The organism is Solibacillus sp. FSL K6-1126 (assembly GCF_038003445.1).
Taxonomy (GTDB): Bacteria; Bacillota; Bacilli; order Bacillales_A; family Planococcaceae; genus Solibacillus; species Solibacillus silvestris.
This window is the reverse complement of record NZ_JBBOPD010000001.1, coordinates 4,115,001-4,161,475: the sequence shown is the minus strand read 5'-3', so window position 1 is coordinate 4,161,475 and position 46,475 is coordinate 4,115,001. Positions and strand designations below refer to the sequence as shown.

The window sequence follows — 46,475 nt, the reverse complement described above, 5'->3', positions numbered from 1 at the left end:
TAGGGGTACCTTCACGTATGAACATCGGACAAGTGCTTGAGCTACACCTAGGTATGGCTTCACGCTACTTAGGTATTCATATGGCTTCACCAGTATTCGATGGTGCCAACGAAGCCGATGTTTGGGAAACGATGGAAGAAGCTGGTATGAACCGTGATGGTAAAACAATTCTTTATGATGGACGTTCAGGTGAGCCATTCGATAGCCGTGTTTCTGTTGGTATCATGTACATGATCAAACTAGCGCACATGGTTGACGATAAACTTCATGCACGTTCAACTGGACCTTACTCATTAGTAACGCAACAGCCGCTTGGTGGTAAAGCACAATTCGGTGGTCAGCGCTTTGGTGAGATGGAGGTTTGGGCACTTGAAGCATACGGTGCAGCATACACGTTACAAGAGATTTTAACTGTAAAATCGGATGACGTTGTAGGTCGTGTGAAAACATACGAAGCAATCGTAAAAGGTGAAAGTGTTCCAGAACCAGGTGTTCCAGAATCATTTAAAGTATTAATTAAAGAACTTCAATCATTAGGTATGGATGTGAAGATGCTTACAATCAATGACGAGGAAGTGGAATTACGCGACCTTGACGATGAAGATGAAGTAGCTGCACCTGTCGAACGATCTAATGATAAAGAAGAAGACCCAGTAGAATCATTTGAATAACTTCAATTGAATCGGGCAGGTATATGCCCTGCCCGATTTTTCTTATATTTTAGATGCAAGTTTCATTATGGCCTAATATGAAATTTTGTAAGTGTAGAGCTACATTAAAAGTCATTTACGACTTATAACTAAAGGGAGGTAGGCTCCTTGATCGATGTTAATGAATTTGAATATATGAAAATTGGTTTAGCTTCACCTGACAAGATCCGTTCTTGGTCATACGGAGAAGTAAAAAAACCAGAAACAATTAACTACCGTACATTAAAACCAGAAAAAGATGGTCTATTCTGTGAACGTATTTTTGGACCAACTAAAGACTGGGAATGTCACTGTGGTAAATATAAGCGCGTACGTTATAAAGGTGTCGTTTGTGACCGCTGTGGCGTAGAAGTAACGCGTTCGAAAGTTCGCCGTGAACGCCAAGGACATATCGAACTAGCAGCACCTGTATCACATATTTGGTACTTCAAAGGTATTCCGAGCCGTATGGGTCTTATTTTAGATATGTCTCCACGTGCATTGGAAGAAGTAATTTACTTTGCTTCATATGTAGTAATCGAGCCAGGTCAAACGTCTTTAGGCTATAAAGACTTACTTTCTGAAAAAGAATACCGTGCATACCGTGAAAAGTATGGCAGTGAATTCGAAGCAGCAATGGGTGCTGAAGCGATTAAACGTCTTTTAGAAAAAATTGACTTAGAAGATGAAACACAAGTTTTAAAAGAAGAGTTAAAATCTGCACAAGGCCAACGCCGTACACGTGCGATTAAACGTTTAGAAGTAGTAGAGTCATTCCGTAACTCAGGCAACAAACCAGAGTGGATGATTTTAGATGTACTACCGGTAATTCCACCAGAGCTTCGTCCGATGGTGCAATTAGATGGTGGACGTTTTGCTACATCTGACTTAAATGACCTTTACCGTCGTGTTATTAACCGTAACAACCGTTTAAAACGTTTACTTGACCTTGGTGCACCAAGCATTATCGTTCAAAACGAGAAACGTATGTTACAAGAAGCGGTTGATGCATTAATCGATAATGGTCGTCGTGGCCGTCCTGTAACAGGTCCTGGTAACCGTCCTTTAAAATCACTTTCACATATGCTGAAAGGGAAACAAGGTCGTTTCCGTCAAAACTTACTTGGTAAACGTGTAGACTACTCTGGTCGTTCGGTTATCGTAGTAGGTCCTAACTTAAAAATGTACCAATGTGGTCTTCCAAAAGAAATGGCAATCGAACTGTTCAAACCTTTCGTAATGAAAGAGTTAGTGGAACGTGGCCTTGCCCATAATATCAAGAGTGCAAAACGTAAAATTGAGCGTTTACACAATGAAGTTTGGGACGTATTAGAAGATGTAATTCGTGAGCATCCGGTATTACTTAACCGTGCACCGACATTACACCGTCTTGGTATCCAAGCATTCGAGCCTACACTAGTAGAAGGCCGTGCAATCCGTCTTCACCCATTAGTATGTACAGCTTATAACGCTGACTTCGATGGTGACCAAATGGCGGTTCACGTTCCATTATCAGCTGAGGCACAAGCAGAAGCCCGTTTACTTATGTTAGCGGCACAAAACATCCTTAACCCGAAAGACGGGAAACCGGTAGTAACTCCATCTCAGGATATGGTATTAGGTAACTATTACTTAACACTTGAGCGTGAAGGTGCTCGTGGTGAAGGTGCTGTATTTAATGATTCAAACGAAGTGTTAATCGCCTACCAAAACGGTCATGTACATTTACACTCTCGTATTGCGATTAAAGCAAGCTCATTAAATAACCCGACATTTACAGAAGAACAAAATAAAATGTTCCTATTATCGACTGTAGGTAAAGTAATCTTCAATGAAATTTTACCACGCTCATTCCCTTATATTAATGAGCCGACTTCAGTCAACTTAGAGCAAAAAACACCTGAAAAGTACTTCGTGAACTTAACAATTGACGAAGAATTACTGAATGAAATCGAAGCAACAGAAGGCTATGCTGATTTATCTGAATCAGAAAAAATTGAAGCACAACGCCGTGCTATGTTAGCGAAGCACTTCACAAATATGCCTGTAGTAGATCCTTTCCGTAAAAAATTCTTAGGGAATGTTATTGCTGAAGTATTTAAAGAGTTCCACATTACAGAAACTTCTAAGATGCTTGACCGCATGAAAAACTTAGGTTTCAAATATTCTACTCGTGCAGGTATTACAGTAGGTGTATCTGACATCGTCGTATTACCGGATAAAGGCGTAATCCTTGAGGAAGCCCAAAGCAAAGTAGATAAAGTAATGATCCAGTTCCGCCGTGGTTTAATTACGGAGGAAGAGCGTTATAACCGAGTTATTAACGTATGGACAGCTGCGAAAGATGAAATTCAAGGCAAGCTGATGAAATCTTTACAAAAAACTAACCCGATCTTCATGATGTCTGACTCTGGTGCCCGTGGTAACGCATCAAACTTTACACAGTTAGCTGGTATGCGTGGTCTGATGGCCAACCCGGCTGGTCGTATCATCGAGTTACCAATCAAGTCTTCATTCCGTGAAGGTTTAACAGTATTAGAGTACTTCATCTCTACACACGGTGCGCGTAAAGGTCTTGCCGATACAGCACTAAAAACTGCCGATTCAGGTTACTTAACTCGTCGTTTAGTTGACGTAGCACAAGATGTTATCGTTCGTGAAGACGACTGTGGTACTGACCGCGGTTTATTAATCGGTTCATTAATGGAAGGAAACGAATTGATTGAAGCGTTAGACGAACGTATTGTTGGTCGTTACGTGAAGAAAACAGTTCGCCATCCAGAAACAGGAGCGGTTATCGTAGAGCGTGATGGTTTAATTACACAAGATATTGCTCGCGTAATCGATGATGCAAATATCAAAGAAATTACAATCCGTTCTGCATTTACATGTAATACAAAACACGGTGTATGTAAAAAATGTTACGGTATGAACTTAGCTACTGGTGAAGGGGTAGAAGTTGGTGAAGCAGTTGGTATTATTGCTGCACAATCTATCGGTGAACCAGGTACACAGTTAACGATGCGTACATTCCATACTGGTGGGGTAGCCGGAAACGATATTACACAAGGTCTTCCACGTATCCAGGAAATTTTCGAGGCGCGTAACCCTAAAGGTCAAGCAGTCATTTCTGAAATTACTGGTACAGTAGTAGAAATTGAAGAAATTCGTGAAGGTCTTAAAGAAGTAACAATCCAAGGTGATGTGGAAACACGTAAATACCAAGCACCTTATAACGCGCGTCTAAAAGTAGCAGAAGGCGACACAATTATAGCGGGTCAAACATTGTCTGAAGGTTCTATCGATCCGAAGCAATTATTAAAAGTTAAAGATGTATCGACAGTTCAAGAATATTTATTAAAAGAAGTACAGAAAGTATACCGTATGCAAGGGGTAGAAATCGGAGACAAACACATCGAAGTAATGGTTCGCCAAATGCTTCGTAAAGTGCGTGTGATTGAAGCAGGTGACACCGAGTTATTACCAGGTTCACTTCTTGATATTCACCAATTCTCTGAGGCGAATGCTGAAGCCGTACTTAGCGGTAAAACACCAGCAACTTGCCGTCCTGTCATTTTAGGTATTACAAAAGCTTCTCTTGAAACAGAATCATTCTTATCAGCTGCATCATTCCAAGAAACAACACGTGTGTTAACGGATGCTGCAATTAAAGGTAAACGTGATGAGCTTCTAGGTCTGAAGGAAAACGTAATTATCGGTAAACTAGTTCCGGCTGGTACTGGTATGCAACGTTACCGTCAAATCCGTATGGAGCAAGAAGAATCAGCAGAAGTAATTACAGCTGAATAGCAGTATATAATGAAGAGATCCCGTCAGAGACTATTCTCTGACGGGAGATTTTCTTGAAAACTTCCTTGAAATAAATATTAACCAACATACTTTCATAAGAAATCTGTTGACAGTGTAAGTTTGGAATGATAATATATTGAAGGTTGATAGTTAACTGTCTGTACTTAGGAGGATATGAAAATGTCTTACGATCAAGTAAAACAGGCCAGTAAAACAATCATAGGTATAAAGCAAGCAGTGAAAGCAATGTATGCTGGACAAGTAACAGCTCTTTTTGTCGCAATCGATGCAGACAAATGGGTAACCGATCCGGCCATTCTTCTCGCGAAAGAAATCGGTGTACCAGTTAATTACGTCGATTCAAAGAAAGAACTTGGTAAAGCTTGCGGCATTCATGTTGGAGCTGCAGTTGTTGCGATTACTGCGATGTAGTTTTTGTGTAAAGTACACAAAGACTTTGTTTTTACCCAAAAAATGAACCACCTGGATGTGTGGTATTGAAACAAGGAAAAAATGAAGGGAGGACAAATCGATGCCTACAATTAACCAATTAGTACGTAAGCCTCGTCAATCTAAAAGCACGAAATCAAAATCTCCAGCGTTAAACAAAGGATATAACTCATTTAAAAAATCTTTAACTGACGTTAAGTCTCCTCAAAAACGCGGAGTTTGTACTCGTGTAGGTACAATGACACCACGTAAACCGAACTCGGCTTTACGTAAATACGCTCGTGTACGCTTAACTAACCAACTTGAGGTTACTGCGTATATCCCAGGTGAAGGTCACAACTTACAAGAGCACAGTGTAGTTCTTATCCGTGGCGGACGCGTAAAAGACTTAGCTGGAGTACGTTACCACATCGTTCGTGGTGCACTTGATACAGCTGGTGTTAACGGTCGTTTACAATCTCGTTCTAAATACGGTACTAAACGCCCTAAAGAAAAAAAATAATTCAAGTTTAAATATACAACGATTTGAAAGGAGGAAAACACATGCCTCGTAAAGGTCCTGTTTCCAAACGTGACGTGTTACCAGATCCACTTTATAACTCAAAACTAGTAACTCGTTTAATCAACAAAATGATGATTGATGGTAAAAGAGGTACTTCTCAAAAGATTTTATACGGAGCTTTCGAATTAGTTCAAGAGCGTTCGGGTCAAAATGCTTTAGAAGTATTTGAAGCTGCATTAAACAACGTGATGCCTGTATTAGAAGTACGTGCTCGTCGTGTTGGTGGTTCTAACTACCAAGTGCCAGTAGAAGTTCGTCCAGAACGTCGTACAACTTTAGGTTTACGTTATTTAGTAAACTATGCTCGTCTTCGTGGAGAAAAAACGATGGAAGAGCGCTTAGCTAACGAAATCTTAGATGCATCTAACAACACTGGTGCTTCAGTTAAGAAACGTGAAGATATGCACAAAATGGCAGAAGCGAACAAAGCATTCGCTCACTACCGTTGGTAATTTGATCTTTGCTCTAGCATTGCTGGGGCTAAGATTTTTACCATCTATACAGTTAACCCAATATGGAAGGAGAAATTTCCTATGAAACGCGAATTCTCTCTAGAGAATACACGTAATATTGGGATCATGGCTCACATTGATGCTGGTAAAACAACAACTACTGAGCGTATCCTTTATTACACTGGTAAGATTCACAAAATCGGTGAAACTCATGATGGCGGTTCTCAAATGGACTGGATGGAGCAAGAACAAGAGCGTGGTATCACGATCACTTCTGCTGCAACAACAGCTCAATGGAACGGTCACCGTATCAACATCATCGATACTCCAGGACACGTAGACTTCACTGTTGAAGTTGAACGTTCTTTACGCGTACTTGATGGTGCTGTAACAGTATTAGATGCTCAATCAGGTGTTGAGCCTCAAACTGAAACAGTATGGCGTCAAGCTACAACTTATGGAGTTCCTCGTATCGTATTCATCAACAAGATGGATAAAATGGGAGCTGACTTCCTATATTCTGTAGGTACATTACACGAGCGTTTACAAGCTAATGCTCACCCAATCCAATTACCAATCGGTGCTGAAGACGAGTTCCGCGGAATTATCGATTTAATCGAAATGAACGCTACTTTCTACGGTAACGATGAAGGTACAGATGTAACTGTAGGTGAAATCCCTGCAGAATTCATGGATCAAGCTGAAGAGTACCGTGAGAAATTAATCGACGCTGTTGCAAGTGTTGATGAAGAACTTATGGAGAAATACTTAGAAGGCGAAGAAATTACTAAAGAAGAATTAAAAGCAGCAATCCGTAAAGCTACTATCGCGGTAGAATTCTACCCAGTACTTTGTGGTACAGCATTCAAACACAAAGGTGTTCGTAAAATGTTAGATGCTGCTGTTGATTACCTTCCAGCTCCTACTGACGTAGAAGCTATTAAAGGTACTGACGTTGACGGTGAAGAAGAAATCATCCGCCATTCTTCTGATGAAGAGCCGTTCTCAGCTCTTGCATTCAAAGTAATGACAGACCCATTCGTAGGTAAGTTAACATTCTTCCGTGTGTACTCAGGTACATTAGAAGCAGGTTCTTACGTACAAAACTCTTCTAAAGGTAAACGTGAGCGTGTAGGACGTATCCTACAAATGCACGCTAACTCTCGTGAAGAGATCGCAAAAGTATACTCTGGAGATATCGCTGCTGCTGTAGGTCTTAAAGATACTACAACAGGTGATACTCTATGTGACGAGAAAAACCTTGTTATCTTAGAGTCAATGGACTTCCCAGAGCCAGTAATCTCTCTTTCTGTAGAACCAAAATCTAAAGCTGACCAAGATAAAATGGGTCAAGCTTTACAAAAACTACAAGAAGAAGATCCAACATTCCGTGCACATACAGACACTGAAACAGGTCAAACAATCATCTCTGGTATGGGTGAACTTCACCTTGATATCTTAGTTGACCGTATGAAACGTGAATTTAAAGTTGAAGCTAACGTGGGTGCTCCAATGGTATCTTACCGTGAAACATTCCGTAGCGAAGCTAAAGTTCAAGGTAAATTCTCTCGTCAATCTGGTGGTCGCGGTCAATACGGTGACGTAACGATCGAGTTCTCTCCAAACGAAGAGGGTAAAGGTTTCGAATTCGAAAACGCTATCGTTGGTGGTGTTGTACCTCGTGAATACATCCCTGCAGTAGAAGCGGGTCTACGTGACTCTCTTGACCGCGGTGTTGTTGCTGGTTACCCACTAATCGACATCAAAGCGAAATTAGTATTCGGTTCTTACCATGACGTTGACTCAAGTGAAATGGCGTTCAAAATCGCTGCATCTATGGCTTTAAAAGAAGCAGCTAAAAAATGTAACCCAGTTATCTTAGAGCCAATGATGAAAGTAGAAGTTGTAATTCCAGAAGAGTACCTTGGTGATATTATGGGTAACATTACTGCTCGTCGCGGTCGCGTAGAGGGTATGGAAGCTCGTGGTAACTCTCAAGTAGTACGTGCTATGGTTCCACTATCTGAAATGTTCGGATATGCTACAACTTTACGTTCTGCAACTCAAGGTCGCGGTGTATTCTCAATGACGTTCGATCACTATGAAGAAGTACCAAAATCAATTGCAGAAGATATCATCAAAAAAAATAAAGGTGAATAATTGAAATTTCACCTTGCATCAAGTATAAATAATTTGTAAGCTATGATTGACTGACTATAGATGGGGCCCGTTTATAGTCGGCATCTTAGAATAATTTTAAAAAATAAAACATATCTCTGAGGAGGCATTTTCTAATGGCTAAAGAAAAATTTGACCGTTCTAAAACGCATGCTAATATTGGTACAATCGGACACGTTGACCATGGTAAAACAACTTTAACTGCTGCTATCGCAACAGTTCTTTCTAAAAAAATGGGTGGTGCAGCTAAATCTTACGCTGACATCGATAACGCTCCAGAAGAAAAAGAGCGCGGTATCACAATCAATACTTCTCACGTAGAGTATGAAACTGAAACTCGCCACTATGCACACGTTGACTGCCCAGGACACGCTGACTATGTTAAAAACATGATCACTGGTGCTGCACAAATGGACGGCGGTATCTTAGTAGTATCTGCTGCTGATGGTCCAATGCCACAAACTCGTGAGCACATCCTTTTATCTCGTCAAGTAGGTGTTCCTTACTTAGTAGTATTCATGAACAAATGTGATATGGTAGACGACGAAGAATTATTAGAATTAGTTGAAATGGAAATCCGTGACTTATTATCTGAGTACGACTTCCCAGGCGACGACATTCCAGTAATCAAAGGTTCTGCTTTAAAAGCTTTAGAAGGCGAAGCAGAATGGGAAGAAAAAATCGTTGAGTTAATGGACGCTGTAGATTCTTACATCCCAACTCCAGAACGTCAAACTGACAAACCATTCATGATGCCAGTAGAGGACGTATTCTCTATCACTGGTCGTGGTACAGTTGCAACTGGCCGTGTTGAACGTGGTCAAGTTAAAGTTGGTGACGTAGTTGAAATCGTAGGTATCGAAGAAGAAGCGAAACAAACTACTGTAACTGGTGTAGAAATGTTCCGTAAATTATTAGACTATGCTGAAGCTGGTGACAACATCGGTGCTTTATTACGTGGTGTTGCTCGTGAAGACATCCAACGTGGTCAAGTATTAGCTAAACCAGGTTCAATCACTCCACACACTAACTTCAAAGCTGAAGTTTATGTTTTATCAAAAGAAGAGGGTGGACGTCACACTCCATTCTTCTCTAACTACCGTCCTCAGTTCTACTTCCGTACAACTGACGTAACTGGTATCTGCATGTTACCAGAAGGCGTAGAAATGGTAATGCCTGGCGACAACATCGAAATGACTGTTGAATTAATCGCTCCAATCGCTTTAGAAGAAGGTACTAAGTTCTCTATCCGCGAAGGTGGCCGTACTGTAGGCGCTGGCGTAGTAGCATCTATCCAAAAATAATTTTAGCTTATTGCTAATTTTCAAAAACATCTTGCAGGGACGCTTGCAAGATGTTTTTTTTGTGCCCTTTATAACGTAAATGCATAATGTTTATTCAATATATGTATTTCATTTATATATAATGACTCTTGTATAATGAAACGTAAGAACAGGGGATTCTAATTCATTATTAGAAACGTTCATTTAAAAGGGGGATTTAATGGTGACAAATTACGTGCAAGTGGGGAACTTACAAGTAGCAGAAGTATTATTTCAGTTTATTAATGAGCAAGTATTACCAAACAGTGGAGTAGAGCAAACGGCATTTTGGGATGGCTTCGATAAGCTGGTTCATGAGTTGGCACCTGAAAATAAAGCATTGCTTGCTCAACGTGATGCATTGCAAGTACAAATTAATGAGTGGCATAAAGGAAATAAGGGGAATTTCCAATTTGCCGACTATAAGGCTTTTTTAGAAGAAATCGGTTATGTAGAACCAAAAGCAGAAGACTTCCAAGTGGAAACAGAAAACGTAGATGCAGAAATTGCATATCAGGCAGGTCCGCAATTAGTAGTACCTGTCAGCAATGCACGCTATGCAATTAATGCAGCAAATGCACGTTGGGGAAGTTTCTATGATGCACTATACGGTACAGATGTCATCAGTGACGAAGACGGTACTGAAGCAGGCAAGGGTTATAATCCGATTCGTGGAAACAAAGTAATCGATTATGCGAAAAAGTTTTTAGATCAAGCCGCTCCTTTAAAAGCAGCTTCACATAAAGATGCAATAACTTATAAAATTGCAGAAAGTAAATTAGTAATTACGCTCGTAAATGGTGAAACGACGACATTGGCAGAGCCGGAAAAGTTAGTAGGCTACCAAGGAACAACAGAACAGCCGACTGCGATTTTACTGAAAAATAATGATTTGCACATTGAAATACAAATTGACCGAAATCACCCAATTGGAAAAGATGATGCAGCTGGAGTAAAAGATATTTATTTAGAGTCTGCTATTACGACAATTATGGACTGCGAGGACTCGGTAGCAGCAGTAGATGCAGAAGATAAAGTGGAAGTTTATGCAAACTGGTTAGGGCTAATGAAAGGCGACTTAACGGCAACTTTTGCAAAAGGATCGAAAACGGTAACACGTACATTAAATCCTGACCGAGTATATACGGGAGTTAATGGTGATACGGTAACATTAAATGGCCGCTCTTTAATGTTTATTCGCAATGTAGGTCACTTAATGACAAATCCGGCAATTTTAGATCAAGATGGCAGCGAAGTGCCTGAAGGAATTATGGATGGTGTCGTAACGAGCTTAATAGCGAAGCATGAAGTAATTGGCAATGGTTCGTATAAAAATTCGCAAAAAGGCTCTATCTATATTGTAAAACCAAAAATGCACGGCTCAAAGGAAGTAGCGTTTGCAAATAAACTATTTGAGCGTGTAGAAGATTTAATCGGATTGGAACGATTCACGTTAAAGATTGGTGTTATGGATGAGGAACGACGTACATCACTTAACTTAAAAGCATGTATACGTGAAGTGAAGAATCGTATTGTCTTTATTAATACAGGATTCCTGGATCGTACAGGAGATGAAATCCATACATCAATGGAAGCGGGCCCAATGATTCGCAAAGGCGAAATGAAAACATCAACATGGCTCACATCTTATGAAAGATCCAATGTCATCGTTGGGTTAAATGCAGGCTTGCAAGGCCGTGCACAAATTGGAAAAGGGATGTGGGCTATGCCGGACTTAATGGCAGATATGATTGAGCAGAAAATCAATCATCCAAAAGCAGGGGCAAATACTGCTTGGGTACCATCGCCGACAGCCGCAACATTACATGCAACACATTATCATGAAGTAAATGTAAAAGACGTTCAAAAAGGTATTGTGTCATCGGAAGATTTACAAGATGCGATTTTGGAAATCCCGGTAGCGGCAAATACAGATTGGACACGTGAAGAAATTCAACATGAGCTTGATAATAATGCACAAGGAATCCTTGGCTACGTAGTCCGTTGGGTGGAACATGGTGTGGGCTGTTCAAAAGTGCCGGATATTAATAATATCGGCTTAATGGAAGACCGCGCAACGTTGCGTATTTCAAGTCAGCATGTTGCAAACTGGCTGCATCACGGTATTTGTACGAAAGAACAAGTAGAGGAATCATTGAAACGTATGGCAAAAATTGTAGATGAGCAAAATGCAGACGATCCCGAATATTTACCAATGTCAGCAAACTACGAGGATTCTGTAGCTTTCCAAGCAGCAAGTGAGCTTATATTTAAAGGCTATGATCAACCAAATGGTTACACAGAGCCGATTTTACACAAAAAGCGTATTGAAGCGAAAGCAAAACAAAAAGTAAACGCATAAGATTTACTAAGCTACTACTATTTCTTCTGAAATAGTAGTCTTTTTTGTTTAAGTATCTAAAATTAATGGAAATTTAATCAATTAAGTGTAAAAATGGTATAATAGTAACGAAATAGTAATAGCAACAGGAAAGAAGAGAGTTAAACATGCTTAATAAAATAGAATCTTTAGATGCGCTAATTTCCATGATAACGATCGTGAAAGAAGCAATTCCAGCAGACTTATCAATTGCAATATGTGATTTAGAAAAGTTTGTAGCCTATTTCCCTGCTGAAGATTTAGACCTGAAAATACGTGTTGGGCAACAATTAAATCCGGAAGAGCCATTAAAGATGGCATTAAATAAAAACCGCCGTTTAGAGGCCATTGTACCAGCTGATTATTATGGTTTTGAATTTATCGGTACAGCGACGCCATTATTTGATAAAACAGGTAAAACAGTCGGAGGAATTGCTGTTCAATTGAGAAAGCACTCGGAGTTAATAGAAATTTCCCAAGCAATAATGGGTTCTCTATCACATGCGAACAAGCAGATTGGCAGTATTGCAGGTGGTTCTACAAAATTGAAAGAATCAGCAGATGAGTTATTAAAACAATCAAAGCAGGCTGAAGTGAATGTACAACAGACTTCCGACATTTTAACGTTGTTGAAACGTATGGCGGACCAAACCAATTTGTTAGGATTAAATGCGGCAATCGAAGCTGCCCGTGCAGGTGAAAAAGGGAAAGGCTTTGAAGTCGTAGCGACGGAGATCCGTAGATTTTCGAAAGAAACAGTTGAATCAACACAGAAAATTAGAGAAACGATGGCCCAAATTAGTGAGGCTACACAAAACATTACGAACTCTATTGCTCAAATCTCCACTATTGGAACATCACAAAGCGAATCTATTCAACAAGTTTCCGACTTTGTGAATGAAATTCAAACAATGTCTGAGCAGTTAAATGAATATGCAAATAAATTATAAATGGTTGCCTAGAGATTCAAATTTTCTAGGCAACTTATTTATTGGGAAACAAATTCACGGGCAAGTTTAATAAATTCCCGTACTGCAAAAGACAAGTATTTATTTTTCTTCCACGTAACCCCCAGTTCAAGAAAAATGGCTTCTTCCTGAAAAGGGATGCATTTAATCGAAGTGTAAGGAATTTTCTCGGCAAGCTTTTCCGGAAGTAGTGCAATCCCCAATTTTGCCTGAACCATTTCGATAAATAAATCTTTCTGGGTCGTTTCACAGGCAATCGTAGGGAAAAACCCGTGTTTGGAACACTCCTCGATAATGCGATCATATAAAATAAAGTCTTTCCGATAAATAATAAAAGTTTCACTCGCTAAGTCACTTAGCTGGATCGACTCCTTCTTTGCCAATGGATGGCTTTCATGTACGATTAACACTAAAGGGTCTTTTAAAAATCGTATTGTTTCCAAAGATTCATTCGAGGAAGTTACACTGCATACTAACCCAACATCCAGTTCGCCTGCTTCAATTTCGTGGCGTATGCGTTTCGTTCCGACTTCCGTTAATAAAATTTCGATATATGGATTAAGCTCTTTATAATAGCTGATTAATTTCGAAAAAAACTCGGCCCCAACGATTGGTGGAATGCCGATACGGATTTGTCCCTTTTTTAATTGCATTAAGTCCGTTAACTCGGAACGTAAATTTTGAAATGATTCAAGTACTTGCATTGAATTCACAAGAACGGCATGACCGGCATCTGTTAGTTCAAGCTGTTTGGATGACCGGTAAAATAACGGGACACCCAGTTCCGACTCAAAGTTTTGAATTGCTTTACTAATTGATGGCTGTGACACATGCAAAGTAGCTGCCGCTTTCGTAAAACTTAAATGCTTTGCCACTTCAACAAAGTATTCGATTTGGCGTAAATCCATTTTTCTTTCCCCACCTCTTCTCTAATTCCTGTAATTGAATTGATTATAGCAAAGTTTGGAAGTGTTGGACTGTTAGTTTTTTGTATAATGGGAGTATAGAAGGAGTGATGTTCTTTGAAGGTGTTATTAATAGAAGATGATGTCTCCATTTTTGAACTGATAGGCGAACGATTAGCACAGTGGAATATACAAGTAATCGGACCAGAAGACTTTCAACATATAATGGTGACGTTTAAAGAAGAAGAACCTCAGCTTGTTATTATTGATATTCAGCTGCCAGCATTTGATGGCTTCCATTGGTGTCGTGAAATAAGGGCAATATCGAATGTTCCTATTTTATTTCTTTCCTCACGCGATCACCCGATGGATATGATTATGGCGATGCAAATGGGAGCGGATGACTTTGTGCAAAAACCTTTCCATACGGAGGTATTAATTGCAAAAGTACAAGCATTGCTCCGACGCGCTTATAATTATCAGGAAGCACAGCAAAGTGATATTGAAAAATGGAATGGAGCTGAAATTCATTATGACCGCGCAGTTGTTCATTTTAAAGATCAGCAGATAGAGTTAACGAAAAACGAGCTGTTTATTTTAAAGGTGCTCGTAAAGGCGAAAGGGCAGATCGTTTCCCGTGATGAACTAATGCGTAAATTATGGGATGATGAACGCTTCGTAAATGACAATACATTAACGGTCAATGTAAATCGTTTACGCCAACGATTAGAGGATATTGGTCTTATCAATGTGATTATGACGAAAAAAGGCCTTGGCTATTTGGCGGTGGATGCATGATCCGCTTGTTTATAAGACAATATATTTCTATGATGCTGTTTGTCATCATTCTTCAGCTGTTGTTGAATCTAATACTATTTCTAGATAAAGGCTTCCACGATGTTTCGCTACTCTATTTAAACATCATTTGGTTTACACTCGTTGCCGGTTATTTCAGTTTACGTTATGTGAAAGACAGGAAATTGATGAAGCCGTATGTGAAGTTTAAAGGGAACTATTTTGATGTTATTCATGAAGATTATAAAGAGCAGTTGGCTAATAAGAATGCAAAAGTACAGGAACAGAAGCAAATTGTATTAGAACGGCAGGACGAGCTTTTAGCATGGGTACATGAAATGAAGTCTCCATTAACCGCAATGCAGCTGTTGCTGGAAAAAGTAGAGAAAAGCGAAGTAAAGGAACGCATTGAAAATGAATGGCTGCGTCTTTATTTACTATTAGACCAGCAGCTTCATGCAACACGTCTTATGACGATCGAGCTTGATAACCGAATTGAAAAAGTACACGTAAAAGATGTACTTATTCAAGAAATTAAAGCACTGCGCACCTGGTGTTTTGAAAAGAAAATCGCTTTCGACCTGGAAGTGGACGATCTGACTGTACACTCAGATACAAAGTGGCTAGGTTTTATCGTACGGCAAATTTTATCGAATGCGGTAAAGTATAGTGATGTCGGGGGAGAAGTTAGAATAACCGCTCATATGACGAACGAGCAAGCTGTTCTCATTATTCAAGATGAGGGAATCGGTATAAAGAGTGAAGATTTGCCTCGTGTATTCCGCAAATCCTATACTGGAACAATTGGCCGTGAAACGAGTGCTGCTACAGGAATGGGGCTGTACCTCGCTAAACAGGCGGCAGAATCAATGCATATTCTTCTGGCAATCGAATCAACAGAAGGGGTAGGTACTACTGTGAAAATTACTTTCCCAAAAATGAATGATTACCAAAAAACGCTTGGAATGTGACGAACTTGTCACTTACCGAGCGTTTTTGTCATGTAAATCAAACGATTCACATGACCGGAACATGTAGAATGAAAATAACAAGAAAGGATGGAGAACAATGAGCATTTTAATCGCACGTAAAGTTCGTAAAACATATGGTAAGCGATCGCTTGCGCAAGAAGTATTAAAGGGCATTGATTTAGAAGTGGAAAAGGGTGAATTTGTCGGCATTATGGGTGCTTCAGGTTCCGGAAAAACTACGTTATTAAATGTACTTTGTTCCATAGATCAAGTGACAGACGGATTTGTCGAGATTAATGGGCAAAAGCTTCAAGGGATGAAGGAACGTACATTAGCAAAATTTCGCCGGGATGAGCTAGGTTTTATTTTTCAGGACTATAATTTACTTGACACTTTGACAGTGAAGGAAAACATTCTACTGCCGTTATCGCTAAGTTCGATTCCAAAGGCAGCGGCAGAGCAACGTTTAAAGGAGCTTGTATCGATTTTAGGGATAGCAGATATTTTAGCGAAATACCCGAATGAAATTTCCGGTGGTCAAAAGCAGCGTACATCCGCAGCAAGAGCATTAATATCGAATCCATCCCTTGTATTTGCAGATGAACCAACAGGGGCACTTGATTCAAAAGCGGCTACTGCACTGCTCGATAATTTAGCAAAAATTAATAAAGCAAAAAATACAACGATCATGATGGTTACCCATGATGCCATTGCCGCCAGCTTCTGTTCCCGTGTACTGTTTTTAAAAGACGGCCAAATTTATACGGAACTGTATAAGGGCGATAAGTCACGCAAAGAGTTTTTCCAGCAAATTTTGAATACGCAAAGTGTTTTAGGCGGTGAGCAGAGTGAAGCTTAGTCAGCTTGTATTTAAAAGCATGCTAAAAAATATGCGTCACTATTACTTATACTTTTTCGCACTCATTTTCAGTGTGACGCTATTTTTCTCATTTGTGACATTGCAGTACAATGAATCGATCATTGAAGCGACGAAAGCGAGCGGAACGGCAGCTTCAGGATTTGAAGCGGCATCGTATATGCTGTATTTTATCGTCCTGTTCTTTGTGTTGTATGCCAATCACTTATTTATTAAACGCCGCAGCAAGGAAATTGGGTTGTATCAATTGGTCGGCATGACAAAAGGGCTTGTGACACGCCTGATTGCCTTTGAAAATATCCTGCTATTTATAGGTGCGGTAAGCATCGGAATTTTACTCGGTTTTTTAAGTTCACGTCTGTTTGCGATGATTTTACTGAAGCTACTAAAATTTGATGCGGTCGTAACATTAAGTATCAGCAAAGTAGCGGTTGTGAATACGTTAATTGTATTTGGTATTTTGCTCGCAGTTCTTTTAGCACAAATGGCATTTATGGTTCACAGAACTACATTACTCTCGTTATTTAACGCTTCCAAGCAGGCGGACGAGCGTGTGAAACGCTTTAGTGTATTCCCTATGGTGATGGGGGCTATCGGGTTAGCGTTGATTATTTATGGCTACTATAAAAGTACGTTATTATTCTCAGGGCAAACAACAAACCTATTTTTAAGCATGGTTATTATTTTAGCGACGACAATTGGCGGGACTTACTTTGTTTTCCGCTATTCGGTTGCATTCATATTAAATATGTTCCGCCTAAGAAAGAAAGGGCATTTAAATCTGAACGATGTTTTGGCGCTGACACCAATTATGCACCGAATGAAGGGAAATGCTAAATCACTGACGCTCATTACTGTCATTACGGCGGTATCGCTTGCAATTACTACACTTTCCTATATTAGTTACTACTCAGCAGGCAGTACAGCAGAAAATTCTGTACCAGCAGACTATATAATGGTAGATGGCCGTGGAGAGCCATTCATTGAAGCGTTGGAGCGGGAAGGAATCGCATTTGAGGAAAATAGGTTTAGGTTAACGAGCGCCCAATTTGATATGGCGGAAATTTTTTCTGGTGAGATAGTAGAAATGCTTCAAGGTGATACGTTAGCGGATGTCCTAATGATTCCGCTTTCGGACTACCATCAGCTCGATCCTGATGTCATGCTTTCAGAGGGGGAGGCAATTATTGCAGGCTATAACGGGTTCCAGGCAAATATATTGCCGCTAGAAGCACCACACGACTTTATATTCCTGCATCAAGAGCACCAGTTTCCGCTAAAAGTTAAGGAAGTGAACGATACTTCGATTGTGGCATGGCGTATTACAGGAGGCGGTTTTGTAGTTATCGTTGAAGATAATCTGTTTAACCAGATCCAGCAATTAAACAACGAGCATGAAATTGGCTATCTAACAAAAGAGCAAACATCCATTAACCTGATTGATGCGAATGATGAAACATATGAAGCTGCTGAAAAGCTCTACAAACAAACAGGTGCCAACATAGTGTTTGAAGATGATGAAATAGACCGTGGGGGAAATAAATTAAGCTCACTGCGATCAACGGTTGAATATAATTTAAATCTATATGGAACGACAATTTTTACAACCGCGTTTTTAGGTTTAGCCTTTTTACTGGCAACGGGCAGTATATTATACTTTAAACAAATGTCTGAAGCGGATGAAGAAATGGAATCCTATAAGATTCTCCGTAAGATTGGCTTTACAGAAGAGGAACTAACGCGCGGTATAATGAAGAAGCAGTTATTTAACTTTGGTGTACCATTATTTATCGGATTACTCCACAGCTACTTTGCTGTAAAATCCGGCTGGTTTTTATTCGGCACAGAATTGACTACGCCTCTTCTTGTTACAATGGCTTTATATATTGTCATGTACATCGTGTTTGCAGCATTAACCATCAATTATTACAGAAAAATTATAAAACAGGCTTTATAATACTTCAAACCGTCAATTTTCTCTTATTTGACGGTTTTATTTTATCTTTATCCGTTGACTCGCGTTCGTTTTTCTTGTAACTTTAACACATTAGTAATTTAGCAGACGAAAGTGAAGTGTACAACATGAATGCTGTTTTAATAGCGGTAGGGGTTATGCTTATTTTAAGCCTACTACGTATAAATGTCGTTTTATCTCTGACGGTCGGGGCGATTATTGGTGGCCTTGCCGGCGGATTAAATATAACAGAAACAATCAAGGCCTTTGTCGACGGTCTTGGCGGGGGTGCAACAATTGCGCTAAGCTATGCACTGCTTGGTGGATTTGCACTTGCAATCTCACGTACCGGTATACCTGAAGTATTAGTGAAAGCAATTTTAAAAATTGTACAGAATGAAGGCGATACTCAAAAGAAAGGTGCTGCCAAAGCATTAATCTTCCTAGTGCTGCTGGCAATGGCGATCATGTCGCAAAACCTGATTCCGGTGCATATTGCATTTATTCCTTTAATCGTACCGCCGATGATTAAAATTATGAACATGCTGCAAATAGACCGCCGTTTAATCGCATGTATTCTAACATTCGGGTTAGTAATGCCGTATATGTTCATTCCTGCAGGGTTTGGTTTGATCTATCAGGGGATTATAGTCGACCAAATGGCCTTAGCGGGGTTAGACGTTGCTTTGGGAGATGTTCCAAAGGCGATGGCTATAGTAGCGTTAGGGATGGCTGTAGGGCTTGTAGGTGCCTTCGTTGCCTATCGTAAACCAAGACAATACGAAAACGTTGAACTGGAAACAACGAATGACTTAAATAAAGAAGTAAATAAACTGCACATCATATTCGCTGCAGTAGCACTAGTTACTTCTATAGCAGTACAAGTAATGACGGATTCAATGATTGTCGGATCAATTGCCGGTATTATAATTTTGTATATAACAGGGACGCTAAAAGTAAAAGAAGCAGATGCAGTCCTATCGGATGGAATGCGGATGATGGCGTTTGTCGGTTTCGTTATGATTTCAGCAAACGGGTTCTCTGCTGTCATTAATGCGACAGGAGATGTTGAGTTATTAGTATCCGGTGCAATGGATATTTTTAACGGGAATGTAAGTATTGCAGTTTTAATTATGTTAATTGTCGGTTTAATTGTCACAATGGGAATTGGTTCTTCATTTGCAACAATTCCAATCATTGCAGCAATCTTTGTTCCAATTGCAATGGAACTGGGACTAAGCGAATTAGCGATCATCTGTTTAATCGGAACAGCGGGTGTACTTGGTGATGCTGGCTCACCGGCATCCGATTCTACATTAGGACCGACAGCAGGATTAAATGTCGATGGACAGCACAACCATATTTGGGATACTTGTGTACCGACATTTCTCTTCTATAATATTCCACAGATTATTTTCGGCTGGATTGCAGTCGTTTTCTTCCTATAATATAGTCGTCGCTTTCAGCAAAGAGAAAGCGACGATTTTTTCACTTTCTGTAGCAATTGTTTTCAGAATAATATATTTAAAGCATATTACTCCCTTTTCAGTTGCTTTCACCGTCATAAACTTATATACTAGAAAACGGCTCAAAAAGAGCGAACCTATTTATAAAGAATAAAACATTATGAAAAGAATTTTGCTAAAAGACTTGCGAACTTCTTTTTTATTGTATATAATGTTGAATGTTGGTCTTTGACTGCGATGAAGCGAGAGGTTGCCGACACACCCGGCCGCTTTGCCATGGCGGTGTGTAGGAGAAATTTTCGTGGAGAATGTCTAGAAAATAGGCGAGAAGGAGGGAAAGTAATGGCAAAACAAAAAATTCGTATTCGTTTAAAAGCATATGATCACCGTATCCTTGATCAATCTGCTGAGAAAATCGTTGAAACTGCGAAACGTTCAGGTGCTGGAGTATCGGGTCCGATCCCACTACCAACTGAAAGATCTGTATACACGATCTTACGTGCGGTTCATAAGTACAAAGATTCTCGTGAGCAATTTGAAATGCGCACACATAAACGTCTTATCGACATCGTTAACCCGACACCACAAACTGTTGATGCGTTAATGAAGCTTGATTTACCATCTGGCGTTGATATCGAAATCAAACTTTAATGGTAAAAACAAATATAAACTTTTTTCTAAAATTTACAGGAGGTGTGACAAATGACTAAAGGAATCTTAGGTAGAAAAATTGGTATGACTCAAGTTTTCGCTGAAAACGGAGATCTTATCCCAGTAACAGTAATCGAAGCTACTCCAAACGTAGTTTTACAAAAGAAATCTGTTGAAACTGATGGCTACGAAGCGATCCAATTAGGTTTTGAAGATAAGCGCGTTAAGCTTTCAAACAAACCTGAACAAGGTCACGTAGCAAAAGCAAATACTGCTCCTAAGCGCTTCATCCGTGAGTTCCGCAACTTAGAAGCTGCGACTTACGAAGTTGGTCAAGAAGTCAAGGTTGAAATTTTCGCTGAAGGCGATGTAATCGATGTAACAGGTGTAACAAAAGGTAAAGGTTTCCAAGGTGTTATTAAACGTCATGGTCAATCTCGCGGCCCTATGTCTCACGGTTCTCGTTACCACCGTCGTCCTGGTTCAATGGGTCCAGTTGCTCCGAACCGCGTATTCAAACAAAAGAAATTACCTGGTCAAATGGGTGGCACAGTTGTTACTATTCAAAACCTTGAAATCGTTAAGGTTGATGTAGAGCGCAACTTACTACTTGTTAAAGGTAATGTTCCTGGTTCTAAAAAAGCATTAGTAACAGTTAAAACTGCTATTAAATCAAAATAATTCTCTTAAAGAAAGGAGGAAACAGGAATGACAAAGGTTTCAGTACTTAGTCAAACAGGTGCTTCAGTTGGTGAAATCGAATTAAACGATGCGATTTTCGGAATCGAGCCAAACGAAGCTGTATTATTCGACGCTGTAGTTGCACAACGTGCTTCTTTACGTCAAGGTAATCACAAAGTTAAAAACCGTTCTGCAGTTGCTGGTGGTGGTCGTAAGCCATGGCGTCAAAAAGGAACTGGTCGTGCTCGTCAAGGTTCGATCCGCTCTCCACAATGGCGTGGCGGTGGTGTTGTATTCGGTCCTACTCCACGTAGCTACTCTTACAAACTACCTAAGAAAGTTCGTCGCTTAGCGATTAAGTCTGCTTTATCTGCAAAAGTATTAGAGCAAAACTTAGTAGTACTTGATGCATTATCATTTGATGCACCAAAAACAAAAGATTTCAAATCAGTATTAGCTGCTTTAGAAATCAGCAAAAAAGCATTATTCGTAACTGCTGAAGTTAACGAAAACGCTATTTTATCTGCTCGTAACATCCCTGGTGTTACAGTGTTAACAGCTGAAGGAATCAACGTATTAGATCTATTAGGTCACGATAAAGTTGTATTCACTCAAGATGCTGTAAAAAAAGTTGAGGAGGTGCTTGGATAATGGAAGCACGTGATATCTTAAAACGTCCGGTCATTACTGAGCGTTCTTCAGAAATTATGGCAGAGAAAAAGTATACTTTCGAAGTAGACACTCGCGCTAACAAAACTCAAGTTAAAGACGCTGTTGAAGAAATCTTCGGTGTTAAAGTTGAGAAAGTAAACGTAATGAACTACAAAGGTAAGTTCAAACGCGTTGGTAAATTCGGTGGATACACTAACAAACGTCGTAAAGCGATTGTTAAATTAACTGCTGATTCAAAAGAAATCGAGTTATTCGAAATCTAATTTCAAATTTATATAAGTAACCTTAAAGAAGGAGGGAATACAAATGGCGATTAAAAAGTATAAGCCAACCTCAAATGGTCGTCGTAACATGACGTCTTCTGACTTTGCTGAAATCACTACTAATAAACCTGAAAAGTCTTTATTAGAACCGACTAAACGCAAAGCTGGTCGTAACAACCAGGGTAAAATTACTGTTCGTCATCACGGTGGCGGTCACAAGAAACAATACCGTGTTATCGATTTTAAACGTCTTAAAGACGGCATTCCAGGACGCGTTGCTACAATCGAGTACGATCCAAACCGTTCTGCGAACATCGCTTTAATTAACTATGCTGACGGTGAAAAACGTTACATCTTAGCTCCGAAAGGTCTTGAAGTAGGTCAAACTATTTATTCAGGTCCAGAAGCGGATATCAAAGTAGGTAACGCATTACCATTAGCAAACATTCCAATGGGTACTACAATCCATAACATCGAAATGAAACCTGGTAAAGGTGGACAATTAGTACGTTCTGCTGGTACTTCTGCGCAAGTATTAGGTCGTGAAGGCAAGTACGTAATCGTTCGCTTACAATCTGGTGAAGTACGTTTAATCCTTGCTACTTGCCGTGCAACAATCGGTCAAGTTGGTAACGAACAACACGAACTTATCAACATCGGTAAAGCAGGTCGTTCTCGTTGGTTAGGTAAACGCCCAACAGTACGTGGTTCTGTAATGAACCCTAACGATCACCCACACGGTGGTGGTGAAGGACGTTCTCCAATCGGACGTAAATCTCCAATGACACCATGGGGCAAACCAGCTCTTGGTTACAAAACTCGTAGCAAGAAAAATAAATCATCTAAATTTATTATTCGTGGACGTAAAAAATAATGTGGTAAAACTACGGTTCAGTTCGAGAGCCGTGGTCGTATCACGGAGGGAGGTTCCTAAATGGGTCGCAGCTTAAAGAAAGGACCTTTTGTTGATGACCACCTAATGAAAAAGGTGGAAGCACAAGAGGCTTCTGAGAAAAAACAGGTTATCAAAACTTGGTCTCGCCGTTCTACTATCTTCCCAAACTTCATCGGTTTAACAATCGCTGTATATGATGGACGTAAACACGTTCCTGTATACGTAACTGAAGATATGGTAGGTCATAAACTTGGTGAGTTCGCACCAACTCGTACTTATAAAGGTCACGGTGCAGATGACAAGAAAACAAGACGCTAATTTTGAGAGGAGGTAAATCCTAATGACACAAGCTAAAGCTATCGCTCGTACAGTTCGTATCGCTCCTCGTAAAGTTCGTCTAGTAGTAGACTTAATCCGAGGCAAGCAAATTGGTGAAGCAGTTGCAATTTTACGTCATACTCCAAAAGCGGCGTCTCCAGTCGTTGAGAAAGTATTAAAATCTGCAGTTGCTAACGCTGAACATAACTATGAGTTAGATGTTAATAACTTAGTTGTATCTGAAATCTTTGTTGATGAAGGTCCAACATTAAAACGTTTCCGTCCACGTGCACAAGGTCGTGCGTCGGCAATCAACAAACGTACTAGCCACATTACAATCGTGGTATCTGAGAAGAAGGAGGTTTAATCCGTGGGTCAAAAAGTACATCCAATAGGACTACGTGTTGGTGTTATTCGTGACTGGGAGTCAAAGTGGTTCGCTGAGAAAGACTACGCTAACTTATTACACGAAGACATCAAAGTACGTAAATATATCGAAACTAAACTTAAAGATGCATCTGTATCTAAAGTAGAAATCGAACGCGCTGCAAATCGCGTAAACATCACTATTCACACTGCGAAACCAGGTATGGTTATCGGTAAAGGTGGTACGGAAGTTGAAAACTTACGTAAACACTTAACTGAAGTAACTGGTAAACGTGTGCATATCAACATTATTGAAATCAAACGTGCAGATCTTGACGCTAAATTAGTAGCTGAAAACATCGCTCGTCAACTTGAGAACCGCGTATCATTCCGTCGTGCTCAAAAACAATCAATCCAACGCACAATGCGCGCTGGTGCAAAAGGTATTAAAACACAAGTATCTGGTCGTTTAGGTGGCGCTGATATCGCGCGTGCTGAACACTATAGTGAAGGAACTGTTCCGCTTCATACATTACGTGCTGACATTGATTACGCACATGCTGAAGCTGATACTACTTACGGTAAACTAGGCGTTAAAGTTTGGATCTACCGTGGTGAAGTCCTTCCTACTAAAAAGAACTCTGTGGAAGGAGGCAAATAATATGTTATTACCTAAACGCGTAAAATATCGTCGTGAACACCGTGGTAACATGCGTGGAGAAGCGAAGGGCGGTAAAGAAGTATCTTTTGGTGAGTTTGGCTTACAAGCTACAACAGCATCTTGGATTACAAACCGTCAAATCGAATCTGCTCGTATCGCAATGACTCGTTACATGAAACGTGGCGGTAAAGTTTGGATCAAAATCTTCCCACATAAGCCTTACACGAAAAAGCCTCTAGAAGTCCGAATGGGTTCTGGTAAAGGTTCTCCTGAAGGTTGGGTAGCAGTAGTAAAACCAGGAAAAGTAATGTTCGAAATTGCTGGTGTATCTGAAGAGGTGGCACGTGAAGCACTTCGTTTAGCATCACATAAACTTCCTGTTAAATGTAAAATTGTAAAACGTCAAGAAACTGGTGGTGAATCTAATGAAAGCTAATGAAATCCGTGACCTTGCCACTAATGAAATTGAATTAAAAGTAAAATCACTGAAAGAAGAGCTTTTCAACCTTCGCTTCCAATTGGCGACTGGTCAATTAGAAAACACAGCTCGCATCCGTGAAGTTCGCAAAGCGATTGCACGTATGAAAACTGTGATTCGTGAAAGAGAAATCAGTGCAAATAACTGATAAAGGAGGGTTTTAAGTATGACTGAGCGTAACCAACGCAAAGTTTACACGGGCCGTGTTGTTTCAGACAAAATGGATAAGACAATTTCTGTATTAGTTGAAACTCATAAAAAGCACAAGCTTTATGGCAAGCGTGTAAAATACTCGAAAAAGTTTAAAGCTCATGATGAGCTAAACACTGCGAATATCGGTGATATCGTACGTATCATGGAAACTCGCCCGCTATCAGCTACTAAACGCTTCCGTTTAGTTGAAGTTGTAGAAAAAGCGGTTATTATTTAATAACACATTTCGGAATAAAATATATTTCCGAAGGGAGGTAACCTAAGTGATTCAACAAGAAAGTCGTATGAAAGTTGCTGACAACTCAGGTGCACGTGAAGTTTTAACGATTAAAGTACTTGGTGGTTCTGGTCGTAAAACTGCAAACATCGGAGATATCGTTGTTTGTACAGTTAAGAAAGCAACACCAGGTGGCGTTGTCAAGAAAGGTGACGTTGTTAAGGCTGTTATCGTTCGCACAAAATCAGGTGCTCGTCGTAAAGACGGTACTTACATTAAATTTGATGAGAATGCTTGCGTAATTATCAAAGATGATAAATCACCACGCGGAACTCGTATTTTCGGACCAGTTGCACGTGAATTACGTGATGGCAACTTCATGAAAATCGTTTCTTTAGCTCCAGAAGTTCTTTAATTTCATGACAGTACCAATCAAGGAGGTGCGACACATAATGCATGTTAAAAAGGGCGACAAAGTAAAAGTAATTACTGGTAAAGACAAAGGTAAAGAAGGCGTAATCTTAGCTGCTTTCCCTAAACAAGACCGTGTTCTTGTTGAAGGTGTAAACATCGTTAAGAAACACGTTAAACCTAACCAACTTAACCCACAAGGTGGAATTGTATCTCAAGAAGCTGCAATCCACATTTCGAACGTAATGCTAATCGATCCTAAATCTGGCGAGCCGACTCGTGTAGGTATTGAGATCAAGGATGGCAAAAAAGTTCGTGTTGCAAAAAAATCAGGTGTAGTAATCGACTAATAAGTAAATTGAGAAGGGAGGTACACACATGAGCCGCCTAAAAGAAAAGTATTCAAATGAAGTTTCACCTGCTCTAATGAGCAAGTTCGAATATAAATCAGTAATGCAAGTTCCAAAAGTGGAGAAAATCGTAATCAACATGGGTGTTGGTGACGCTGTTCAAAACTCAAAAGCTCTTGATGTAGCTGTAGAAGAATTAACAATAATTACTGGACAAAAACCAGTAGTAACTAAAGCGAAAAAATCTATCGCAGGTTTCCGTTTACGTGAAGGTCAAGCGATCGGTGCTAAAGTTACATTACGCGGTGAGCGTATGTATGAATTCCTGGATAAATTAATCTCTATCGCACTTCCACGTGTACGTGACTTCCGTGGTGTTTCTAAAAAAGCATTCGATGGTCGCGGTAACTATACATTAGGTGTTAAAGAGCAATTGATTTTCCCAGAAATCGATTACGATAAAGTTTCAAAAGTACGCGGTATGGACATCGTGATCGTAACTACTGCGAATTCTGACGAAGAAGCTCGCGAGTTATTAACACAGTTCGGTATGCCGTTCCAAAAGTAATAAAATAAGGAGGGCGAAGACGTGGCAAAAAAATCAATGATCGTTAAACAACAACGCACGCAAAAATTTAAAGTTCAAGAATATACACGTTGTGAACGCTGTGGCCGTCCACACTCTGTATACCGCAAATTTAAACTTTGCCGTATTTGTTTCCGTGAACTTGCATATAAGGGACAAATTCCTGGCGTTAAAAAAGCCAGCTGGTAATCCCCTAATTTGGGAAGGAGGTAAATTTTCATGACAATGACTGATCCGATTGCAGATATGCTTACACGCATTCGTAATGCGAACATGGTACGTCACGAGAAGTTAGAAGTTCCTGCTTCTAACGTTAAGAAAGAGATCGCTGAAATTTTAAAGCGTGAAGGTTTCGTACGTGATGTAGAATATGTAGAAGACAACAAGCAAGGTATCATCCGTATTTTCTTAAAATATGGTAAAGAGAACGAGCGTGTTATCACTGGTCTTAAACGTATTTCTAAACCAGGTTTACGTGTATATGCTAAAACAAACGAAGTACCTAAAGTATTAAACGGTCTTGGTATCGCTTTAGTATCTACTTCAAACGGTTTATTAACTGACAAAGAAGCTCGCGCTAAACAAGTTGGCGGAGAAATCTTAGCATACATTTGGTAATTAGTAAGAAAAGAACGGAGGTGCAATATAAATGTCTCGCGTAGGTAAAAAAGTTATCGAGGTACCTGCTAACGTAACAATCGAAGTCGGTGCCGACAATCTTGTTACTGTTAAAGGTCCTAAAGGCGAATTAACTCGTCAATTCAACCAAGATATGAAAATCGAGCAAGAAGGCAACACTTTATCAGTTGTTCGTCCTTCTGATTCTAAAGAACACCGTACAAACCACGGTACAACTCGTGCGTTACTAGCTAACATGGTAACAGGTGTTTCTGAAGGCTTCACTCGTACTCTAGAACTTATCGGTGTAGGTTACCGTGCACAGTTACAAGGTACTAAGCTTGTACTAAACGTTGGTTACTCTCACCCAGTTGAGTTTACACCTGAGCAAGGTTTAGAGGTCGAAGTTCCTTCGAACACGAAGATCATCGTTAAAGGTATTTCTAAAGAGCGTGTTGGTGCATTAGCATCTAACATCCGTGACGTACGTCCACCAGAGCCTTACAAAGGTAAAGGGATCCGTTACGAAGGTGAATTCGTTCGCCGTAAAGAAGGTAAAACAGGTAAATAATGCGGCATAAACCGCATTAATTTTTGAAAGGAGTGACCACTGTGATTACGAAACAAGATAAAAATCAAGTTCGTAAAAAACGTCATGGGCGTGTTCGTTCTAAAATTTCGGGTACTGCACAACGTCCACGTTTAAACGTATTCCGTTCTAACAAGAACATCTATGCACAACTAATCGATGACGTAGCTGGCGTAACTTTAGTTTCTGCTAATACTCAAGAAAAAGCTTTCGAAGGTATGGGCGCAAACGTAGAAGCTGCTGCTAAAATCGGTGAAACAATCGCTAAACGCGCTGCTGAAAAAAATATTACTACAGTAGTATTTGACCGTAGCGGTTACTTATATCATGGACGTGTAAAAGCTTTAGCAGAAGCTGCACGTGAAAACGGCTTAGAATTTTAATAAGAAGGAGGGACATACTTCATGAGTCGCATTGACGCAAACAAATTAGAACTTGAAGAACGCGTAGTTACAATTAACCGTGTTGCTAAAGTTGTTAAAGGTGGTCGTCGCTTCCGCTTCTCTGCTCTAGTAGTAGTAGGAGATAAAAATGGTCATGTAGGATTTGGTACTGGTAAAGCCCAAGAGGTTCCAGATGCAATCCGTAAGGCTGTTGAAGACGCGAAGAAAAACTTAATCGAAGTACCACGCGTGGGTGGAACTACTCCACACTTAGTGCAAGGTCGCTTCGGTGCAGGTTCAATCTTAATCAAACCTGCAGCTCCTGGTACAGGAGTTATCGCTGGTGGTCCAGTACGTGCCGTACTTGAACTAGCTGGTATTACTGATATTCTTTCAAAATCTCTTGGTTCAAACACACCAATCAACATGGTGCGTGCAACTGTAGCAGGTTTAACTGAATTAAAACGCGTAGAAGAAGTTGCAAAACTACGTGGTAAATCAGTGGAAGAGTTATTAGGATAAGGGGGGGAATTATAATGGCTAAATTACAAATTACCCTTAATAAATCTGTCATCGGTACTAAACCAAACCAACGTAAAGTTGTTGAGGCTTTAGGATTACGTAAATTAAACCAAACTGTGGAACAAGCTGATAACGCTGCGATCCGCGGGATGATTACAAAAGTAGCTCACTTAGTTACTGTTAAAGAAATTTAATTTCAATTATACGAACAAGGAGGTGCCACCCAAATGAAACTTCATGAGTTAAAACCAGCAGAAGGTTCACGTAAAGTACGTAACCGCGTTGGTCGTGGTATCGGTTCTGGTAACGGTAAAACTTCTGGTAAAGGTCATAAAGGTCAAAACGCTCGTTCTGGCGGCGGCGTTCGCCCAGGATTTGAGGGGGGTCAAAACCCACTTTTCCGTCGTTTACCTAAACGTGGCTTTACGAACATTAACCGTAAAGAATACGCTATCGTTAACCTTGACGCGTTAAACCGTTTTGAAGATGGTGCAGAAGTAACACCTGCATTATTATTAGAAACTGGTATCGTGAGCAACGAAAAAGCTGGAATCAAAATTCTAGGTCATGGTACATTAAGCGTTAAGCTTAATGTTAAGGCTCACAAATTCTCTGCTTCTGCTAAAGAAGCAATTGAGAACGCTGGCGGAACAACTGAGGTGATCTAATGTTTCAGACAATCTCTAACTTTATGCGCGTTCGAGATATACGAAATAAAATCATCTTCACACTTTTAATGTTAATCATTTTTCGTCTCGGAACATTCATTCCGGTACCAAATGTTAACGCAGATGTATTAAAGGCAACTGATGAGTTCAGCTTAGTAGGTTTCCTTAATACGTTTGGCGGTGGTGCATTGGCAAACTTCTCAATCTTTGCGATGGGGATTATGCCGTACATCACAGCCTCAATTATTGTCCAGTTACTTCAAATGGATGTAGTACCTAAGTTTGCAGAATGGGCGAAACAAGGTGATGTAGGTCGACGCAAGTTGGCTCAATTCACTCGTTATTTCACGATTGTATTAGCATTCATTCAATCTTTCGCAATGAGCTTTGGGTTTAACCAATTTTATGGCGGATCATTGATTACGGATACTAGTATTCAATCATACTTAACGATTTCAATCGTATTAACTGCAGGTACAGCATTCATATTGTGGTTATCTGAACAAATTACTGCATATGGTGTTGGTAATGGTATTTCTATCATTATCTTCGCTGGTATCGTAGCTGCGATTCCTAACGCAGTAAACCAAATCTATGCACAACAAATTGATGGGGCTGGCGATCAATTGTTTATCAATATTGCCATTTTAGTTCTATTAGTTCTAGTGCTGCTTGCTGTTGTCGTTGGAGTTATTTATATTCAACAAGCGTTGCGTAAAATTCCAATCCAATATGCAAAACGAGTTGCTGGGAATTCACCTAAAGTTGGTGCACAGCAAACGCATTTACCGTTAAAAGTAAATGCTGCAGGGGTTATTCCGGTAATCTTTGCGGTTGCGTTTATTGTTACACCTCAAACTTTAGCAACATTCTTTGGAGATAATAATGTAACAGCGTTTATTACGAACACGTTTGACTATACTAAACCTGTTGGTATGTTAATCTATGTTGCTTTAATTATCGCCTTCACATACTTCTATGCTTTCATTCAGGTGAATCCGGAAAATGTGGCAGATAACTTGAAAAAGCAAGGTGCCTATATCCCGGGTATCCGCCCAGGTAATGACACTCAAGCTTACTTAACAAAAGTTCTTTATCGTTTAACATTAGTTGGTGCTTTATTCTTAGTAGTTATTTCAGTAATGCCGATTTTATTCATTAACTTCATGAACCTGCCAGCTTCGGCTCAAATCGGGGGAACAAGTATGATTATCGTAGTCGGTGTTGCACTTGAAACAATGAAACAGTTAGAGTCTCAATTAGTGAAGCGTCATTATAAAGGCTTTATGAAATAATGCAGGTTTAGGAAACATTCTCGTTTCCTTACCGGCTTATGCTATAAAGGGGAGTATTACGTATGAATATCGTTTTAATGGGTCTTCCAGGAGCCGGTAAAGGTACTCAGGCTGACAAAATTGTTGAGAAGTACGCAATCCCTCATATTTCTACAGGCGATATGTTCCGTGCCGCTATTAAAGAAGGTACAGAATTAGGTTTACAGGCCAAAGCGTTTATGGATCAAGGTGCATTAGTACCTGATGAAGTAACGATTGGTATTGTTCGTGAACGTCTTTCACAACCAGACTGCGAAAAAGGTTTCTTATTAGACGGATTCCCGCGTACAGTTCCTCAAGCTGAAGCTTTAGACAGCATCCTTGAAGAATTAGGACGCCCAGTTGAGCATACAATTAATGTTCAAGTTGAAAAAGAAGAATTAATCGCACGTTTAAGTGGTCGTCGTATTTGTAAGACTTGTGGTACATCATATCATTTAGTGTTTAATCCTCCAAAAGTGGATGGCATTTGTGATAAAGATGGCGGCGAGTTGTACACGCGTGCAGATGATAATCCTGAAACTGTTACAAACCGTCTGGAAGTAAATATGAACCAAGCACAACCTTTACTTGATTTCTATAAAGCAAAGGGAGTACTTACAAATATTAATGGACAGCAAGAAATTTCAAAAGTATTTGCTGATCTTGATGCTCTATTGCAGGGCAGCCGCAGCTGATATCCGTCCGGGCGCTAGACAGCTTCCGCGGTAGTCATGCGGAGGCAACAACGAAACATAATTTTTTGAGAGTTGCAAAAGCATATTGTGCCCGGTATATACTATAAAGGTTGAGCACTTAAATAGTGTGATGACATCTTTGTAACGTATAATGGGTTTCGTGGAAGCATCTGTGTAACGGGTATGAATCTCTCATCAAGACATTCCGGCTATCGTGTTAACATAAGGATGCGGTTCCTTATAGGATACTGTTTCCATGGATTGTGTGAAGCGAAACCAGACGAGCGTCTTATTCTACATCTCTCATGCAATCCAAACCATATGTTGAAACGAGTTGCTTCTTAATTAGGAGAAACAGTTGCAAGAGCTCGCATGAGTTTTTTGATATAAGCATATAGAAGGGAGTCGAGAAGATGGCGAAAGACGATGTAATTGAAGTCGAAGGGACAGTTCTTGAGACTTTGCCAAACGCGATGTTTAAGGTAGAATTAGAAAATGGGCACACTGTGCTTGCACACGTATCTGGAAAGATCCGTATGCACTTTATCCGTATCCTACCTGGAGATAAGGTTACTATTGAGTTATCTCCTTATGATTTAACTCGCGGTCGTATCACATACCGTTTTAAATAATCTTTTGCACTCCGGACTATTAAGGAGGTTAGGTTAGATGAAAGTGAGACCATCTGTGAAACCGATCTGCGAAAAATGTAAAGTAATTCGCCGACGCGGTAAAGTAATGGTAATCTGTGAAAATCCTAAACACAAACAAAAACAAGGATAATTAATCAAGGAGGTGCACTAACGAATGGCACGTATTGCTGGTGTTGATATTCCTCGCGACAAACGCGTTGTAATTTCATTAACATACATTTACGGTATTGGTAAAACTACTTCTCAAAAAGTATTAGCAGGTGCAGGTATTGACGAAAATACTCGCGTTAAAGACTTAACAGAAGATCAATTAAACCAAATTCGTGAACAATTAGATTCATACAAAACTGAAGGTGACTTACGTCGTGAAGTTTCTTTAAACATCAAACGTTTAATGGAAATTGCTTCAAACCGTGGTATCCGTCACCGTCGTGGTTTACCTGTTCGTGGTCAAAATACGAAAAACAATGCGCGTACGCGTAAAGGTCCACGTAAGACTGTAGCGAACAAGAAAAAATAATTAAGTAAAGGAGGTTCCTTCTTAACATGGCTCGTAAACAACAAACTCGTAAACGTCGTGTGAAAAAGAACATCGAATCTGGTGTTGCTCACATCCGTTCTACATTCAACAATACAATCGTAACGATCACTGATATGCAAGGTAACGCATTATCTTGGTCTTCAGCTGGTGCTTTAGGTTTCCGTGGTTCACGTAAATCAACTCCATTCGCAGCTCAAATGGCTGCTGAAACAGCTGCAAAAACTTCAATGGAACATGGTTTAAAAAACATTGAAGTAACAGTTAAAGGTCCTGGTTCAGGTCGTGAAGCTGCAGTACGTGCACTTCAAGCTGCTGGATTAGAAGTAACTGCTATTAAAGACGTTACTCCAGTTCCTCATAACGGTTGCCGTCCGCCAAAACGTCGTCGTGTGTAATGGGTGCAGCTTAGAAGTATAATTACTTCTACGTACATCATGTTACTTTGTACAAAAGTCTTGTGCATTTTATAGTCTAACTCAGATTAACAACTTGATGATAAGAACCTATACATTAGATGTTTTGAAGGAGGGTAAATTGGAATGATCGAAATTGAAAAACCAAAGATTGAAACAGTGGAGATTAGCGAAGATGCCAAATACGGCAAGTTTGTTGTAGAACCGCTTGAACGCGGTTATGGTAATACTTTGGGGAATTCTCTACGTCGTATCCTTCTGTCTTCATTACCTGGAGCTGCTGTTACGTCAATTCAAATTGACGGCGTATTACACGAATTCTCAACTGTAGAAGGCGTTGTAGAAGATGTCGCTTCGATTATCTTAAACGTGAAAAAGCTAGCTTTAAAAATCTACTCTGACGAAGAAAAAGTTATTGAGATTGATGTAAAAGGTGACGGAACGGTTACTGCAGCTGACATTACACATGACAGTGATGTAGAAATTTTAAACCCAGATCTATATATCGCAACAATCGCTAAGAACGGTCATTTACGTATGCGTATGTACGCACAGCGTGGCCGTGGTTATACTCCTGCTGATCAAAACAAACGTGAGGATCTTCCTATCGGCGTGATCCCGATCGACTCTATTTACACTCCAGTTTCACGCGTCAACTTCCAAGTAGAGAACACTCGTGTTGGACAAAATTCTGACTACGACAAGTTATCACTTGATGTATGGACAGATGGAAGCATCGGTCCTAAAGAGGCGATTTCACTTGGAGCGAAAATTTTAACTGAACACTTAAATATCTTCGTTGGCATGACGAACGAGGCACAAACTGCTGAAATCATGGTCGAAAAAGAAGAAGACCAAAAAGAAAAAGTATTAGAGATGACTATCGAAGAACTTGATCTTTCTGTTCGTTCTTACAACTGCTTGAAGCGTGCTGGTATCAATACGGTACTAGAATTAGCTAACAAGTCAGAAGACGATATGATGAAAGTACGTAATCTTGGTCGTAAGTCTCTTGAAGAAGTTAAGCATAAGTTAGAAGAGCTTGGTTTAGGATTGCGTAAAGAAGACTAAGCGAAAAATTATAAAATTTAGCTAGATCAGATATATTTAAAAGGAGGGAAACGTCCATGGGTTACAGAAAACTTGGTCGTACAAGTTCTCAACGTAAAGCATTATTACGCGACTTAGCTACTGATTTAATCATCAACGAGCGCATCGAAACTACTGAAGCGCGCGCTAAAGAAACTCGTAAAGCTGTTGAGAAAATGATTACTTTAGGTAAACGCGGAGATTTACATGCTCGTCGTCAGGCAGCAGCATTCATCCGTCGTGAGCTAGTAACAGTTGGAGAAGGCGAAGAAGAAAAAACTGTTTTTGCACTTCAAAAATTATTTGACGATATCGCACCTCGTTATGCGGAGCGTCAAGGTGGTTACACTCGTATTCTTAAAGTAGGTCCTCGTCGTGGAGACGGCGCACCAGTAGTAGTTATCGAATTAGTTTAATTCTTAATAACATACAGGTGGAAAAGGGGTGTCCGGTTCACCGGTTGAACCCGCACCCCTTTTTTATATAAACAAAATTGATTTATACGACATAATTAAGCTGAGCGTTATGATGAGCGGGGTAGTAAATACTGGCGTCTCGTTTAGCTCTCCGCACCTCATTCAACGAATTCTCGGGCTTGAGCACCCGCGAATTTTGTAAATGTAACGACAAGCGCATTTCTCTGAATGAGGTGCGCGCTTTTTTATTTATGGAATGAAGGGTTGAGCCCCTAAATTCCCAATACATATGCAAACATAAAGTACGTTTAGATAGGTGGCCGTTCGCGCAAAACTTGTTTGAAAACGTGCTTTATTTTTATATAGGTATCATTTCCTGGGAAATTTAAACTGACTACTAATATGTCATACAATAGCGAAGCAGAGGGGAGAGTAGCTGCGCATGAGTGAAATTTTATCATTTAATCAAGTAACCTACTCCTATACACCGGAAGAGCCTCATACACGCAATGCAGTAGAGGATGTTTCTTTTACAATCAATAAAGGGGAATGGATTACGATTGTCGGCCATAATGGCTCCGGAAAATCGACAATGGCTAAATTGATGAGTGGCTTACTAATGCCACAGCAAGGGGAAATCCGGATTAAACGTGAAATCCTCACAGAAGAAAATATATGGGATATTCGTTCGCAGATTGGTATTGTCTTTCAAAATCCGGACAATCAGTTTGTAGGGGCTACTGTGCAGGATGATGTAGCTTTCTCGTTGGAAAACAACGGTGTTCCGCATGAAGAAATGGTTAAACGTGTGCACAATGCACTGAGACAAGTAAAGATGGAAGACTTTATCAACCACGAGCCTCATCATTTATCAGGCGGACAAAAGCAGCGTGTTGCCATTGCAGGGGCACTAGCGATGCATCCGCAAATATTAATATTGGATGAAGCGACATCGATGCTGGATCCTCAAGGCCGTGAAGAAGTGTTAACAATCGTGGAAGCATTGCGTAAAGAAATTGATCTTACGGTACTCGCGATAACTCATGATCTCGAAGAAGCATTGTTGGCCGATCGCATTATTTTTATGAATGCCGGCAAAAAATACGCTGAGGGAACGCCGGAAGAGATTTTTGCTTTAGGTGATGATCTCGTACAGTTTGGTTTGGATATGCCGTTTGCGATGAAAATGACGAAGCTGTTGCAAGCACAAGGTGTACAACTTGTAGGACAACATATGACAGAAGAAGAGCTGGTGAATGACTTATGGACATCCAACTTCAACAAGTAAGCTATGCCTATGCAAAAGGCACTCCATTTGAAAAGCAAGCTTTACATGAGGTTGACTTAACAATTAAAAGTGGAACATTTCAGGCGATTATCGGACATACAGGTTCTGGGAAATCAACAATCCTCCTTCACTTTAATGGATTATTAAAACCTTCGAGCGGTACAGTGAAAATCGGGGACCGAATCATTGAAGCCGGAAAAAAGGCAAAAGACTTAAAAACAGTACGTCAAAAAGTAGGCATCGTGTTCCAGTTTCCTGAGCACCAACTTTTTGAGGAAACCGTATTAAAGGATATTATGTTTGGTCCGATGAATTTTGGGGTGTCTGAAGAAGAAGCGGAAAAACGTGCCCGTGAGCTGATTTCGTTAGTAGGGTTACCGGAAGAAATATTGGACAAATCCCCATTTGACCTATCAGGTGGACAGATGCGCCGTGTTGCCATTGCGGGTGTACTGGCAATGGATCCTGAAGTGATTGTGTTGGATGAGCCAACAGCGGGTCTTGATCCACGTGGTCAAAAGGAAATTATGGACTTATTTTATACGCTACATAAAGAGCGCGGTTTAACAACGATACTTGTAACACATAGTATGGAAGATGCAGCACGTTATGCGGATTCGGTTGCAATTATGCATGAAGGACGGTGTGTGTTAACTGGAGATCCGCGTACGATTTTCAGCGATCGGCAAACGCTTGCCCAATTCCGTCTGGAGCCGCCACGTATTGTTCGTTTTCAGCATCAGGTAGAGAAGATGATGGGTAAAACGTTAGAAAAAGTATGCTTAACTGAAGAAGAGCTTGCCGTAGAAATAGGACAGGCCATTCCAAAGGGGCGTGAACAGCAATGATGGAAAAAATGATTTTTGGGCGCTATATACCAGGAAATTCATTTGTGCATAAGCTCGATCCGCGTTCAAAGCTGCTTTTTGTTTTTGCATTTATTATCGTAGTCTTTTTTGCCAATAATGTGGTAACCTATGCGCTGCTTTTGGCGTTTACATTACTCGTTATTTTACTGTCGAGAATACGCCTTTATTTTTTAATCAACGGCTTAAAACCTGTCATATTCTTAATGCTCTTCACTTTGATTTTGCATTTGTTTATGACGAGGGAAGGACCTGTATTAGTTGATCTTGGCTTTATAAAAATATACGAAGAAGGCTTACGACAAGGGATGTTCATATCAATGCGCTTTTTAATGCTAGTATTTATGACATCGATCTTAACGTTAACGACTTCCCCTATTTCAATTACGGACGGTCTGGAAGTACTGCTCGATCCGTTTAAAAAGGTAAAGCTGCCTGTTCATGAGCTTGCACTAATGATGTCGATTTCTTTACGTTTCATTCCAACATTAATGGATGAGACAGATAAAATTATGAAAGCACAGATGGCTCGTGGTTCAGATTTAAGTGCAGGACCAATTAAAGATCGTCTAAAGGCGGTCGTGCCATTGTTAGTACCGCTCTTTGTCAGTGCATTTAAACGAGCGGAAGATTTAGCGACTGCAATGGAAGTGCGCGGCTACCGTGGGGGAGAAGGGCGTACGAAATACCGTCAGCTAAAGTGGATGGTTAGAGATACGGCTATTTTAGTTGTACTTGTATTATTAGGCGTCCTGTTATGGATGCTGCGCAGTTAGAGGAGTAAAGATATGGTGAGATTAAAAGCAACGATTAGCTATGACGGTACCGGCTTTGCCGGCTATCAGGTGCAGCCGGGTGAACGTACAGTACAACTGGAAATCGAAAAAGTATTAACAACAATGCAAAAAGGGACACAAGTTAAAATTACAGCAAGCGGCCGTACAGATGCGCGTGTCCATGCAACGGGTCAGGTTATACATTTTGATACAGCTCTTGAGATTCCGCCCGAGAAATTTCAAAAGGCATTAAATGTCCAATTGCCGCGTGATATTCGTGTACTCCACATGGAGCAAGTAAAGGAAGACTTTCATGCCCGCTATGATGTATCAGGCAAGCGTTACCGATATATTTGGGATTGCAGCACTGTTCAAAGCCCGTTTAGAAGACACTATACAGTGGAGACAGGTGGAGTAAAGCCGAATGTAGAAGCAATGCGTGAAGCCGCACAAGCAATTGTCGGGACACATGACTTCAGCTGTTTCTGCGCGGCGAATACGAGTGTTGTAGACAAAGTACGTACGGTTGAAACGCTGGAACTTGTCTGGCAAGGGGAAGAGCTGCATATGACAATTAGCGGCAACGGCTTTTTATATAATATGGTTCGGATTATTGCAGGTACATTATGGGAAGTTGGCATTGGACGAAGAGAAGCTTCTTCATTAGAAAAGACGATTGCTTCGATGGACCGTGCACAAGCAGGTAAAACAGCACCAGCACATGGTCTATATTTAGAACAAGTTTTTTATCAAGATTTGTGATTTTTTTTTGAAAAAGTTTTCCTTTTCTCTATAAAATCCTAGAGAAATCGGCTTGTGAAAAGGGTTAACAACCTCTCCAGGTGTTCAATTAAATATCTTGACTTTAAACGCGATCCAGTATATGATGATGTATGGTATTTTCATTACCACCACAATAATAAGCCCCGAAACTTATAAAGTGTATATAATGAAAAATAACGGTAATTCATATCGATTAGGAGGATACAAACATGCGCACAACTTTCATGGCTAAAGGTCAAGAAGTAGAACGTAAATGGTTAGTAGTTGACGCAGAAGGCCAAACGTTAGGTCGTTTAGCTTCTGAAGTAGCTTCTATCTTACGCGGTAAACATAAACCAACTTTCACACCAAACGTTGATACAGGAGATCATGTGATCATCATCAACGCTGATAAAATTGAGTTAACAGGTAACAAATTACAAAAGAAAATTTACTACCGTCACACTCAGTTCGCTGGTGGTTTAAAACAACGTACAGCTGGTGAAATGAAGGAAAAATACCCAACTCAAATGCTTGAGTTAGCAATTAAAGGTATGCTTCCAAAGAACTCTTTAGGTCGTCAAATGTTCTCTAAATTGAACGTTTACACTGGTTCTGAACATCCACATGCTGCACAAAAACCAGAAGCTTACGAGTTACGTGGTTAATCAATAAACTATAATAGGAGGAAATAACTTTGGCACAAGTACAATACATCGGCACAGGTCGCCGTAAAAGCTCAACTGCTCGCGTACGTTTAGTACCAGGCGAAGGTAAAGTAGTAATCAACAACCGTGATGTTGCAGATTACCTACCATACGAAACTTTACACTTAATTATCAACCAACCATTAGTAGCTACAGAAACTAAAGGTTCATATGACGTTCACGTTAACGTAAACGGTGGTGGATTCACAGGTCAAGCTGGAGCAATCCGTCACGGTATCGCACGTGCATTATTACAAGTTGATCCAGACTTCCGCCCAGCTTTAAAATCAGCGGGTCTATTAACTCGTGATTCACGTATGAAAGAACGTAAAAAACCAGGTCTACGCGGCGCTCGTCGTGCACCTCAGTTCTCAAAACGTTAATCTTTACGATTACTATTTTGCGAAATTACAAAACCCTTTCTTGGAATTTTTCCGAGAAAGGGTTTTTTCTTTATTCATTCGCAAAGCCATTTGTCGCATGAAGTTTTCCTTTAATTTTCGAAAGAGGCAAATAAGTTCCGCTTAGCCACGATTTAAAATCGATAACTATAGGCAATGCATCTCCACCTAAAGCAATAATACATTTACCTTCAGTTGGTAAATAGCCAACCGTATGGAGTGTACCATCCCATGCTCCGTATTTTGTCGCAAAGACCCCATTTTCGATACCATTCATTAATTTGAACGCATTTTCAAAAGTAAGTGGAGTTTCTTGGGCATTCGAAATAATATGTTCGCGCGCTAATGAATCCTCTGTTCGGTAACGGTTTTCTTCTGTCAGAACTTTAAAGTGATTCGTGCAGGCTGTTGCGTCCCGAACAGCTACATTGCGCGGAGATGCTTCTACTGCCGCCATCGTTTGCTCCGCATCTAGTAATACATAATTAAATGAATGTTTATGGGGAATATTTTTTAGTAATGAAATCCCCTCTTCAACAGTTGCGCAACGCTCCAGTAACAGACGCCCGATCATATTGCATACAAAGCCATCCGCCCTGTTTTTCGTATTTACAAAGTTATAACCGACGACGAGTCCTTTTTCATTCATCCCATCCATCCGTCCTGTAATTTGCATGGAAGGTCCGAGTGTCGCATAGCCACCGTCAGTTGGTTCATATAATACAAAACGCCCATCATAGCTTTCGGGGTCATTGTCATAGTTGCGGATCATATAAGAAGGGTTTGTCGTAATAGAGCAGCCGCTTTTTTTGTGTGCTGCATAATATCCGCCATAATGAAGTAAAGCCTGTTCTTCCTTATAACCAAGTGTATAAGCGAGGCCTTCGATTTCTTCTTCAATTCCTGGGCCGAAACGGGCTAAAAGTTGTTTAACATATATTTTATCTATAGAAAACCTATCATCCAATTGTTTATAAAGCTTTTCTCTATTATAAAAAAGAGGCGAATTTTTTAAGAGCTCTCCCTGATAAACACCGAACTCATAATGGGATCCTCTAAATTGGATAATATCGCTCGTCACGTTTTTCATGATGTACTCCTTTAATGAATCTGTTTTTTTTATAGTAACGATTTTTAATGAACAAACAAAATAAAAGGATTTGAATAAATTACTCTCCCTAAATACTTTAGCAGTAGTAGTATTTTTGTATACATTAGTATACAATAGTATTCAAAAAGGATGGGGTTAAAAATATGAGGTCTGAAACCAGAGGGAGACATCGAGGCGAAGGAGAACACGGTAGTCGCCGTTCTAAGGGTGCACAAACATTCCGGCGCGGGCGTGCATTGGAGTTTTACCGTCAACTCGAAATGAAGCGCTCAACATTGAAACAACAACTGGAGTCTTCAGAATTGAAATCAATTCATCCTGTTATTGCAGGGGAATTGAAAGCAACTGAAGCAATTATGAATGATTTTGTCGGCTTGTTTCAGCTGAATGAATTGTTGGAAGAAGCACAAGCAACAGAAGAGGAATAATTTTTCACAACATAAGGAAGTGAACTTGTTTAATGCAAGCAGTATGGAAACTCTCAAAATATATTAAGCCATATATATTATTTGCGATCATCGCTCCTGTAATGATGGTTATTGAGGTAAGTATGGATTTGCTGCAACCTACAATATTACAGCATATTATTGATGATGGGATCGCTCAAACTGATACGTCATATATTGTGAAAATGTTTGGCTTAATGATAGCGACATCCGTAATCGGTCTAATTGGCGGGATAGGGTGTTCCATTTATGCATCGCGGACGGCCGTAAACTTTTCAACCGATCTACGGCAAGATTTATATGAAACGATTACATATTTTTCAAATAGCAGTAAAGATAAATTTACGCTCGGAAAGCTTGTTACAAATTTAACGAGTGATATGGAAATGCTACAGCGGGCATTGACGATGTTACTGAAAGTATTTGTCCGTGGACCAATGATGTTTATCGGGGCCATTGTCATTGTCTTTATTACAGCGCGAGAGCTATTTCCGATTTTATTGGTCGTGGTTCCGATTTTGGCATTTTGCATGTATTATTTTACGGCACTTTCAGGAAAGCTTTTTCATAAAGTGCAGAAGGTTGTCGATATGGTAAACACAAAAGTTCAGGAAAACTTGGCAGGTATTCGTGTCATTAAGGCATACAACAGGAAAAATCACCAAATTGAACAGTTTACCGAAGTGAATACACAGCTGATGAAACGCAGTATGGCAGCCGATCAAATTATAGGCGTACTGGCACCCCTTACGATGTTTGTCGTGAACTTAGGTATTGTAGCAGCACTTTGGATGGGTGCGATCAAAGTGGATAACAACACGTTGCAAGTAGGGGTTATTCTTGCCTTTATCAACTATTTAATGATGGTAATGCAGGGGCTGATGAGTTCATCAATGGTACTTGTACAGTTGGCACGTGCAATACCAAGCGCGGGGCGAATTGTAGAAGTGCTGGAAGAGAATACAGATTTAACGAGCCCTTTAAAACCAGAGATAAAACAAATTCAGGGAAGTATTAGTTTCGAAAATGTAAGCTTCTCCTATTTAAAAGAAACAGAATCCGTATTGAAAAATATTAGCTTCCACGTGAATGCGGGAGAAACAGTCGGCATTATCGGAATGACAGGAAGCGGGAAATCGACATTAGTTAAAATGATTCCACGCCTGTTTGATCCTGACAGTGGCAGCGTAAAAATAGACGGAGTGCCAATTGGCAGCTATTCATTGGAACATTTACGCCAGTCAATCGGTTTTTCCCCGCAAAAAGCGACATTGTTCTCAAAAACGATTGCCGACAACTTGCGCTACGGTAAATCCGATGCAACGTCAGAGGACATTGTACAGGCATTACAGTCGGCAAACGCAAAGGAATTTGTCGACAAACTGGATGCAGGGACAGAACATTTGCTCACACAAGGGGCGACAAACTTGTCCGGTGGGCAAAAGCAGCGTTTGGCAATGGCGAGATCCTTTATCCGGAAACCGAGTATTTTAATTTTGGATGATGTGACAAGTGCGGTTGACAGTATTTCTGAAAAAACAATTCAACGGGCGATTGAAGAACAGTTCAGTGATGCTACAAAAGTGATTGTTTCGTCTAAAATCTCTTCTATTCGTCATGCTGATCAAATACTTGTAATGGACGACGGGAAAATTGCTGCACAAGGAACACATGAGCAACTATTGCAGGAAAGTATATTGTATCAAGAAATGGCAAAAACACAGGCAGAAAAAGGGGTGACCTTAAGTGAATAAACAACAAGGGGAACCGCCTGTACCTATGAGGCATCCAGGTGGGCGCTTTACAGGTCCAGTTGTGAAGCCAAAAAATCAAAAGGAAACACTGCTTCGGATTTGGAGCTATTTACGTGTTCAAAAGGTAGAGCTGATCAGTGTCGTCATTTTCGTTATTATTAGTACACTGTTAAGTTTAGTCGGTCCATTTCTAATCGGGAAAACGATTGATGATTATATTGTGAAGCTCGATGTGCCGGGGGCGATTCGCATGGCACTTATTTTGGCAGGGGTCTATATCGCATCGTCCGTACTCACTTGGCTTCAAACATTTGTCATGATTCGTGTTTCACAGAAGACCATTCGCCGGTTGCGTCAACACCTGTTTGAGCAGTACCAGTCACTGCCGCTCGCATTTTACGATAAAAAACAGCAGGGCGATTTAATGAGCCGGATGACCAATGATATCGAAAATTTAAATGCGGCATTGTCCCAAAGTGTCATACAAATTGTTTCAAGTTTTTTAACGATTGTCGGGACGGCCTTTGCACTCTTTTATTTAGATTGGCGATTAGCACTAGTAACGCTCATTATTATTCCACTCATCGTTTATGCGACAAAGCAGATTATTAAACGAAGCAGCGTGAACTACAAGGCACGTCAACGGGATCTGGGCAATTTAAATGGTTATATTGAAGAAACCATTTCGAACGCGGATATTATTACGCTTTTCGGTCAGGAAAAATCAACGCTTGCTGAGTTCAAAGAAGCCAATGAGCGATTGCGCGGTTCAGCGATGCGAGCCGATATTATCTCTGGCTTCATGGGTCCAATCAATAACTTTATGAACAACTTAGGTTTAAGCCTTGTAATAGGTGCAGGTGCAATCATGGCTGTAACAAGCGGACTGACAATCGGTGTAATCGCATCATTCGTTACGTACACCCGACAGTTTTTCCGGCCGATCAACCAGCTATCGAACCTGCTCAATACGTTCCAATCGGCCATTGCGGGTTCCGAACGTGTTTTTGAAGTGTTAGATGAAACAAAAGAAGTAGCGGACATTGAAAATGCAAAAGAGAAAGAACAGTTCAGTGGTGATGTAAAGTTCGAAAATGTTCAATTTGCATATGAAACGGGCAAGCCTGTATTACACGGAATTGATTTTGAAGCAAAGGCAGGAGAGACAGTTGCCATTGTTGGCCCTACTGGTTCCGGGAAGACGACAATCATTCAGCTGCTAACACGATTTTATGATGCGACAGGTGGCCGGATTTTATTGGACGGCGAACCAATTGAACATTACAAAATGACGAATGTGCGCGACCATGTCGGGGTCGTTCTGCAGGATACGTATTTGTTTTCAGGAACGGTGCGAGAAAATATCCGTTTCGGTAAGCTCCATGCAACAGATGATGAAGTTGAACAAGCAGCAAAAATTGCATATGCACATAATTTTATAAAGTATTTGCCTGAACAGTATGATACTGTACTGACAAGCGGAGGCTTAAATTTAAGTCAGGGGCAGCGTCAGCTTATAGCGATTGCCCGTGCAATTCTAGAGGATCCCGATATCTTAATTTTAGATGAAGCAACTTCAAGTGTTGATACGATGACAGAAGTGCATATTCAGAAAGGCTTGAACAATTTGATGGAAGGGCGAACAAGCTTTGTCATTGCACACCGTCTTAAAACAATTGAAAATGCGGATCAGATCCTCGTCATTAAGGACGGTCAAATTTTAGAACAAGGAAATCATGATTCTTTAATGAAGGAACAAGGTTTTTATGCAACATTACAACGTCAGCTCCAGTCTCAATGATAAGGTGAATATTCCGCCGTCCTTTTGCGTATAGTAGGCAAAAAGGACGGTGTTTTTTTTGAAACGTTGGCTTGCACTCATATTCGTAATTTTTTGTTCGATGCTTGTCGTTGTATATGAAACGAACGCATCCGACCGGCGATTTTTTTTACCCGAGCCATTAGGTGGGGTAAAAATTGTGTTAGATGCTGGTCATGGAGGAATTGATGGTGGTGCTTCAAATGGAGAGGTAATTGAAAAAGACGTGACACTGGCAATTACAAAAAAAGTAGCTCGTCAATTAACACGTTTAGGTGCGGAAGTAGTATTAACACGTTCAACGGATGGAGATGTATTAAGTGAACATGCACCAAGTGAAACATTTCCAACACTTCGTGAGCGTAAAAAGCAGGACATTTTTTTACGTGAAACGTTAGTGGACTCACATGAACCGGATCTATTCGTTACGATTCACGCAAATGCAATCCCAAATAGTAAATGGCGAGGGGCGCAAGTGTTTTACCATCACACTGGACACGAGAAAAGCCAGGCACTCGCACAGGCTGTACAACAATCAATTCGAGAGACGATGGAAAATACGGACCGCGAAGCACTGTCGATTAAAAATGTTTATTTATTAAAGAAAATTGAAAAACCGGCTGTATTAGTAGAAACAGGATTTTTAAGTAATGAGGAAGAGCGTGATTTACTGGCAAATGACAGCTATCAGGAAAAAATGGCATTTGCGATTGCACGCGGAATTGAAAACTTTATTCATGTAAAATACGAGTAGGCAACATGTAATAACAATACGAATCGATTATGATATACTAACAAATGTAATTTCATTCAGGGGAGTGTTTGATATGTTAAATGAGGAACAAGTCCGAGAACTATTAGGAGAACTACAAGATCCGTTTTTACATAAATCACTAGCAGAAACAAAAGGTGTAACAAACGTTTCGATTAAAGCAGAAAAAGCGCATGTTAGTGTTCGTATTGCAATTGCAAAAACTAATACGCCTGAACAAATGACACTTCAAATGAAAATTGTTGAAGTGTTAAAAGAAAATGGCGCGGCTTCCGTTGGGATTCGTTTTGAAGAGCTACCGGCAGAAGTACTGCAATCATTCCGTGGACAAGCGACCGAAGCAGAAGCACAAGATATTTTATCGCCTTTATCAAGCGTACAATTTATTTCAATTGCCTCAGGTAAAGGTGGAGTAGGGAAATCGACGGTATCTGTAAATATGGCAGTTGCACTAGCACGCCTAGGCAAAAAAGTCGGTTTAATCGATGCTGATATTTATGGTTTCTCTGTACCGGACATGATGGGTGTAACAGAAATGCCGGTCGTAAAAGATGACCGTATTTACCCGGTGGAACGTCTTGGTGTAAAAGTTATCTCAATGGGATTCTTTGTTGAAAACAATGCACCAATCGTTTGGCGCGGACCGATGCTTGGTAAAGTATTGGACCAGTTCTTCCGTGATGTCGAGTGGGGCGATTTAGACTATCTACTATTGGATTTACCACCAGGAACGGGAGACGTAGCACTGGATATTCACCAAATGCTGCCATCTTCAAAAGAGATTGTTGTGACAACACCTCATCCGACAGCCGCTTTCGTAGCAGCCCGTGCAGGTGCGATGGCATTACAAACAAATCATGAAATCCTAGGTGTTATTGAGAATATGGCTTGGTATGAAAGCAAATCAGGCGAAAAAGAATTCGTATTTGGTCAAGGCGGCGGTCCGAAGCTAGCTGATGAACTGCGCACAAAATTACTTGGTCAAATTCCGTTAGGACAACCAGATTGGACAGAGGAAGACTTCGCACCTTCTGTATATGCAGAATCGCATCCAACAGGTAAAATCTATTTACAAATTGCTGAAGAAATTATTTCAGAATTAAATAAATAACAAAAAAACAACCAGTTGTCCCAATGAGACGACTGGTTGTTTTTTTTATGAGCCTCCACCGCTGTCTTTACCGCCGCCGCTATCCTTCCCTGAGCCAGATCCGGATTCAGACCCCGAACCAGAACCCTTCTCGGATGAAGCTTCACCGCTTTTCTTAATGAGCTCCTGCCATTTTGTCTGCATAAGCGGATTTTCGATTGTTTCCATTACGATTTTCT

The 46,475-nt window shown here is 40.3% G+C and carries 57 protein-coding genes (1 of these 57 only partly in view); 54 read left to right on the top strand and 3 right to left on the bottom strand.

Annotated features, from left to right (window positions below; all coding sequences use genetic code 11):
- The 9 genes from MHH44_RS20795 to MHH44_RS20755 all read left to right on the top strand — a co-directional run.
- Positions 1 to 671: DNA-directed RNA polymerase subunit beta (locus tag MHH44_RS20795; RefSeq protein WP_445683047.1), on the top strand; the 671-nt coding region annotated here is incomplete at its 5' end.
- 147 nt (positions 672 to 818) lie between these two features.
- Positions 819 to 4,499 carry a DNA-directed RNA polymerase subunit beta' gene (gene rpoC, locus MHH44_RS20790; RefSeq protein WP_340799472.1) on the top strand — a complete coding sequence of 1,227 codons (3,681 nt, stop codon included), beginning with the start codon at positions 819 to 821 and terminating at the stop codon, positions 4,497 to 4,499.
- 180 nt (positions 4,500 to 4,679) lie between these two features.
- On the top strand, positions 4,680 to 4,931 hold the full coding sequence (locus MHH44_RS20785) for a ribosomal L7Ae/L30e/S12e/Gadd45 family protein (protein ID WP_008406985.1): 252 nt from the start codon (positions 4,680 to 4,682) through the stop codon (positions 4,929 to 4,931).
- Between the two features lie 100 nt (positions 4,932 to 5,031).
- Positions 5,032 to 5,451 carry a 30S ribosomal protein S12 gene (gene rpsL / locus MHH44_RS20780; RefSeq protein ID WP_008406983.1) on the top strand — a complete coding sequence of 140 codons (420 nt, stop codon included), beginning with the start codon at positions 5,032 to 5,034 and terminating at the stop codon, positions 5,449 to 5,451.
- Between the two features lie 41 nt (positions 5,452 to 5,492).
- A complete protein-coding gene (gene rpsG / locus MHH44_RS20775; protein WP_008406982.1) occupies positions 5,493 to 5,963 on the top strand; it encodes a 30S ribosomal protein S7 in 471 nt (156 codons plus the stop codon).
- Positions 5,964 to 6,044: 81 nt separating this feature from the next.
- Positions 6,045 to 8,123: an elongation factor G gene (gene fusA, locus MHH44_RS20770; RefSeq protein WP_008406981.1), complete on the top strand. Its 2,079-nt coding sequence runs from the start codon at positions 6,045 to 6,047 to the stop codon at positions 8,121 to 8,123.
- A 134-nt stretch (positions 8,124 to 8,257) separates the two neighbouring features.
- Positions 8,258 to 9,445 (top strand): elongation factor Tu, encoded by a 1,188-nt coding sequence (gene tuf / locus MHH44_RS20765; RefSeq protein WP_008406980.1) that lies wholly within the window; start codon positions 8,258 to 8,260, stop codon positions 9,443 to 9,445.
- A 199-nt stretch (positions 9,446 to 9,644) separates the two neighbouring features.
- On the top strand, positions 9,645 to 11,825 hold the full coding sequence (locus MHH44_RS20760; protein WP_340799471.1) for a malate synthase G: 2,181 nt from the start codon (positions 9,645 to 9,647) through the stop codon (positions 11,823 to 11,825).
- A gap of 146 nt (positions 11,826 to 11,971) precedes the next feature.
- Positions 11,972 to 12,793 (top strand): methyl-accepting chemotaxis protein, encoded by an 822-nt coding sequence (locus tag MHH44_RS20755; protein WP_339263371.1) that lies wholly within the window; start codon positions 11,972 to 11,974, stop codon positions 12,791 to 12,793.
- Positions 12,794 to 12,831: 38 nt separating this feature from the next.
- On the opposite strand, the gene MHH44_RS20750 is transcribed toward MHH44_RS20755, so the two are convergent.
- Positions 12,832 to 13,719, bottom strand: a complete 888-nt coding sequence (locus MHH44_RS20750; RefSeq protein ID WP_065217676.1) for a LysR family transcriptional regulator — start codon at positions 13,717 to 13,719, stop codon at positions 12,832 to 12,834.
- 114 nt (positions 13,720 to 13,833) lie between these two features.
- On the opposite strand from MHH44_RS20750, the gene MHH44_RS20745 reads away from it, so the two are divergent.
- The 40 genes from MHH44_RS20745 (at position 13,834) to rpsI (ending at position 39,226) form a co-directional block, all read left to right on the top strand.
- On the top strand, positions 13,834 to 14,514 hold the full coding sequence (locus tag MHH44_RS20745; protein ID WP_340799469.1) for a response regulator transcription factor: 681 nt from the start codon (positions 13,834 to 13,836) through the stop codon (positions 14,512 to 14,514).
- A complete protein-coding gene (locus tag MHH44_RS20740; RefSeq protein ID WP_340799468.1) occupies positions 14,511 to 15,482 on the top strand; it encodes a sensor histidine kinase in 972 nt (323 codons plus the stop codon). The genes MHH44_RS20745 and MHH44_RS20740 overlap by 4 nt, the downstream gene beginning before the upstream one ends.
- Positions 15,483 to 15,579: 97 nt before the next feature.
- Positions 15,580 to 16,341: an ABC transporter ATP-binding protein gene (locus MHH44_RS20735; protein ID WP_339263368.1), complete on the top strand. Its 762-nt coding sequence runs from the start codon at positions 15,580 to 15,582 to the stop codon at positions 16,339 to 16,341.
- Positions 16,331 to 18,316, top strand: a complete 1,986-nt coding sequence (locus MHH44_RS20730; RefSeq protein ID WP_340799467.1) for an ABC transporter permease — start codon at positions 16,331 to 16,333, stop codon at positions 18,314 to 18,316. The genes MHH44_RS20735 and MHH44_RS20730 overlap by 11 nt, the downstream gene beginning before the upstream one ends.
- Positions 18,317 to 18,441: 125 nt before the next feature.
- Positions 18,442 to 19,761, top strand: a complete 1,320-nt coding sequence (locus MHH44_RS20725; protein WP_008406971.1) for a Na+/H+ antiporter family protein — start codon at positions 18,442 to 18,444, stop codon at positions 19,759 to 19,761.
- A 360-nt stretch (positions 19,762 to 20,121) separates the two neighbouring features.
- The gene (gene rpsJ / locus MHH44_RS20720) at positions 20,122 to 20,430 is read left to right on the top strand and encodes a 30S ribosomal protein S10 (RefSeq protein ID WP_008406970.1); all 309 of its coding nucleotides are present in this window, start codon (positions 20,122 to 20,124) and stop codon (positions 20,428 to 20,430) included.
- 51 nt (positions 20,431 to 20,481) lie between these two features.
- The gene (rplC, locus tag MHH44_RS20715; RefSeq protein WP_008406969.1) at positions 20,482 to 21,111 is read left to right on the top strand and encodes a 50S ribosomal protein L3; all 630 of its coding nucleotides are present in this window, start codon (positions 20,482 to 20,484) and stop codon (positions 21,109 to 21,111) included.
- A 27-nt stretch (positions 21,112 to 21,138) separates the two neighbouring features.
- Positions 21,139 to 21,762: a 50S ribosomal protein L4 gene (gene rplD / locus MHH44_RS20710; protein ID WP_008406968.1), complete on the top strand. Its 624-nt coding sequence runs from the start codon at positions 21,139 to 21,141 to the stop codon at positions 21,760 to 21,762.
- A complete protein-coding gene (rplW, locus tag MHH44_RS20705; RefSeq protein ID WP_008406966.1) occupies positions 21,762 to 22,046 on the top strand; it encodes a 50S ribosomal protein L23 in 285 nt (94 codons plus the stop codon). Before rplD ends, rplW begins: the two co-directional genes overlap by 1 nt.
- A 43-nt stretch (positions 22,047 to 22,089) precedes the next feature.
- Positions 22,090 to 22,920 carry a 50S ribosomal protein L2 gene (gene rplB, locus MHH44_RS20700; protein ID WP_008406964.1) on the top strand — a complete coding sequence of 277 codons (831 nt, stop codon included), beginning with the start codon at positions 22,090 to 22,092 and terminating at the stop codon, positions 22,918 to 22,920.
- A gap of 60 nt (positions 22,921 to 22,980) precedes the next feature.
- The gene (rpsS, locus tag MHH44_RS20695) at positions 22,981 to 23,259 is read left to right on the top strand and encodes a 30S ribosomal protein S19 (protein WP_004233637.1); all 279 of its coding nucleotides are present in this window, start codon (positions 22,981 to 22,983) and stop codon (positions 23,257 to 23,259) included.
- Between the two features lie 22 nt (positions 23,260 to 23,281).
- Complete coding sequence (gene rplV, locus MHH44_RS20690; protein ID WP_008406963.1) at positions 23,282 to 23,626, top strand: 50S ribosomal protein L22; 345 nt, start codon at positions 23,282 to 23,284, stop codon at positions 23,624 to 23,626.
- 3 nt (positions 23,627 to 23,629) lie between these two features.
- Positions 23,630 to 24,286 (top strand): 30S ribosomal protein S3, encoded by a 657-nt coding sequence (gene rpsC / locus MHH44_RS20685; RefSeq protein ID WP_008406961.1) that lies wholly within the window; start codon positions 23,630 to 23,632, stop codon positions 24,284 to 24,286.
- A gap of 1 nt (position 24,287) precedes the next feature.
- Complete coding sequence (gene rplP / locus MHH44_RS20680; protein ID WP_008406960.1) at positions 24,288 to 24,722, top strand: 50S ribosomal protein L16; 435 nt, start codon at positions 24,288 to 24,290, stop codon at positions 24,720 to 24,722.
- Entirely contained in the window at positions 24,712 to 24,912 is a 201-nt protein-coding gene (rpmC, locus tag MHH44_RS20675; RefSeq protein ID WP_008406958.1) for a 50S ribosomal protein L29, read from the top strand. Before rplP ends, rpmC begins: the two co-directional genes overlap by 11 nt.
- An 18-nt stretch (positions 24,913 to 24,930) precedes the next feature.
- Complete coding sequence (gene rpsQ / locus MHH44_RS20670) at positions 24,931 to 25,194, top strand: 30S ribosomal protein S17 (protein WP_008406957.1); 264 nt, start codon at positions 24,931 to 24,933, stop codon at positions 25,192 to 25,194.
- Between the two features lie 46 nt (positions 25,195 to 25,240).
- Positions 25,241 to 25,609, top strand: coding sequence for a 50S ribosomal protein L14 (gene rplN, locus MHH44_RS20665; protein ID WP_008406955.1), 369 nt, complete (start codon positions 25,241 to 25,243; stop codon positions 25,607 to 25,609).
- Positions 25,610 to 25,646: 37 nt separating this feature from the next.
- Positions 25,647 to 25,955, top strand: a complete 309-nt coding sequence (rplX, locus tag MHH44_RS20660; protein ID WP_008406953.1) for a 50S ribosomal protein L24 — start codon at positions 25,647 to 25,649, stop codon at positions 25,953 to 25,955.
- A 28-nt stretch (positions 25,956 to 25,983) separates the two neighbouring features.
- Positions 25,984 to 26,523 carry a 50S ribosomal protein L5 gene (gene rplE / locus MHH44_RS20655; RefSeq protein ID WP_008406951.1) on the top strand — a complete coding sequence of 180 codons (540 nt, stop codon included), beginning with the start codon at positions 25,984 to 25,986 and terminating at the stop codon, positions 26,521 to 26,523.
- Between the two features lie 21 nt (positions 26,524 to 26,544).
- A complete protein-coding gene (rpsN, locus tag MHH44_RS20650) occupies positions 26,545 to 26,730 on the top strand; it encodes a 30S ribosomal protein S14 (protein ID WP_008406949.1) in 186 nt (61 codons plus the stop codon).
- A 30-nt stretch (positions 26,731 to 26,760) separates the two neighbouring features.
- Positions 26,761 to 27,159: a 30S ribosomal protein S8 gene (gene rpsH, locus MHH44_RS20645; protein WP_008406947.1), complete on the top strand. Its 399-nt coding sequence runs from the start codon at positions 26,761 to 26,763 to the stop codon at positions 27,157 to 27,159.
- Between the two features lie 31 nt (positions 27,160 to 27,190).
- Positions 27,191 to 27,730 carry a 50S ribosomal protein L6 gene (gene rplF / locus MHH44_RS20640; protein ID WP_008406946.1) on the top strand — a complete coding sequence of 180 codons (540 nt, stop codon included), beginning with the start codon at positions 27,191 to 27,193 and terminating at the stop codon, positions 27,728 to 27,730.
- A 41-nt stretch (positions 27,731 to 27,771) separates the two neighbouring features.
- A complete protein-coding gene (rplR, locus tag MHH44_RS20635; protein ID WP_008406944.1) occupies positions 27,772 to 28,131 on the top strand; it encodes a 50S ribosomal protein L18 in 360 nt (119 codons plus the stop codon).
- Between the two features lie 21 nt (positions 28,132 to 28,152).
- Positions 28,153 to 28,653: a 30S ribosomal protein S5 gene (gene rpsE / locus MHH44_RS20630; RefSeq protein ID WP_008406937.1), complete on the top strand. Its 501-nt coding sequence runs from the start codon at positions 28,153 to 28,155 to the stop codon at positions 28,651 to 28,653.
- 14 nt (positions 28,654 to 28,667) lie between these two features.
- The gene (rpmD, locus tag MHH44_RS20625) at positions 28,668 to 28,847 is read left to right on the top strand and encodes a 50S ribosomal protein L30 (RefSeq protein WP_008406936.1); all 180 of its coding nucleotides are present in this window, start codon (positions 28,668 to 28,670) and stop codon (positions 28,845 to 28,847) included.
- Between the two features lie 33 nt (positions 28,848 to 28,880).
- Positions 28,881 to 29,321, top strand: coding sequence for a 50S ribosomal protein L15 (gene rplO, locus MHH44_RS20620; RefSeq protein WP_008406935.1), 441 nt, complete (start codon positions 28,881 to 28,883; stop codon positions 29,319 to 29,321).
- Positions 29,321 to 30,616, top strand: coding sequence for a preprotein translocase subunit SecY (gene secY, locus MHH44_RS20615; protein ID WP_008406934.1), 1,296 nt, complete (start codon positions 29,321 to 29,323; stop codon positions 30,614 to 30,616). The genes rplO and secY overlap by 1 nt, the downstream gene beginning before the upstream one ends.
- A gap of 62 nt (positions 30,617 to 30,678) precedes the next feature.
- A complete protein-coding gene (locus MHH44_RS20610; protein WP_008406933.1) occupies positions 30,679 to 31,332 on the top strand; it encodes an adenylate kinase in 654 nt (217 codons plus the stop codon).
- Positions 31,333 to 31,745: 413 nt separating this feature from the next.
- A complete protein-coding gene (infA, locus tag MHH44_RS20605; RefSeq protein WP_008406932.1) occupies positions 31,746 to 31,964 on the top strand; it encodes a translation initiation factor IF-1 in 219 nt (72 codons plus the stop codon).
- A gap of 37 nt (positions 31,965 to 32,001) precedes the next feature.
- Entirely contained in the window at positions 32,002 to 32,115 is a 114-nt protein-coding gene (gene rpmJ / locus MHH44_RS20600; RefSeq protein ID WP_000868344.1) for a 50S ribosomal protein L36, read from the top strand.
- Between the two features lie 24 nt (positions 32,116 to 32,139).
- The gene (gene rpsM / locus MHH44_RS20595) at positions 32,140 to 32,505 is read left to right on the top strand and encodes a 30S ribosomal protein S13 (RefSeq protein ID WP_008406720.1); all 366 of its coding nucleotides are present in this window, start codon (positions 32,140 to 32,142) and stop codon (positions 32,503 to 32,505) included.
- Positions 32,506 to 32,531: 26 nt separating this feature from the next.
- On the top strand, positions 32,532 to 32,921 hold the full coding sequence (rpsK, locus tag MHH44_RS20590) for a 30S ribosomal protein S11 (protein WP_008406718.1): 390 nt from the start codon (positions 32,532 to 32,534) through the stop codon (positions 32,919 to 32,921).
- A 144-nt stretch (positions 32,922 to 33,065) separates the two neighbouring features.
- The gene (locus tag MHH44_RS20585) at positions 33,066 to 34,010 is read left to right on the top strand and encodes a DNA-directed RNA polymerase subunit alpha (protein WP_008406717.1); all 945 of its coding nucleotides are present in this window, start codon (positions 33,066 to 33,068) and stop codon (positions 34,008 to 34,010) included.
- A 56-nt stretch (positions 34,011 to 34,066) separates the two neighbouring features.
- The gene (gene rplQ, locus MHH44_RS20580) at positions 34,067 to 34,444 is read left to right on the top strand and encodes a 50S ribosomal protein L17 (RefSeq protein ID WP_008406715.1); all 378 of its coding nucleotides are present in this window, start codon (positions 34,067 to 34,069) and stop codon (positions 34,442 to 34,444) included.
- Positions 34,445 to 34,886: 442 nt separating this feature from the next.
- Complete coding sequence (locus MHH44_RS20575; protein WP_008406713.1) at positions 34,887 to 35,732, top strand: energy-coupling factor ABC transporter ATP-binding protein; 846 nt, start codon at positions 34,887 to 34,889, stop codon at positions 35,730 to 35,732.
- Positions 35,708 to 36,580 carry an energy-coupling factor ABC transporter ATP-binding protein gene (locus tag MHH44_RS20570; RefSeq protein WP_008406712.1) on the top strand — a complete coding sequence of 291 codons (873 nt, stop codon included), beginning with the start codon at positions 35,708 to 35,710 and terminating at the stop codon, positions 36,578 to 36,580. Before MHH44_RS20575 ends, MHH44_RS20570 begins: the two co-directional genes overlap by 25 nt.
- A complete protein-coding gene (locus MHH44_RS20565) occupies positions 36,577 to 37,374 on the top strand; it encodes an energy-coupling factor transporter transmembrane component T family protein (protein WP_014822421.1) in 798 nt (265 codons plus the stop codon). Before MHH44_RS20570 ends, MHH44_RS20565 begins: the two co-directional genes overlap by 4 nt.
- 12 nt (positions 37,375 to 37,386) lie before the next feature.
- A complete protein-coding gene (gene truA / locus MHH44_RS20560; protein WP_340799465.1) occupies positions 37,387 to 38,136 on the top strand; it encodes a tRNA pseudouridine(38-40) synthase TruA in 750 nt (249 codons plus the stop codon).
- A gap of 230 nt (positions 38,137 to 38,366) precedes the next feature.
- Positions 38,367 to 38,804, top strand: coding sequence for a 50S ribosomal protein L13 (rplM, locus tag MHH44_RS20555; RefSeq protein WP_008406709.1), 438 nt, complete (start codon positions 38,367 to 38,369; stop codon positions 38,802 to 38,804).
- Positions 38,805 to 38,833: 29 nt separating this feature from the next.
- Positions 38,834 to 39,226 carry a 30S ribosomal protein S9 gene (gene rpsI, locus MHH44_RS20550; RefSeq protein WP_008406708.1) on the top strand — a complete coding sequence of 131 codons (393 nt, stop codon included), beginning with the start codon at positions 38,834 to 38,836 and terminating at the stop codon, positions 39,224 to 39,226.
- A gap of 70 nt (positions 39,227 to 39,296) precedes the next feature.
- On the opposite strand, the gene MHH44_RS20545 is transcribed toward rpsI, so the two are convergent.
- Complete coding sequence (locus tag MHH44_RS20545; protein ID WP_008406707.1) at positions 39,297 to 40,334, bottom strand: C45 family autoproteolytic acyltransferase/hydolase; 1,038 nt, start codon at positions 40,332 to 40,334, stop codon at positions 39,297 to 39,299.
- 164 nt (positions 40,335 to 40,498) lie between these two features.
- Between MHH44_RS20545 and MHH44_RS20540 the strand changes: the two genes are divergently transcribed.
- The 5 genes from MHH44_RS20540 to MHH44_RS20520 all read left to right on the top strand — a co-directional run bounded on the left by MHH44_RS20540 (position 40,499) and on the right by MHH44_RS20520 (position 46,257).
- A complete protein-coding gene (locus MHH44_RS20540) occupies positions 40,499 to 40,783 on the top strand; it encodes a hypothetical protein (protein ID WP_008406705.1) in 285 nt (94 codons plus the stop codon).
- 32 nt (positions 40,784 to 40,815) lie between these two features.
- Positions 40,816 to 42,555, top strand: coding sequence for an ABC transporter ATP-binding protein (locus MHH44_RS20535; RefSeq protein WP_008406703.1), 1,740 nt, complete (start codon positions 40,816 to 40,818; stop codon positions 42,553 to 42,555).
- On the top strand, positions 42,548 to 44,356 hold the full coding sequence (locus MHH44_RS20530) for an ABC transporter ATP-binding protein (RefSeq protein ID WP_008406701.1): 1,809 nt from the start codon (positions 42,548 to 42,550) through the stop codon (positions 44,354 to 44,356). The genes MHH44_RS20535 and MHH44_RS20530 overlap by 8 nt, the downstream gene beginning before the upstream one ends.
- A 58-nt stretch (positions 44,357 to 44,414) precedes the next feature.
- Complete coding sequence (locus tag MHH44_RS20525; RefSeq protein ID WP_039967144.1) at positions 44,415 to 45,128, top strand: N-acetylmuramoyl-L-alanine amidase; 714 nt, start codon at positions 44,415 to 44,417, stop codon at positions 45,126 to 45,128.
- A 73-nt stretch (positions 45,129 to 45,201) separates the two neighbouring features.
- Complete coding sequence (locus tag MHH44_RS20520) at positions 45,202 to 46,257, top strand: P-loop NTPase (RefSeq protein WP_008406699.1); 1,056 nt, start codon at positions 45,202 to 45,204, stop codon at positions 46,255 to 46,257.
- Between the two features lie 45 nt (positions 46,258 to 46,302).
- Here the strand turns inward: MHH44_RS20520 and gerD are convergent, their stop codons facing one another.
- On the bottom strand, positions 46,303 to 46,475 hold the 3' end of the coding sequence (gene gerD / locus MHH44_RS20515) for a spore germination lipoprotein GerD (RefSeq protein WP_008406698.1). The gene runs 445 nt beyond the window's last position; 173 of the gene's 618 nt are visible here — the last part of the coding sequence; its start codon lies off the right edge, out of view; its stop codon occupies positions 46,303 to 46,305.

Bases quoted from the DNA above. Each gene is read 5' to 3' on its own strand.
- MHH44_RS20520 (WP_008406699.1), top strand. From the start codon at position 45,202: ATGTTAAATGAGGAACAAGTCCGAGAACTATTAGGAGAACTACAAGAT.
- rpsH (WP_008406947.1), top strand. From the start codon at position 26,761: ATGACAATGACTGATCCGATTGCAGATATGCTTACACGCATTCGTAAT.
- MHH44_RS20750 (WP_065217676.1), bottom strand. From the start codon at position 13,719: ATGGATTTACGCCAAATCGAATACTTTGTTGAAGTGGCAAAGCATTTA.
- fusA (WP_008406981.1), top strand. From the start codon at position 6,045: ATGAAACGCGAATTCTCTCTAGAGAATACACGTAATATTGGGATCATG.
- MHH44_RS20545 (WP_008406707.1), bottom strand. From the start codon at position 40,334: ATGAAAAACGTGACGAGCGATATTATCCAATTTAGAGGATCCCATTAT.
- rplW (WP_008406966.1), top strand. From the start codon at position 21,762: ATGGAAGCACGTGATATCTTAAAACGTCCGGTCATTACTGAGCGTTCT.
- rplE (WP_008406951.1), top strand. From the start codon at position 25,984: ATGAGCCGCCTAAAAGAAAAGTATTCAAATGAAGTTTCACCTGCTCTA.
- rpsM (WP_008406720.1), top strand. From the start codon at position 32,140: ATGGCACGTATTGCTGGTGTTGATATTCCTCGCGACAAACGCGTTGTA.
- MHH44_RS20535 (WP_008406703.1), top strand. From the start codon at position 40,816: ATGCAAGCAGTATGGAAACTCTCAAAATATATTAAGCCATATATATTA.
- MHH44_RS20755 (WP_339263371.1), top strand. From the start codon at position 11,972: ATGCTTAATAAAATAGAATCTTTAGATGCGCTAATTTCCATGATAACG.
- rplO (WP_008406935.1), top strand. From the start codon at position 28,881: ATGAAACTTCATGAGTTAAAACCAGCAGAAGGTTCACGTAAAGTACGT.
- rplF (WP_008406946.1), top strand. From the start codon at position 27,191: ATGTCTCGCGTAGGTAAAAAAGTTATCGAGGTACCTGCTAACGTAACA.
- rplD (WP_008406968.1), top strand. From the start codon at position 21,139: ATGACAAAGGTTTCAGTACTTAGTCAAACAGGTGCTTCAGTTGGTGAA.
- MHH44_RS20565 (WP_014822421.1), top strand. From the start codon at position 36,577: ATGATGGAAAAAATGATTTTTGGGCGCTATATACCAGGAAATTCATTT.
- rpsG (WP_008406982.1), top strand. From the start codon at position 5,493: ATGCCTCGTAAAGGTCCTGTTTCCAAACGTGACGTGTTACCAGATCCA.
- rplB (WP_008406964.1), top strand. From the start codon at position 22,090: ATGGCGATTAAAAAGTATAAGCCAACCTCAAATGGTCGTCGTAACATG.
- MHH44_RS20610 (WP_008406933.1), top strand. From the start codon at position 30,679: ATGAATATCGTTTTAATGGGTCTTCCAGGAGCCGGTAAAGGTACTCAG.
- rpsJ (WP_008406970.1), top strand. From the start codon at position 20,122: ATGGCAAAACAAAAAATTCGTATTCGTTTAAAAGCATATGATCACCGT.
- MHH44_RS20785 (WP_008406985.1), top strand. From the start codon at position 4,680: ATGTCTTACGATCAAGTAAAACAGGCCAGTAAAACAATCATAGGTATA.
- rplP (WP_008406960.1), top strand. From the start codon at position 24,288: ATGTTATTACCTAAACGCGTAAAATATCGTCGTGAACACCGTGGTAAC.
- rpmD (WP_008406936.1), top strand. From the start codon at position 28,668: ATGGCTAAATTACAAATTACCCTTAATAAATCTGTCATCGGTACTAAA.
- tuf (WP_008406980.1), top strand. From the start codon at position 8,258: ATGGCTAAAGAAAAATTTGACCGTTCTAAAACGCATGCTAATATTGGT.
- truA (WP_340799465.1), top strand. From the start codon at position 37,387: ATGGTGAGATTAAAAGCAACGATTAGCTATGACGGTACCGGCTTTGCC.
- MHH44_RS20760 (WP_340799471.1), top strand. From the start codon at position 9,645: ATGGTGACAAATTACGTGCAAGTGGGGAACTTACAAGTAGCAGAAGTA.
- rplV (WP_008406963.1), top strand. From the start codon at position 23,282: ATGACACAAGCTAAAGCTATCGCTCGTACAGTTCGTATCGCTCCTCGT.
- rpsE (WP_008406937.1), top strand. From the start codon at position 28,153: ATGAGTCGCATTGACGCAAACAAATTAGAACTTGAAGAACGCGTAGTT.
- MHH44_RS20585 (WP_008406717.1), top strand. From the start codon at position 33,066: ATGATCGAAATTGAAAAACCAAAGATTGAAACAGTGGAGATTAGCGAA.
- rplM (WP_008406709.1), top strand. From the start codon at position 38,367: ATGCGCACAACTTTCATGGCTAAAGGTCAAGAAGTAGAACGTAAATGG.
- rpmJ (WP_000868344.1), top strand. From the start codon at position 32,002: ATGAAAGTGAGACCATCTGTGAAACCGATCTGCGAAAAATGTAAAGTA.
- secY (WP_008406934.1), top strand. From the start codon at position 29,321: ATGTTTCAGACAATCTCTAACTTTATGCGCGTTCGAGATATACGAAAT.
- rpmC (WP_008406958.1), top strand. From the start codon at position 24,712: ATGAAAGCTAATGAAATCCGTGACCTTGCCACTAATGAAATTGAATTA.
- rpsS (WP_004233637.1), top strand. From the start codon at position 22,981: ATGGGTCGCAGCTTAAAGAAAGGACCTTTTGTTGATGACCACCTAATG.
- infA (WP_008406932.1), top strand. From the start codon at position 31,746: ATGGCGAAAGACGATGTAATTGAAGTCGAAGGGACAGTTCTTGAGACT.
- rpsQ (WP_008406957.1), top strand. From the start codon at position 24,931: ATGACTGAGCGTAACCAACGCAAAGTTTACACGGGCCGTGTTGTTTCA.
- MHH44_RS20575 (WP_008406713.1), top strand. From the start codon at position 34,887: ATGAGTGAAATTTTATCATTTAATCAAGTAACCTACTCCTATACACCG.
- rpsL (WP_008406983.1), top strand. From the start codon at position 5,032: ATGCCTACAATTAACCAATTAGTACGTAAGCCTCGTCAATCTAAAAGC.
- MHH44_RS20570 (WP_008406712.1), top strand. From the start codon at position 35,708: ATGGACATCCAACTTCAACAAGTAAGCTATGCCTATGCAAAAGGCACT.
- rplX (WP_008406953.1), top strand. From the start codon at position 25,647: ATGCATGTTAAAAAGGGCGACAAAGTAAAAGTAATTACTGGTAAAGAC.
- MHH44_RS20540 (WP_008406705.1), top strand. From the start codon at position 40,499: ATGAGGTCTGAAACCAGAGGGAGACATCGAGGCGAAGGAGAACACGGT.
- rplQ (WP_008406715.1), top strand. From the start codon at position 34,067: ATGGGTTACAGAAAACTTGGTCGTACAAGTTCTCAACGTAAAGCATTA.
- MHH44_RS20725 (WP_008406971.1), top strand. From the start codon at position 18,442: ATGAATGCTGTTTTAATAGCGGTAGGGGTTATGCTTATTTTAAGCCTA.
- rpsK (WP_008406718.1), top strand. From the start codon at position 32,532: ATGGCTCGTAAACAACAAACTCGTAAACGTCGTGTGAAAAAGAACATC.
- MHH44_RS20740 (WP_340799468.1), top strand. From the start codon at position 14,511: ATGATCCGCTTGTTTATAAGACAATATATTTCTATGATGCTGTTTGTC.
- MHH44_RS20735 (WP_339263368.1), top strand. From the start codon at position 15,580: ATGAGCATTTTAATCGCACGTAAAGTTCGTAAAACATATGGTAAGCGA.
- rplC (WP_008406969.1), top strand. From the start codon at position 20,482: ATGACTAAAGGAATCTTAGGTAGAAAAATTGGTATGACTCAAGTTTTC.